Here is a 49773-nt window from a genome sequence, read left to right as displayed (position 1 = left end):
ATGGGGTACGGGTTCCGTATCCAGGAGGACGAAGGGCCATATTGGCTCTACGCCGTGAACACGGCTGGAGGCGAGGAGAACTGGGAGGAGTGCGACCAGGTGGAGTGGGCCGGGAGTTACGAGGCCACTCTGGAGGAGGCGCGTCGGTACCACTTCAGGCGGTACATGCTCGCCGAATACAGTATTTACAGGGAGGAGCTTGCGATCATCCCTGAGAAAAAGGCCGGGGCGTTCCTGATGGACTACGACGAGCTGCTGGGGCTTATCACGGCGTGGGAGGTTCGGGAGTACTGCCTGGAACTGGACGAGGAATTTGAGACGCGGCTCTGGTTCTACGAGAACCGGGGAAAGAGGAAGGCGGCCTAGGGAGGCAACCCTGGACCGCCGCGCACCACAGGAAGAGACACATCAACCCGAGGGCGGTTCCATTGTACCGCCTTCGGGGACAAAATCCAAGGAGGCTATGACGATGGGGCAGAAGGAGCTTGCGGAGAAGGTCAGGGAGCTGAAGGGGCTCAAGCAGATGGCTGAGGAGCTGGCGGCGGAGATAACGTCCATCGAGGACGAGATCAAGGCGGAGATGACGGCACGGGGCGTCTCGGAGATGCTGGTGGACGTGTTCAAGGTCCGCTGGACCAAGGTCCTGAGCAGGCGCTTCGACTCGACGGCGTTCAAGGCGACCCACGCCGATCTCTATGGGCAATACCTGAAGGAGGTCGAGACCCGGCGGTTCAGCGTGGCGTAGGGGAGAGCGGGGGCCTCCTTGGCCCCCTTTCGAGCCCGAACGCGTAACGGAATGATACGGGTTGGAAGAACCGTCGCCCTCCCTGTGGTTACGGGAGAGGCTGCAAGGGATACAGGAGGAATGATCGAGAATGGACATCACGCGGGAGTACATGGAGCAGTTCTCAAAACGCATGGGCAGCGTCACCCTGCCATCGGGGAAGAAGCTTCCCGCAATGACGAGGGAGTCGGGGCTTCGCGTTCACAGCAGGATTTTTCTCCGGGCCGACAACGTGCCGGAGTTCTACGTCTCCCTCAGCGATCCCGTCCCCGAGGAGACGGCGCTTCTGGTCATGCCGGACGGCCGGGCCGTGTTCGTCCCCGCGTCCCGCATCGAAGAGGCGGGGCTGGACAAGGAGCTCCCTCCTGCGGGGGTTCCCTTCTTCTCCACCTTCTATCCCATCTCCGGCATGCCGGGGGAGCGCCTGGCCCTGACGCGGCCGATCTCTAAGGGTAGGCTCCTGATGGCGGGCTCTACGGGGCGGGCCGTCGTGGTCGAATTGCCGGAGGACGTGTCGGGCGTCACCACAGGAAGGGCGCCCGAGGGCAGTACTCTCTTCCTCGCGGCCTATATCCTCGCCGACCCCCGGACAAGGGAGGTCGTCGTCTCGTCCCCGCCTCGTCCGATCGGCACCGACGCCCTAAGCCGAACTTAGCCCGTCAGGGTTCGCTTGACGGATTCGTCAAGCGAGGGTTTTGAGGGTACTCATTCCGTGAGTATCCTCGTCACCCTCAGAAATTCTGAGGGTATTCCCAAAACAAGTGTGTACGGTACACATCTCCGCCGAATTACCCACCCTCGGAAATTCTCTCGGAGATCCTGGGGCGTCCCCCTCAGGGGGCTCAATCCGTTTGATACCCGTGACGTACGTTTTGCGTACCTCACGTTTCGTTAGGGACCGAACGGGATGCCAGGGCAAGCGTCGTCAAAATGACGACAGTTGGCCTTCTTGGCCAAGAGGGCGACCGAAGTCAAAACAACTGCGGTTGAACCGCCCCCCCTCCCTGTGGCCACGCAACCACAGGGGACGAAGGCCCTTCTCTCCCTGCGGACGTTGGTATAATCCTCATGGAGGAGGTGAGGTCGTGGCAAAGATGGGACGGCCGAGGAAGATCAAGAGCGTCAGGCAGTTCGAGGAACGAGCGGAGGCCTATTTCATGGACTGCGAAGCCAAGGGGGAGCCCGTCCTGCTGACCGGCCTCATCCTGGCCCTGGGGTTGTGCTCTCGGGAGGGGCTCGACGAATACGGCAGGAGATCGGAGTTTGCTGACTCGGTAAAAGGGCCAAGCTCCGGGTCGGAATGGAGTACGAGAAGGCCCTGCATTCCCGCAACCCGTCCGGGCCGATCTTCGCCCTGAAGAACTTCGGCTGGACGGACAAGCAGGACGTGGAGCTGTCCGGGGGCGTCGCCGTCAACACCATCGCCGATCTGATGATGGAGGCCCTGGAGGACGAGGAATAGGCTCCTGGGCACCGCAAGGCGGCAGGACGAAGAAGCACGATATCGAAGGGTGTCCGAAGGTTGGACGCCCTTTTTGTTGGCCGGGGCTCCTCCCTGTGGTTACGTAGCCACAGGAAGAACCCAGGGGGCCGAGCCTCCCTGCCAACAGGTCGAAAACAGGGGCCTCCCTCTCTGCTAACAGGTCAAAAACAGGGAAGTCCCTTCGCTGGTAACAGCGTAAAAACAGCGAGTTCGATGTTGAAAAATGTTGAAGACCGAGGCCAAGACCTCAAACCTTCCTCACCCTGTGGCGGCGTGGGGCCACCTCGTTGACAAGGCTGCTCTCGGCGTGGGCCTTTCTCAGATCGTCCAGCGTCAGGGCAAGGTACTTCTGCGTCGTCGAAAGATCGGCGTGTCCCATCATGTCCCGCAGCGCGAAGACGTTCATGCCCCTCCGGAGCATCCCCAGTGCCGCCGCGTGCCGCAGGTGGTATGGCGTGATCGTCTTCCCCATCTGGGCCGCATACCGCCTGAGCCTGTGCCCCCAGGAGTTCTCCCGGAAAGGCGTCCCATCCTCCGAGCAGAACACCGGGGCGTCCCCCCATTCCGGATGACGCGCGGCCAGGAGGGCCTGAACCGCCAGCACCGTTTGCGCCGTGATGGGGACGGTCCGGGCCTGCCTCGTCTTGGCCGCAGGGGCGGGGATCGTCACCAGAAGGCCCGCCAGGTCGAAGTCCCCGGGCCGAAGCTGGAGGCTCTCTCCAGGCCGCGCCCCGCAGTCCAGGGAGAACAGCATCAGTGCGTAGTCCCGCATCCCCGTAAAGGTCCGCCTGTCCGGGAGCCTCAGGAGATCGGCCAGAGTGTCCGTCTCAATATGCACGACGCGCCCTACGGAACGGCGCTTCTTGAGCCCGGCCAAGGGGTGCCCACAGGAGAGCAGCCCTTCCTCCAGGCACCAATCGAAGAACTTTTTGATGTACTTGTAGCGCATGTTGTAAGTGTTGGGGTTGATGCCGTCGCTCAGGTAGGAGAGCGCAGCCGCCCGGTAGTCCTCCGTCCCCTTGGGGATTCGTTCGGAGAACGCCGCAAGATGGGCGCGGTAGTCCCGGAGCGTCCGAGGGGCCAAGCCCTCGGCCCGGCGGAAAGACAAAAACATCCCTACGGCTCCCGATATTTTTTGCATGGAGCTTCCCCCGGAAAGGCAATGAGAAAAGGAGCGGGATGAGCGACGGCCTATACAATTTCGGGCAATTCAAAATCTCCGTAAAGTCAGTTATTGTAAGGCTTGTAGCTCAGTGGATAGAGCGACGGCCTCCTAAGCCGTAGGTCGGCAGTTCGAATCTGCCCAAGCTCGCCATAGAGGAATTGCAGGGGTTTACAGGGAAAAAGTAGCAGAAAAATAGAGAAAATAGGCCGTCGCTCATGGGGAGCTTTGCAGCGCAAGGATTCCTGTCGTCTCGCTTTCAAAATGTCCGTTTTTCCATTCGGGAGAAACGGCTTTTCGTCTTTTACCATGTATAATTATAACAGTCCATCTGGAAGGGGTTATAATGGAATGAAGAGGAGGAACGATAATGCCAAGATGGACGGAAGCGGACCGCACTCCGTTAGCCTTCCTAAGGCAAATGCTTATCTCTCGCGCAACGAGACAGCAGTGAGATTACATGTTGGGGTTACGACGTTGGCGTGGTATGAAAACGGGGTAAACGATGTTCCAACGGGGGGCGCTGAAAAGATGGCAATCTTGTATCAAGTTCCCCTTGACGTAATGAGGGAGGCCGTTACGCAAACCCAGAACACTGTCGCGGCTGCGGTGTCTGCGGCCAAGAGAGAGGAGGGGTAAGGGATGGCGACCTATACGGCTTGCTACACGAAAATAGAGGCGGGCTACATGGGGCAGCTTCTCGAATGGCCGGAGGTCATCACTGAGGGGAGCACCCTTGAGGAGTGCCGGGCCATGCTGATAGACGCCGCCCAGGAGATGGCAAGGGCGTATCTGGAAACGGGGCAGGTCCCACCTCAAACGCCGGTCCTCTTTGAACCCCTTCCTGTGGCCATGGAGGGGGCATCGCATGTCGATTAACCGACGCGACCTCGTGAGGCACTTGGAGCAATACGGATTTTTCCTGCAGGTGGAGGCACGCCTGGGAGCGGAGAGCCGTGCAGCGCGGCAGACGCCAGAGAATCTTATTGCTGCAGCTATCGAGCAGTACCTTGAAGACCTGGAAGACTACCGGGGCGCCGTGAGGATTTCCGAGGAAGTTAGGAGCGGCAGGATGGAAACCTATAGCCTGGAAGATGTGAGAGTACGCCTTGGCCTGGGGAGTTAGGCTTTCGAGGGAAGCAGAGAAGACTTTAGGGCGCCTGGACAAATCCGCCCGAACGCGGATAGTGGATTTTCTGAGTACGCTGTCCTTCGCTTCCTCTCCACGAGAAAGGGGCGCAGCCCTGACTGGCCCGCTCTCAGGGTATTGGCGTTACCGCGTGGGAAACTACCGGCTCATCTGCGACCTTCGGGACTGCGAGCTCGTCGTCTCGTCTTGAAGATCGGACACAAAAGAGAGGTCTACAGGTAGGCCGGGGAAGATTCTGCATTGCTGGATGCGTTTAAAACGTACCCAGCCGAATTACGCACAGGGGCAAGGCCCCAAGCTGGAAGTCTGGGGAGCGTTCCGGGAAACACGGAGGTGAGATAGAGGGATGACCATTAAAGGCGTTTTGCTGAAGCATGGGAATACCGGCGTCATCTGCCGCCAAGGGGACGACGGAGAGCCGCAGGGAGAGGGGAGTCGACGCCGCGAGGCCCGAAGGACCTTGATGTCCCAGATCATCAAGGAGCACAAGGGAGCGTTCGATGAGCTCGCAAGGTATTGAATGGCTCAATGAGGAGGCCATACTTGACGCGGTGCTCCTTCTGCAGGAGCAGTATGCCGGAGACTCCATCGGGATTATCAACCTCAACCCCATCGGCTATATCGCCAACTTGGCCGCAGTTTCGCATTACTACGGCAGCGATCTCCTGTCCCTGGCCGCAGTGATAGGGCGCTCGATCATCCAGGGGCACCCCCTCCAGGATGGCAACAAGCGTCTGGGGATTCTCCTGATGACGCTGTTCCTCTCAGAGAATGGCGTGCGGCTCCAAGCAAGCGAAAGAGAGATTACCGAAACGGCGCTGTCCTTGGCGCAGGGGACGCTTGATTTCAACGGTCTGCGTTCTTGGCTGGGGGCGCATACTTGTGGATAAGAGCGTCAGGCCATGCCCTGGACAAGGCTCAGGAGATAACGGAGGCGTCCTCGGAACGGGAAAGGGACTGCCTTAAACGCAGGCCCCTTGAGCCCTCTCCCTGTGATCATGGGGGGGAGAACCGGTCGGCTGCAGGAGATGAAACGGGAACATGGCGGAACAGTATTTGTCGGCGCATGAGTTGGATGACAAAATTATGCGCTACTGCGGACGGCGCGTGCAGGTGAAACTCAAAGAGTCCTCATCCCTGTTCCCGTTGGGAGATGTCTTGACCTGCGTAGCATGGTACTACGACGAACATGCTATTGACATTGATGACGAGGAAGAAAAAGAGTTTATGGGGTATGGAATGCGGGTTTATGACGTCGAGATCAATGGAGTCCCCATAGCTGGGGTCGGGAGTATTCCCTTCGCGCATATTGCCGGATTCATTCCCCTGGAGGGTGAGAATACCCCGGAGGAAATAGACCGATTGTTTAAAAAAGCAAGCGGCATTAAGGCTTAAAATGAGCCCCTGCAGGATGGCCCCGCTCCTTGGCCCGAGGGTCAGCACTTGATCCCCTCAGAGGGGTCAATTCGTTTGATACCCTTGGTTCCTCACGGTTCGTTAGGGGGCGGCCAAGGGGCTCAAGTGTCGTCATTTTGACGACGGTTGGAGGACGGCCCCTGCTCCCCCTGACCAATGGGGTAACCGAAGTCAAGGCGACTGCGGTTGAGGTAGGTCCGGGGCTGCCTTGTCTTGGCCGCGGGGGCCGGGATCGTCACCAGGAGCCCCGACAGGTTGAAGTCCCTCGCTCGAAGCTGGAGGCTCTCCCCAGGCCGCGCCCCGCAGTCCAGGGAGAACAGCATGAGGGCGTAGTCCCTGAGCCCCGTGAAGGTCCGCCTGTTCGGGAGCCTCAGGAGCTCGGCCAGGAGGTGAGCACAGGAGAGCAGACCCTCCGAGAGACACCAATTGAAGAACTTCTTGAGGTACGCGAAGCGGAGGTTGTAAGTGTTGGGGTTGTGGTCATCGCTTTTAAGCATGTTAATAAACAGAGCCATCGGTTGAGCCGGTGGCTCTGTTTGTTGACACCTCGCGATTAAAAGAGTTGGCGTGCTTTAAACGGCGGGTGGCGGACAAAATCGGCGCCGCGAGGGACGGGCAAAAGGGCAAAGGAGCGTTGAGGCAAAGGCAGGGCGTGAAAGACGATCTGGAGGTTCCTTCCCCCCTTCGCCGGATATTTCATTCCTGCTGTATGCCGGGCTTGTCCTTTGCCCTGCGCTCCGCGCGTCCGATGCCCTCCTCGCCCTCCGGGGGCCGGTGGACGACGTCGGCGATTGCGATGAGCTGGCGTCGGCGCGGGCAGCTCTCGATGTGGTCGTTGATCACCCCGCAGGACTGGAGGTGCGAGTAGACCGTCACCGCCCCAAGGAACTTGAAGCCGCGCGCCTTCAGGTCCTGGCTGACGGCTGCGGACAGGGCGTTGCTGGCGGGGATGTTCCCTGCCTGGTGTCCGTCGTAGAGGATCGTCCTGCCCTCGGTGAAGGCCCACAGGTACTCGCTGAAGCTGCCGAACTCCTCCCGCACCTTCTGGAAGCAGCGGGCGTTGGCGATGATGGCCTGGATCTTGCGCGGGGCCCGAATCATGCCGGGAGTTTCCATGGCGCGGGCCACGTCCTCATCGGTGAAGGCCGCCAGGCGGTTCCAGTCGAAGCCCGCCAGGCATTGGCGAAAGATATCGCGCTTCTGCAGCACCGTGTTCCAGCTCAGCCCGCACTGCATGACCTCCATCATCAGGTGCTCAAAGTGCTTCCCGTCCTCGTGGACGGGGACGCCCCACTCCGTGTCGTGGTAGCGGCGCATCTCCGGGTTCATCAGGGCCCAGGGACAGCACCCCGTTTCCATTGTATCGTCCGTCGCACTCACTTTCGTTCCGCCTCCTCGTTCTATCCGTTCTGTCATCATAAGGTGACTCCGCTCAGGCGTCGCTTCTGAGCATCGAGCTCAAGTCCCTCTGAGCCTGTTCGTAGCTCTGGAATTGGATGGCCTGCATCCCGAAGTCCCGCGCCCCCTGGACGTTGGGCTCCAGGTCGTCGATGAAGACGCAGCGGCCCGGCGTCAGGGCGTATCGCTCGCAGATGGCGGCGTAGATGGCCCGGTCTGGCTTCAGGAGCTTCACGTCGCAGGAGAAGACGCCGCCATCCAGGACGGGCAGAAAGTCCAACACGCCAGGGTTGGCGTCCATGATGAGGTGCGAGTAGTTGGAGAGGAAGAGGGCGCGCCGGCCCGTCGCCTTGACCGATTGAATCCAGGGGATGGCGTAGTCCAGCCGGCTCACGCAGCCCCCTATGTGCTCCATGAGCGTTCGGATCTCGCCCTCACGACGGGGTGCGCCGGTGATGAAGCCCTCGATGATCGACTCCGTGCTCAGCACGCCCCGGTCCAGCTCGTCCCACAGTCCCGTCCCCCAGAGCGCCTCGTTGATCTCCTCGATGGCCCCCTCGTCCCCGACCCAGCGGTGGACGTAGCCGGTCCAGTCGAAGTTCGCCAGCACTCCTCCGATGTCGAAGATCACCGTGTCGATCGCAGCCGTACTCATCGTTTCACGTCCTCGTCAGTATGAGTTTAAACGCAGTATAACACGACGCCCCGGCGGACGTCAGGCTCGAAATAACGAGCTGGATACGCTACAATAACATTTACAAGCTGAATTTAGAAAGGAGCTGGTTCAAGTGACTGTCTTCATGAAGGGGGCCGAGGTGGCGGCCGGGATGAAGGAGGCGCTTCTGGCGGAGCACGCGGAGTTGAAGGGGATGGGCGTGGACCCGAAGCTGGCCATCGTGAGGGTGGGGGCCAGGGGGGACGACCTGGCCTACGAGCGCGGCGCCTTGAAGCGCTTTGCCGGGCTGGGCATCACGGCGCAGGTGTACGAGCTGCCGGAGGACATCAAACAGGCGGATTTCGACGCGGAGTTCGGGAAGATCAACGCGGACCCGAACGTCCACGGCATCCTCCTGTTCCGCCCGCTGCCGGGCGGCCTGAGCGACGAGGCGGCGCGTCGGACCATCGACCCGCGCAAGGACGTGGATGGAATGAGCCCCATCAGCTCGGCCATGGTCTTTGCGGGCGCGAAGGACGGCTTTGCCCCCTGCACGCCGGGCGCGGTGATGGAGATGCTGGCGCACTACGAGGTGGACCTCAAGGGAAAGAACGTGACCCTCGTGGGGCGCAGCATGGTGGTGGGGCGCCCACTGGCGATGCTGATGCTGGCGGCGAACGCTACGGTGACGATCTGCCACACGAAGACCGTGGACATGCCGGCCGTCTGCCGCCGCGCGGACATCGTGGTCGCCGCGGCGGGGAAGGCGGGCATGATCGGCGCGGACTGCGTGACGGACAGGAGCATCGTCGTGGACGTGGGCATCAACGTGGGGCCGGACGGCAAGCTCTGCGGCGACGTGGACTTTGAGGCCGTGTCGTCCGTCGTCAGCATGGTGAGCCCCGTGCCGGGTGGCGTGGGGGCCGTGACGACGTCCGTCCTGGCCAGGAACACGCTGCGGGCCGCGCGGCTTTTGATGAAACGCTGAGGCCCATGTCCCTGTCCGTCCGCCAGGTGCTCCAGCGGGTGAGCGAAGGGGCGATGAGCGTCGAGGACGCGCTGCTGCACGTGAAGGAGAAACCCTTTGAGGACCTGGGCTTCGCCAAGGTGGACCTGCACCGCAGGGTCCGTCAGGGCGCGGCGGAGGTCATCTACGGCGCGGGCAAGACGCCGGAACAGATAGCGGGCATCCTGGAGGCGATGCGGCGGAACGGGCAGGGCCCCGTCCTCATCACGCGCCTGTCGCCGGAGGCCGCGGAGGCCGTCGGCCGGTCCTGCGCGCTGGACTACCACGAGGAGGCCCGCGTCGGCATTGTGGGGGACCTGCCGCAGCCCGACGGGATCGGGCGCGTCGTCGTGGCCACGGGCGGGACCAGCGACATCCCCGTGGCGGAGGAGGCCGCGCTGACGGCCGAGGCGCTGGGTAGCGAGGTGCAGCGCCTCTACGACGTCGGCGTGGCGGGCCTGCACCGAACCCTCTCCCACCTGGAGGACATCATGAGCGCCAGCGTCCTCATTGCGGTGGCGGGCATGGAGGGGGCCCTGGCCAGCGTGCTGGGCGGCCTGGCGGAGTGCCCGGTTATCGCCGTGCCCACCAGCGTGGGCTACGGGGCGTCCTTCGGCGGTCTGGCGGCGCTCCTTGCGATGCTGAACTCCTGCAGCAGCGGCGTGACGGTGGTCAACATCGACAACGGCTTTGGAGCGGGGTACTGCGCCAACCGGATCAATCACATGGGCGTTAAGAAATGAAATAGCGGGGCCTGGCCCCGCTATCTTTCATCCTGTCTTCTCCTGTCCCGCTCGCCCTCCGGCCCGCAGCCCGTTCCCCAGTTGGGGGTGAGGCGTTTGCGGCGGTCCACGCCGCCGGGGGCGCCTTTGTCGCTGACGCGGCGCTCCTTCTCCATGGAGGGGTCGTAGATGACGCAGCAGGCGCGCCCGCTGTGCTTGGCCTGGTAGAGGGCCAGGTCGCTCCGGTGGATGAGGTGGTCGATGGCCGAGCCGGTTTCGTTCTCCGTCGTCTTGGTGATCCCGCCGCTGACGGTGAGGTTCTTCGTCCTGTCGGAGCTGTGGAAGTAGGCGGCCATGTCCTGAATGAATTGGTCCACCCGCCCCTTGAGGTCCTCCAGCGACAGATCCCCAAGGAACACCATCATGAACTCGTCCCCGCCCAGGCGGGCGATGAAGGCGTCCGGAAAGTTGTGCTGCATCATCTCGGCGGTGGCGGCGAGCGCCGCGTCGCCCGTCTGGTGTCCCCAGGTGTCGTTGACCTCCTTGAAGTGGTCGAGGTCCAGGTAGACGCAGGCGACGTGTTCCTCGTCCTGGTGGGCTTGCATGTAGTTCTGGAAGTACCAGCGCGAAGCCAGCCCGGTGAGGGCATCCTGCCGGGCGATCTCCAGTATCTGCTGCTGAAACTTCAGCTCCTTCGTCATGTCCCGCGCGACGCTGACGATACCGATGATCGTGCCGTCCTCGTCGAAAAGGGGAGTCTTATAGGTCTTCAACCGGCGCAGGTCCTCCTGCCCCCTGACCTCCTCGTCGAAGACGCAGGTTCTCCCCTGGCGGATGACCTCTTTGTCCGTTTCGGGCCAGGCGTACTCGTCCTTCGCACACTCCCCCTCCGGCATCCTCCAGACGTAGTAGTGTCCGTGCCCCTGGACCTCCTCCTTCGTCTTGCCGACGAGCTGGCAGAAGGCGTCGTTGACCTTGACGTAGGCGCCCTTCAGGTCCTTGTACCAAATGAGGTCCGGCAGGGGATCGATGGTTTGGTTCAGCTGGTTTTGAGCCGTCCAGAGGGCCTTCTCCGCCTGGATCTCCCGCAGGATGTGTTGAAAACGAAAGCGCAGCATCGCGGGGGAGAGCGGCTTGATCCACACGTCGTCCCATAGCGCCAGTTCCTTTTCGGATAGGTTCTTCGGGCGGGAGGTGCAGAGGATACGCTTTGCGCCCTCCTCGATGGACGCGCGCAAATCCTCCTCCGAGAGGCTCGCGCTCTCGTCGAGGATGACGATCTGGCGATCCTTCCGAGGTAGGCCTCCCAGCGGCTTCAAGGGCTGGAAGCGGTGGATGAAGCGCGGAAGCGGTGACATCCCCTTCAGGACGCTCAGGGAAACGTCGTCAAGCCCGCAGCAGTTGATGATGAGCTCGCAAGAGTACAAATCCTGCTCCGCCTCCTTAAAATTTGTCCGAAAGTTTTTTCACGATTCACGACTGCCGATCGACTTGCACGATGATATTTTGTTATTATGACAGATATCTCGAAAAAAGCAAAAGATTGCCGGCGGGAGCCCTCCGGCCGCAGCGCGGCGTTGACATTGGAAAGCGATCATTGAGGATCGTTGCGATTGAGGGAACGGCTGCTTGTGCTAAAGCGGAGATGACGAGGAATTGGCTGGTTTTGCTTGACAAACCGATGTGGCGGAATTATAATTTTTAATAGATGAATTATATTGTAACTTTCTGAAATTCTGGAGGGAGGCTTTTTATGTCTATTCGTGGAAAACTGCGCTTGATCGCAGGGGCGATTTTCCTGGTGATCCTCTTGATGACCGGCGTGACTTACGTTCGATCGGGAGCGATGCTCGACAGCTTTCTGAAGAGTTCCGGCACCGAAATTGCAGTTGGCGCTGCGCACATCGTCCAGGATCAGCTGGACCGCTACATCGCGACCGTAAACGTCGCTGCGGCCGCCATGCGCCAAGCCTACATCGACGCGGGTAACCCCGATGCCGGGGCAAAGAACGTCGAGGCGATCTGCGAAAAGATGCTGAAGAACGCCGAGGACAAGAACATCCTGAACCTGTACCTGGCGCTCGAGTCCACCGGGTTACTGGCCATCGCAAGCTCCGAGGGCAAGTGGGTTGCCCCGGCGGGATATGACGCCCGGACGCGAGGCTGGTATCAGCAGGCTGTGGCCGACCGCGGGACCACCAGATTCAGCACTCCCTATATTGAGGCTGCTTCAGGGAAGCTGGTCATTGCAGCCACTAAGGCCGTTTATGATGACTCCGGCAAACTGGTGGGCGTGGCGTCTATTGAGGTGGATTTGGACAAGCTGAGCGCTTTTGTGGTTAGCCAGAAGGTCTTCGGTCAGGGATCGGGCGCCCTCGTGCAGAAGGACGGCACGTTCATTGCCCACAGCAACAAGGACTACGTTTTGAAGGCCAACCTCCTCAATGGGCAGGAGTTCGATGCGTCCGTCCATCAGTTTGCGGTCAAAGCTCTGAGCGGCGAGACAGGTTTTGCTGACTACCTCAACAACGGAGAAAGGCGGCGCGTCTTTTTCGCGCCTGCAGGTCATGATCTCTTCTTCATCGTGTTCTTCCCGATATCGGTGATTCAGGCGATGGTGCGTGGTCTGACAGTCTTTCTTGTCCTCATCGCTGTGGTGGCGCTCCTGGTCATCGGCTTTCTCATCTTCGCCATCATGCGCAGCCTCTCCCGCTCCCTCAAGGGCATGAGCGCTGTGACAGCCGACCTGAGCAGGGGAACCCTGACCGTTCGCTTCGACGAGACGGGGCGCGACGAGTTGTCGGGCATGTCAAGGGAGCTCAACGCGATGATCGCTTCCGTGTCCGAAACGCTTCGCAACATTCGAACTGAGGCTGACGAAACTTCAAGACAGGCCGATACCCTTGCGGCCCTCTCCGAGGAAACCCTCGCGTCGATGGAGGAGGTTTCGGCTTCCATTGAGCGCGTCAACGGCGTCGTCAGTTCCGCTTCCTCAGCGACGGAGGAAACCCGCGCGTCCGTCGGGGAGATTGCCGACAGTGCCCAGTCCAGCGCACAGAGCGCCACCGAGAGCGCCGAGCAGGCGTCCCGCGTTGCGGACGTTTCGAAGAACGCCGTGGATGAGGTCGGGGCCGTCGTTACGGGAATGAGGGAGGCGAAGGACAAGTCCAGCCAGAGCATCGCTCAGATTCAAGAGCTTGGCGAGTCGGTGAACGCGATATCCTCCTTCGTGACTACGATCACCTCCATCGCCGATCAGACAAACCTTCTCGCCTTGAATGCCGCCATCGAGGCCGCGAGGGCCGGCGACGCGGGGCGGGGATTCGCCGTCGTCGCCGAGGAGGTGCGCAAGCTGGCCGAGGAATCGGCTCACGCGGCTCAGGAGATCGAGAAGTTGATAGCGGGCCTTCAAAAGCACTCTGAAAGCTCTGTCGAGGCGACAAAGGAAACGGAAAAGATACTGATCGAAACATCGGAAGCGGCGGAGGTGACGCAGCAGAAGCTGAACGGCGCCATGGATGCCATTGCCCGTCTGAACGATGCCATTCAGAACATCGCCGCGATATCGGAGGAGCAGGCTGCTTCCTCCGAGGAGATGACGGCATCCATACAGCACGTCGCAGAGGCCAACCACAACGTGGTGGAGGCCGCCGATTCGATTCAAACCGCGACCCGCGAAACGACCAAAGCCGCGGAGTCCATCGCCGGCGCTGCACAGGGCCTGGCCACCACGGCGGAGAAGCTGCAGGGCTTCATCGGCTCGTTCCTCCTCGACAAACAGGGCGATATCGTCCCGAAAAAGAATCGCTGACGTCCACATTCTGAAGCGAAGCCCCCGACGGCATAGTAAAGCCCGTCGGGGGCTTTTTCTACTGCTGAAGCGCCGGCCTTCACCTGAGGAGTGCCGCGTCGGTGGCTCTCCTCGTTTCAGGATCGGATCGCTCAAAAGCTGCTCCCGAAGGTTTGGGGCTGTTGCATTTAGCCGGTCGATCTGTTAGTTTAGATGGAGAAGGGAGGGGTTTTTGGATGCAGAGCAACTTTTTGAGCCCCGCGGAGGTCGCGGAGCTGGCCGTGGGCGTGGGGCAGCGGAAGGCGGAGATGTCCGTGACGAACCAGCTGATCTTGAGCGTGATGGCGGGGGCCTTCATCGCGTTTGGGGCGGCCGGGTCCTGCGTCGCCGTCCACACGGTGGAGTCCGCCGGAGTGGCAAAGGCCCTGGCGGGCGCGCTCTTCGCCGCAGGGCTCATCATGGTGGTGGTGGCGGGGGGTGAGCTCTTCACGGGGAACTCCCTCATGCTCATGGCCCTGGCTGAGGGGCGGATCTCCCCGTGGCAGCTCCTGCGCAGCTGGCTCGTCGTCTACGCCGGAAACTTCGCGGGCGCGCTTCTCACGGCGGGGCTGGTGTGCCTGTCCGGGCAGTGGGGGATGTCGGGGGGGCTCTTGGGGGCTTCGGTCATCAAGACGGCCGTCGGCAAGACGGCCCTGTCCTTCCGGAACGCCTTCTTTCTGGGCGTCCTCTGCAACTGGCTGGTCTGCCTTGCGGTCTGGATGAGCTTCGCCGCGCGGGACATCGCAGGCAAGGTGCTGGTGATCTTCTTCCCCATCTGGCTCTTTGTGACGTCGGGCTTTGAACACAGCGTGGCCAACATGTACTACATCCCCGCAGGCATCCTGGCCGCGGCGGAACCGGCCCTGGCGGGGCGGGCGGCTTCCGTTGGCCTGTCGCCGGAGGCCCTGGCAAACCTGAACTGGGGCGCCATGCTCCAGGCGAACCTCCTGCCCGTTACCCTGGGCAACGTCGTGGGCGGCGGCGTCCTCGTGGCTCTGGCCTACTGGTTCGTCTATCGGCGGGACAAGCGGTAGGGTCGAAGGCGACGCAAAAGGGGCCGGAACGCTCCGGCCCCCAAAAATTGAAAATCCCCGCATGTACCGTGTCCTGAAAGTCTTGACCCGCTCCCATAACGAATGGGACTGTCCCGCCTCAGTTCAGTCAGCGTAAGCCGTCATCCCCGACGGGAACGTTCGTCCCTGATGGAATCGAGTGTTGGCTCAAGACGTTATCACGATCACGCATACCGCAGGGGTATTGCGCTCCATCACGCTGTTTATTATATCAGAAAACCCACGAAAATCTCCCCGGAGGTTGTTTTTTTGAGGGGACATCGTGAAGCGCCGGTTCAGCTACGGGCTTGCGCGCCCGATTCCTGCCTTCTGCGGAATGGGGCCGCCTGCCCGCACGCTATAATAACGGTCGGCCCCGCGTCCTGACCCAAACGGCGGCGGGGCTTTTTGGACGAAACGAATGAACGCGAATCGAGGAGGCTGTGACGATGACCTTAAAGCTCTTCAGACGTGCCAGGCTCTACACGCCTACGTTAGGAGCCGCGCCGGCGGCTGGAGCGGAGCAGGGACGGATCCGTTCCGTTGAGGACGGCGCCTTCCTGGCGGAGGACGGACGCTTTGCGGCGGTGGGGAGCGCTTCGGAGGTGGAGGGAAGCCTCGCGGGGCGGACGCCGGACCAGGAGTTCGACCTGGGAGGGGCGGCGGTGGTGCCGGGGCTGGTGGACCCGCACACCCACGCCTGTTTTGCCGCGCGGCGGGAGGCCGAGTTCTCCATGCGCCTGGCGGGGAGGCCCTACCTGGACATCCTGAAGGCGGGCGGCGGAATCCTTTCCTCCGTGCGCGCCGTGCGCGGGGCCTCGGAGGAGGAGCTCTTTTCCTTCTCACGCGACCTGCTTCAGCGGACGCTCCAATACGGGACCACGACGATCGAGATCAAGAGCGGGTACGGCCTGGACCTGGACTCGGAGCTGCGCATGCTGCGCGTCATCGGGCGCCTGGGGCGCGAAACGGTGCAGACGGTGGTGCCGACGTTCATGGGGGCCCACGCCGTGCCGGAGCCCTTCAAGTCGGCCCCGGACGGCTACGTGAGGCTTCTGACGGAAGAGATGCTGCCGGCCGTGGCGGAGCAGGGGATCGCCCGCTTCTGCGACGTGTTCTGCGAGGAGGGGGTCTTCTCCATCGAGCAGAGCCGCAGGATCCTGCTGAGGGCGCGGGAGCTGGGCCTCGGACTCAAGATCCACGCGGACGAGGTGAATGACCTGGGCGGGGCGTCCCTGGCCGGAGAGCTCCGGACCGCCTCCGCGGAGCACCTGCTGGCGGCCTCCGACGAGGGCATCCGGGCCATGGCGCGCGGAGGCGTCGTGGCGGACCTGTTGCCCGCCACGGCCTACAGCCTGCGGAAACCCTTTGCCCGCGCACGGAAGATGATCGAGGAGGGGGTCCCCGTGGCCCTGGCGACGGACCTGAACCCCGGCTCCTGCTACTGTGAATCCATGGCCTTCGTCATCAGCCTGGCCGTCATGGAGATGGGCCTGACCCCGGAGGAGGCGCTGACGGGCGCGACCCTCAACGCTGCCTGGTCCCTGGGGATGCAGCAGGAGGTGGGCTGCATCGAGCGCGGCAGGATGGCGGACTTCCTCGTGCTGGACGGGGAAACGCCCGCGACGTTTGCCTACCTGTCCGGAGCCCGGCCCATCCGCTCCGTCTGGAAGCTCGGGGAGCGCGCGGCGTGACCCCGTCCGATGCGGCATAGGCGGCCTGCCAGGATCATGTGCTTTCAGCTCAACCGGTTGAACCTCACGGGGCTGCGTGCCCTGTCGCGGGCGCTCTGCCTCGCTGCAGTCCTTTTGCTGGCGATCCCCTGCGGGGCGGAGGCCGTAACGCGCGGCGCCTTTCTGGCAGCGCTGCTGGACGCCCGGGGGCTCTCCTCGAACGTCCCCGCAGGGAAGGACGCCGTCGCCTTCGTTCAGGGGACGGGGATCGTGACGGATGGAATAGGGGGACCGAACGCTCATGTGACGCGCCGTGAAGCTCTGCGCTGGAGCATCCAGTCCCTGGGGCTGGCCTTTGAGGCGGGAGCGCTGTCCGACGTGTCGGCGGGGTTCTCGGACGAGAAGGCGCTCACGCCCTTCGAGCGGGGTTGCCTCGCCGTGGCGGTGAACATGACGCCCGCCCTCCTGTCGAGGGATCGGAGCTTCCGCGGTGCCCAGCGCCTGACGGAGAAGGAGATGCGCTTCCTTCTGGACCGGGTGAGCCAGGCCAGTGAGGGGTTGAGCCTGGAGGTGACGCTCACGCCCGTGGAGGGCCTGACGCTCCTGCTGCACCGAGATGGGGTTCCTACGGGCGTGCCGCGTTGGCGCGTCTATGCCGACGGGTTCCAGGACAAGGCAGCGGCGGAGTCGGCTCAGGCGTTCTTCAAGTCGAAGGGCTTTGAGATGTCGATGCTCCAGCCGCAGTACGAGTGGTTCCTGCGCTCCCCCGTGCTGGAGGATTATCGGGTCGCGCGGCGCCTGGTGTTCCTGATCCGACAGCGGAAGCTTGCCGTGCGCCTCCTTCCCTCCGTTTCGAACTCCAACACGGAGCTCCTGCCGCGCTACTGGGCCATGCTGACCATCGACCCCGGCTTCTGGCGCATGATCCCTGCAGCCTCGTCCGAGGGGCCCGCTGCGCTGACGCCCCTCAGCCGGATCGTGAAGGACAACACCCTGAGCGCCGCCATCAACGCGGGGTTCTTCGCCGTGACGGGGCGCAGGCAGGGGTACCCCATCGGCCTCTTGAGGTGGGAGGGCGCAGAGGTCCACAAGCTCTACAACGGACGCGGCTGCCTGGGCTGGAACGACGAAAACGAGGCCGCCTTCGGCCTGCCCTCCCTGGTGAACGGGGAGCTGGTAGGCTCGGGGGGGGAGAGCTGGAGCGACATGCCCTTCGCCATCCAGGCCGGCCCCCTTCTCCTGAGCGACGGCGTCGTGCAGGGAAACGACGAGGGCTTCTCCAACTCGCTGCTCTCCGTGCGCCATCCGCGCTCCGTGGTGGGGCTGACGGCGGACGGGGCGTGGTTCTTCCTGGCGGTGGACGGTCGCAACGGGCTGCACGCCGCGGGCGCCACGATGAGCGAGCTGACGGACATCCTGCGCTCCTACGAGGTCCCCTACGCCCTTAACCTGGACGGCGGCGGGTCCACGGAGCTCATCGTGAGGGGCCGGCTCTTCACCTCCCCGTCGGAGGGGAAGGAGCGCCCCATCAGCTACGCCCTTGGGGTGGTGCCCGCCCTCCGGTGAATTGGCCTCGCGACGCGGAGCACAGGACGAAATCGTGGTAAAAACAAGCGTCGAACGAGGCGTTATGTGCTAGAATAGCAAGAACCGAACGGGACGGTGCTGCGGTTGCAAGCCCCGTTACTTTGAAGGAAAGCGGAGTGTTTTTTAATGAAGAAGTTGCTGTTGTGCGCGCTGCTGATGGGCCTGTTGGCTGCTGCCGTTTCCCCGGCGCTGGCTTGGGAGAAGCAGAAGGACCTTGGTCAGGACCACGTGAAGATGAAGTGGTACCTCCTGGACTACGGCGTGAAGGATAACGTTCCCTTCGCCATCGCCCGGAAGTACTACACGAATACCTCGATCAAGAGCCAGACGGTGGACCTCCTGATGTCCAAGTACAACATCTCCCCTGAGGTGGCCGGCAGCCTGTATTTCACGGAGTACGGCTACGAGTACACGCCGGACGGCAAGCAGTTTGCTGTGACCTACCTGCGCCACTACGACATGCTGGGCAACGAGATATACGCCACCGTCTACGACGGATCGAGCGATGCCTTGAAGAAGGTCTTTGCCAACGTGGACCCGAAGTCCACGCCGGGCAAGGGCGCTGCCTACGCTCTGGGCAAGAAGCCCGCGGCGGAGAAGCAGGCCCCTGCCAAGAAGGCCCCGGCCAAGCGCTCTTCCAAGAAGGTCAAGGTGAAGAAGTAGGAACGCCGAAACTTCGCCTCAATCGAAGTCCAGATTCATCTACAAAAAGGGCCGCGGTACCCCCGCGGCCCTTTTTGTGTGCTGTGATTCAGAGGGCGTTTGCCGTGAGGTCCCGGTCCCAGCCGTTTTTTCTGACGTAAAGGATCAATAGGATGGAGCAGAGCAGCCAGCCCGCGGGGTAACTGAGGGCAATGGGGACGATCGAATCCGTCAGGCGCGAGGCGATGAGGAGGTAGACCTGACGAAACAGGACGAAGGAGCCCAGCATGAAGTACATGGGGATTCGGGCGTTGCCGACGCCGCGCAGCGCTCCGCCGTAGATGATGTAGATGACGTTCAGGAGGTCGAAGACACTGTTGAGGCGCAGGAAGAGTACCCCGTAGCGGAGGACCTGATCGTCCCGATTGAACAGGGCGACCATCCATGGGGCCGAGGCGTAGATGATGGCGACGATGAGGGTGGTGATGCCTGAAGAGATGCCCAGGCTGGCGCGCACTCCGGAGCGGATGCGATCCGCTCGCAGCGCTCCCGCGTTCTGCCCCGTGAAGGTCGTGACGGCCATGCCCATGCTCTGAATCGGCAGGAAGACGAAGGCGTCGATCCTGACGTAGATGCCCCACCCTGAAGCGCTGGCGGCGCCATAGGCGTTGATGTAGCCCTGAACGAAGACGTTGGAGAAGGAGGTGAGGGCCAGTTGAACGCCCGATGGCAGCCCCAGGTCGAGTATCCTGCGCAGGATGTGCCGGTCCACGCGCATCTCGCCCCAGGTGATGCTGTGGCATTCCCTGCTGCGGAACAGAAGAGCGAAGACGACGAGGCCTGAGAGGAGCTGCGACAGGATCGTGGCCCAGGCGACGCCTGCGACGCCCGCCTTGAAGGAGATGACGAACAGGAGGTCCAACGCGATGTTCAGGACGGAGGAGAGGATCAGGAGGAACAGGGGGCGCAGGGAATCCCCCACCGCGCGCAGGATGGCGGAGCCCATGTTGTAGAGCATCAGCCCGATCAGGCCCAGCATGTAAATTTGAAGGTACGTCGTGGCCTCCGGCATGATGGAGGCCGGGGTGTTCATGAAGCGCAGGAGTGCGGGCGTCGCCGCATACCCTGCGGCGGACAGGGCCAGCGACAGGACGACCGTGGAAACGACGGAGGTGTGGACGGCCCGGCGGAGGCTGGCCACGTCCCCGGCCCCGAAGTACTGCGCGATGACGACGCTGGCCCCCATCGTCATCCCGATGAAGAGGCTGATGAAGGTAAAGACAATGGGAACGGTGGACGTGACGGCGCCTAGCGCGTCCGCGCCGACGAAGTTGCCGACGACGACGCTGTCCACCGTGTTGTAGAGCTGCTGAAAGATGTTCCCCACGAAGAGCGGCACGGCAAAGTCCACAAGCTGCCTCCAGATCACGCCCTCCGTCATGTCCGTGACGGTCCTGCTCGGCATCTTCTTCCCTCAAAGAATGGATTGGGGACGCCTGACCGCCCCCGCGGTTCCATTATAGCCCGCGAACGGGAAAGGGCAAGGGACGCCCACGGACGACGAACCGCCGTCCGGCCACCGAACAGCGGTTTTTTGCGCAGGCCCTTCAGAGAAGGAAACGGCGTGGCGTCAGTTTGCTTCCTCTGGAGCGTCGAGCCATGCGGTGATCCTTCGGGCGTCTCCGCGACGGACCCTCAGCCCTTCGTGGACGTGTCCGTGGCAGGCAGCGGCGATATCTCGCACGCCCTTTTCCGGCCCCGTCATGCTGCTGGTGCAGAAGGGGTAGACCTCCTTCCCGCTGAGGTCACAGGCCTCCAGGAAGGAGATCACGGCCATGGGACACGTCCCGAACCAGACGGGCCACCCCAACAGGATTCGGTCGTAGGGAGCGGGGTCGGGAGGCGTGACGGCGAGGCGCGGCCGTTCGCCGGACTTGAACTCGCGCCGTGCCTCGAAGAGGGTCTTGAAGTAGCTCGGTGGATACGTCTTGTCCACCTTGATCTCAAAGAGGTTCGCGCCCTCCAGCAGGGATGCGATCTCCTCCGCGGCCCCCTTCGTCCTTCCGCTCTTGGAAAAGTAGACGATCAACGTTTTCATGAATCAGACCTCCCATAGAGTATTGATAGAAATTGCTCTGCGATGGATTGGCGCGTCCTGTCGCACCGACCACAGCATACGCCTGCCCGTCGAATTGCCCTTCCGCCGTTTCACTCGTTTTGGAGCGCGGGCTGCGCACGGGCCGTTCCGGGCTTTGACTTTAGTCCATTACGTTGTAAAATAAAAGCAAGGCAAAGGTCAGGGGGACGCTCATGACGAGAGGCCCTGCGGTCCGGCGTTCCCCGTTCACGAACAGGAATTTCCAGTCACGACAAGACGAGGTGAGGCGTAATGGTTCAGGTTGAAAACAGCGTCACGGTCTCAGGCCTCCTGCACTTTATCAGCAGGAAGAAGGATCAGAAGTACATTCCCTTTTCCATCCGTCATGAGAACCCATGGCCGGATGGGACGACCCGCAAGGACTTTTTAACGGTGCGCGCCTTTCCCGCCGAGCTTCAGGAGAAGCTGAAGGCCCTGGCGGAGGGGACTCCCGTCTGGGTGGAGGGGGTCCTCCGCTCCTCGCGGGGGAGCGGAGAGCTCTACCTTGCCGCACTGAAGCTGGACGTTATAGAGGCACAGAGCTGACGGAGGCCGCCCCGGCGTCGGGGCAGGCCTCCATGTTCTCAGGGCGGTACGCCTGCAAGCACTATTTAAGATTACGAAGCGACAATTTAAGGAGGTTTTTCCCTTGAGTTGGGAGAATAAGGTGAGGCTCGCGGGGCAGGTACACTTCATCAAGGCGCAGGCGGAGGGCGAAACGGGCACGGGAAAGTACGTGCGCTTTGCCGTGAAGCAGGACAACCACGAGTTGGACGGCTCGCCGCGGAAGGACTTTCTGGTGGTGCGCGTCTACGATCAGGCGCTGAGGGACGTCCTGTCGGGCAAGAAGGACGGGGACCCCGTGGCGGTGGAGGGCACGCTTCGCTCCTCGCGGGGGAGCGGCGTCAACTACGTCCGGTGCAGCGCGATTGAGTGAGAGAGGCGGGCGGAACGCCGCCGAAGGGCGTTCCGCCCGGCCTTGACCGCACCCTGTGCTACAGCAGCTTCTTGAGGGCCTCGACGGCGGCCTCGTAGTCGGGTTCGTCCGTCACCTCCGGCACCACCTGCACGTAGCGCACCACGTCGTCCTTGTCCACGATGAACACGGAGCGCGTCAGCAGGCGCAGCTCCTTGATCAGCACGCCGTAGGCCGTCCCGAAGGACGCCGTGCGGTGGTCCGAGAGGGCGATGGCGTTCTCGATCCCCTCGACGGCGCAGAAGCGCTTGATGGCGAAGGGCAGGTCCATGGTGAGATTCAGGACGACGACGTCGCCCGGCTCCTGGGCCGCGTCCTCGTTGAACCAGCGGAGCTGAAGGCTGCAGACCGGCGTGTCCAGGGACGGCGCGACGGAGAGGACCTTCACCTTCCCCGCGTAGTCCTTCAGGCTTTTTTCGGCAAGGCCGCTGTCCAGGACCACGAAGTCCGGCGCCTTATCGCCGACCTTGGGCGTCGAGCCCAAGAGCGTCAGGGGCTTGCCCTTCATGGTGATGATGCCCGTTCTTTCCTGCATTGCAATGACCTCCCCTTAATTCGGAATTTGTTTATTCCCCACAGCACCCGCCGCTGCATCCGCTGCACCCGCCACTGCAGATGCCGGTCTGCCATGCGTTGACCACGGGTACGAAGACGTCCAGGATCGCGGGGATCTGGTCCGCTCCCGCCTCCGTGCCCGACAGTTCGAGTTCTGCCATCACCGCCTCCGGGGTTTCCGCCCCGTCCAGGATGAGTTGAACGACGTCCTTCAGCAGGACGTTCTTCTCCGGGCAGACGGGGGTGTCCGCCGGCGCCTTGATCCACTCCATGATAAAACCCTCCTCACGGTCTTTGTCGGCTGCGGCCTCGCGACCTCCTGCCTGCAAAGCATTGTACTGCAAACGGGGCCTCATGCAAAGGGCGCGGGCTCAGGGCTTTTACCTAATTTTGATCGTTCAAGTTATAATTAGGGAAGCGCTGATTAATCTTAAAAAGTTGTTGAAAGCCATCAAGGATCACCAAAGTTAAGGGTATCCTTCAGCGCTTCCCTAAAATTTTAAAATGGGGCTACGCCCCAATCCCCACGCGCTTCGCGCGGCCTGATAAGGTTTCATACACTGAGAGGAGATCATACGGTTGACAGTTCTCAACGACTTAATCAGTGTTTTCTTAGAGGCGCTGGTTGGCCTGTTGGAGGGCGGGCCAAACGCAACGGGTAAGTTGAGGGCTTTGGCATAAACGGCCGGTGCCTGTATAATTGTGAGGAGGACCCGGCGCAGGGACAGGGCGTTGGGTAGGGACCTTTGGGGCTGGGAGGCGAGGAGGATGACGTTTGTCTGGCTGGGGGCGGGGATCGTCTTTTTCGGCTTTGGGCTGTGGCAGTGGGCCCGTGGAGGCTCCGGCCTGTGGCAGATTCTGAACCTTCGGCGGAGGGAGAAGACCCTGACCGCGGAGGAGAGGCGCGAGGCCGAGGGCGCGGTGCGCCGGCTGGAGCGCGCAACGGACCGTGCCCTGCTGTTGAGCTTCAGGATTCTGGGCTACCTGGCGATCGTGCTGTGGCTGGTGTTGGGAGCCAGCCTGCTCATGGACTTCCTGGGGGTGGACTGGACCAGCCGCTTTCGGGCGCGGCAGTATTGGAGCGCCGACACGGAAACGGTTCCCGACCGCAACACAGTCCTGCGCTCCATAGGGTCGAAGCTGAGGAAGTAGCGGCATCTAAGGTCAAGGCCGGTCGGGCACGGGTGCCCGACCGGCCTCTTTCATGACGGCTTGCCGTCGTGTGGGTCCCGCCGGGCGATTTTCGTCAGGAAGAGCCAGCCCTGCCACAGGCCAAAGAGGAGCGCCGCCGGGACGGCGGCGACGGAGAGCCAGCCGGGGTACCCCTCCGCGTCCAGCCACCGTGACAGCCACACGCCTAAAAAGGCGTACCCGGCCACCACCAGGCCCGTCGAGAGGACGCGGCCGAAGAGCGCCACGTCCCGAAGCCCCTTCCCCTTCATCGTCATCGTGCCGCCTCCTCCGGATAGAGCATCCTGAGACACGTTTCCAGCGCCTCCAGCAGTTGAGCGTCGTCCACGCCCTGCAGGCCATCCAGGACGATGCGCCCCGCGCCGCTGCGTCGCCCGACGCGGATCTTGATGCCCCGACGCCGAAAGTCGCGGAGCGGCCGGGGCAGCCGCAGGGCCTGGAAGCGACCGCGGGGGGGCGTCGGCGTTTCCGGCGCCGGCGGCTCGTCCTCCTCCGGAAGGCGGACGGCCTCCTCCAACTGGCGCACGGTCATGGCCCCGTCGGCAGCGCGCAGGCCCAAGGCCACGCACCTCGCGTCGGACTCCGCGCCCAAAAGCGCCCGGGCGTGCCCCTCGGTGATGCGCCCAGCCGCCAGGAGCCCCCGCACCTCGTCCGGCAGCTTGAGGAGCCGCAGGCGGTTCGCCACAAGGGCTCGGCTCCACCCCAGGCGGTCGGCGCATTCCTCCTGGGTCAGGCTGCTGCGCTCGATCATGGCCGCGAGGGCGGAGGCAACCTCGATGGGCGAGAGGTCCTTCCGCTGGACGTTCTCGATGAGGGAGAGCTCACGCGCTTCGGTTTCGGAGGTGGTCAGGATTCGGGCGGGGACCTCCTGCAGGCCCGCCATGCCCGCCGCACGCCAACGCCGTTCCCCGGCGACGATGCGGAGGCCTCCGTCCTCCTCCCTTCGCAGGAGGAGGGGCTGGAGGATGCCGTGAAGCTCGATGGACGCGGCCAGGTGCTTCAACCCCTCCTCGTCCATCTCCTTCCTGGGCTGTTCCGGGTCCGGCCGGAGGTCCTCCAGGCGCACCCGGTAGATCTTCTCCAGGGCGGCGTCCCCCGCCCCGCTCCCCAGGAGGGCGGAGAATCCCTTGCCTAGGGCTTTTCGCTCAGCCATCGCTGGATGACCTCCTTCGACAGGGCCTCGTAGGCGCGGGCCCCCGTGCTGTTGACGTCGTAGTAGGCGATGGGGGAGCCGTAGCTCGGCGCCTCGGACAGGCGGACGTTGCGCGGGATCACCGCGTCGAACACGACGTCGCCGAACTGGCGGCGCACCTCCGCCATCACCTCGTTGCCAAGGCGGGTGCGCGAGTCGTAGAGGGTCAGGAGGATGCCCGATATCTCAAGCGACGGGTTCAGCGTTTCGCGGACCAGGTTCACCGTGCGGACCAGCTGGGTGACGCCCTCCAGCGCGTAGTACTCGCACTGAATGGGCACCAGGAGGCGGTCGCAGGCCGCCAGGGCGTTGAGGGTGAGGATGCCCAGGGAGGGAGGGCAGTCGATCAGGACGAGGTCGTAGCCGCAGACCTTCTCCAGTTGGCGCTTGAGCTTGGATTCCCGGCTGATGGCGCTGGCCAGCTCGATCTCCGCACCGGCCAGGTCCAGCGACGAGGGCAGCAGGCTGACGTTCTTCCAGGCCGTCGTCAGGATGGCGTCCTGAATGGGGACGTCGCCGATGAGGACGTTGTAGACGCTCCTTCCCAGGGCCGAGGCGTTGACCCCAAGCCCGCTCGTCCCGTTGGCCTGGGGGTCCATGTCCACGAACAGGACGGAGTAGTCGTGTCGGCCCAGCTCGGCCGCCAGGTTGATGCAGGTGGTCGTCTTCCCCACGCCGCCCTTTTGATTGGATACAACGATCGTTGGAGCCTGATCGGACGTTGGCACTACAGCCACCAGCCTTTCATTGAAGCCGCGCCTGCGGGGCGCGGGTACGCGCGGGGACAGGGCCAGGCCTTCTCCCACAGGACGAGGCGGCGGGAGGACTCCGGGCCTCCGTACCCGTAGATGAGGGGCGCCCTGAGTCCCAGCCCCTGCCAGCGACCGTGCACCTCCGCCAGCTCCGCGTCGAGCTTCGGCCCCTTGAAGGTGAGGAGAACCCCGCCCACCTCCACGAAGGGGGACAGGAGCTCTGCCGTGACGCCCGCGCTGGCTACGGCTCTGGCTCCGGCCAGGGCAAAGGACTCGCGCCGGGTGCGGGCGGCCTCCTCGCTTCGAGTGCAGAGGACCGTCACGTTGGAGAGCGCGAGGGCCTCCGCGATCTCCTGCACGGCACGGCACTTCTTGCCGACGCTGTCCAGCAGGAGGATCCGGAGGTCCGGCCGGCAGATGGCCCAGACCAATCCGGGAAGCCCGCCACCGCTGCCGAGGTCGAGGACCTGTCCCGCGGGCGGTAGAAAGGGCACGGACTCGAGGCAGTCCGCGACGTGCAGGCTGTAGAGCTCCTCCGCGCCGCGCGTGCCCGTCAGGCGCGCCGTCGTGCAGGACGCCAGAAGGTCCGCGTACCGGCGCAGGACCGCCCGATGCGCCTCCTCGATTTCGGCGGGGCCGGGACCCTGCGCGGGCGCAGCGCCTCCGAAGGAGGCCCTCTTTTTGTCCTTTTCTTCCCTCTCGCCCAAACCGTCCGCCCCCTGAAGTTCGACCTCTGCCCGTGCCACCTATTCTATCATTAGTTCCGCCGTTGCCGCCCGTGGAGAGCGAAGGAGGCTGCGCGGACGCAGCCTCCTCCTTCAGTTCCCCACCGTTCCCTGCCGTTTTCTACCCGGCCCGCTCCTCCTCCATCAGCCTCAGGACGTCCGGAAAGAGTTCAAGACTGCGGCGCAGCACGCCGTGCATCTGCGCGATGGCCATGCCGTAGTTGACGATGGGCGTCCCCGCGGCCTCCGCCTCCCCGATGCGGCGCTGCATCTCCCGCTCGTTCAGCATGCAGCCGCCGCAGTGGAGGACGAGGGAAACGCCCGACAGGTCCCTGGGGAAGTCCCCGCCGGAGGCGAAGTCGAAGCGGGGCCTCGCGCCGGCGTACCGCTCGATCCACCCCGGCATCAGGACGGACCCGATGTCGCCGCACTGGCGGTGGTGCGTGCAGCCCTCGGCGATCAGCACCCGGTCCCCGCTCCTGAGGCGCGAGAGCCGACCCGCCCCACGGGCCAGGGCCGCCAGGTTCCCCTTGTACCGGGCGAAGAGGATGGAGAAGGAGGTGAGGGGCACGCAGGAGGGCACGTCCTGCGCGGCGCGGGCGAAGACCTTGGAGTCCGTGACGGCCAGGCGCGGCGGACGGGCCATCCCGGCCAGCGCCTCCGCGACCTCCGTCTCCTGACAGGCCGCGACGATGGCGCGGGCGTCCAGGACCTCCCGGATCGTCTGCTGCTGCGGCAGGATCAGGCGCCCCTTCGGGGCGGAGCCGTCCTGGGGCATGATGAGGAGCACCGTGTCGCCGGGGGAGAGGAGGTCCGCGATGAGGCGCTTTTTGTGCTCCGCCACCCGTGCGAGGGCGGCGATCCGCTCCTTCAGCTCCTCGACGTTCTCGCCGGTGACGGCGCTGACGCAGAGCTCGTCCCGGCCCGGCGCAGGGCGCTCCTCCGGCCTCAGCAGGTCCGCCTTGGTGCGGGCGACGAGGAAGGGGATGCCCCTTTCCCTCAGGAGGGCCAGGAGCCTGTGGTCGTGCTCCGTGAGCGGGCGCCGGGCGTCGGCCGCCAGGACCGCGGCGTCCGTCTCCGCCAGGATGCGGAGCGTCCTCTCCACGCGCAGGGCCCCCAGCGCCCCCTCGTCGTCCAGCCCCGGCGTGTCGATGATGAGCACGGGGCCAAGGGGCAGGAGCTCCATCGCCTTCCTCACCGGGTCGGTGGTGGTGCCCCCCACGTCCGAAACGATGGAGAGGTCCTGCCCGGTCACGGCGTTGACGAGGCTGGACTTGCCCGCGTTCCGAACGCCGAAGAAGGCCACGTGGACCCGCTCGCCCGACGGGGTGTCGTTCAGCCCCATGGCGTCCCCTAGAAGCGGAAGTCCCGCCGGTTGGAGTTCCGGATGGCCTCGATGTTCTCGCGTGCCGTCGCTCGCACCCTTTCGCGGGGGATGCGGCCCAGCTCGCGCTCCACCATCTCGTAGCCGATGCGCTTCGTCTCCGGGGTGGCGTAGTCCTCCAGGTACTCCGTCAGGGTCATCAGGGCGTTGGGGTGGCAGCAGTTCAGGATCTGGCCGCTCTTGCACAGGCTCATGAACCGGTCCCCCGTGCGGCCCGCGCGGTAGCAAGCCGTGCAGAAGGAGGGGATGTGCCCGCTGTCCATCAGCCAGCGGACGACCTCGTCCAGCGTGCGCTGATCGGAGACGTCGAACTGCTCCGTGTCGTGGGGTCGCTCCTCCTCCGTGTAGCCGCCGACGGAGGTGCGGGACGCGCCGCTGACCTGGGAGATGCCCACCTGCAGCAGCCGTGCCCGCACCGCCTCGGACTCGCGGGTGGAAACGATCATGCCCGTGTAGGGCACGGCTAGGCGGATGCAGGCGGCGATCTTCGTGAAGGTGTCGTCGGAGATGGAGTTGTCGAAGACGTCGGGGTCGATGCCGTCGGCCCGCTTGACGCGCGGCACACTGATGGTGTGGGGCCCCACGCCGTGGACCGCCTCCAGGTGCTCCGCGTGCATCAAAAGCCCCGCGAACTCGTAGCGGTATCTGTCGAGCCCGAACAGGACGCCCAGCCCCACGTCGTCGATGCCGCCGTCCATCGCCCGGTCCATCGCCTCGGTGTGGTAGTCGTAGTCGTGCTTGGGGCCCGTGGGGTGCAGCTCGAGGTAGCCCTTCTTGTGGTAGGTCTCCTGGAAGAGGATGTAGGTGCCGATGCCCGCGTCCTTCAGCTTGCTGAAGTTCTCCACCGTGGTGGCGGCGATGTTGACGTTGACGCGCCGGATGTCGCCGTTTTTGTGGTGGACGCTGTAGATGGTCCGGATGCAGTCCAGGATGTACTCGATGGGGTTGTTGACCGGGTCCTCGCCCGATTCAATAGCCAGCCGCTTGTGCCCCATGTCCTGCAGCGCGACGACCTCGCGCCGGACCTCCTCCTGCGTCAGCTTCTTGCGCGGAATGGTCTTGTTCGCCGTGTGGTAGGGGCAGTAGAGGCAGCCGTTGATGCAGTAGTTGGAGAGGTAGAGCGGCGCGAAGATAACGATGCGGTTCCCGTAGAACGCCAGCTTGATCTCCTCCGCGACCTCGTACATCCTCGCCACCTTGTCAGGCAGCTCACAGGCCAGGAGCACGGAGGCCTCCCGGTGGGTGAGGCCGCTGCACTGACAGCCTCCCGCGGTCCGGCGCGGGCGCGCCTTCTCCAGGAGCTCGTCGATCAGGCGGACGTTCTCCTTGTTGCGGTCCGCGTAGTCCAGCGTTTCCAGGATCTCCTCGTCGTTGATGAACTCCGCCGCGCGGAGGGACTTTGGATCGTAAACAGCCATGGATCATCACTCCTTCTTTCAGGTCAGAACGTTGACGAAATCTTCCCTGTTAGATATTTTTAACTATTATTAAGGTTTAGACGCTTTAGGGCAGCGTCCGCCGCGTTCCCATTCCATCGCAGGTCAATTCAGGTGGGCCTGGCCTCGCGCTTGACGTCGCCGCGGTCCATGGAGAGGCGCCGGCCGATGCCGGCCATCCTGCGTTCGAGGAGTGCACGGCCCTGGGCGGACTCCTCTCCGGTGCAGAGCTTGCCGTCGTAGATCGCGTACTTCTTTCGCACGGAGGCGGGGGAGAGGTTCGGCATCACGACGTTGGCGCCGGCCCGAATCCCCATCTCCCGCCCCATGGGGTGGACGGTCCCCAGCGCCGTCGTGGCGGGCAGCAGGACGGGCGGGTGGATGAGCCGGATGATGGAGAGGAGGTAGCAGGTCAGCTCCGCGCTTCCCGCCGGGCGGCCTCGGAACTCCGTGTCCGCCTGCGGGATGAAGGGGCCGATGCCGCACATCTCCGGCTTGAACGCTTCGATGAACTTCAGGTCCTTCGCCAGCTCCGCGGCGGTCTGGAAGGGGGAGCCCACCATGAAGCCGCAGCCTGCCTGATAGCCGATCTCCTTCAGGTCCTGAAGGCAGCGCATCCGGTTTGTAAAGGACATCTCCGCCGGGTGCAGCCTTGCGTAGTGGGTCGGGTCCGCCGTCTCGTGGCGCAGGAGGTAGCGGTCCGCGCCGGCGTCGAAGAGGCGCTGAAAGCTCGCCCTCCCGCGCTCGCCCAGGGAGAGCGTCACCGCGCAGCCGGGGCAGCGCGCCTTGATCTCCCGGATGAGGGTGCAGAGCATGGCGTCGGTGAAGTGGTCGTCCTCGCCGCCCTGCAGGACGAAGGTGCGGAAGCCCAGCTCGTAGCCCTCGCGGGTGCAGTCCAGGATCTCTTGAGGCGTCAGGCGGTAGCGTCTGCAGCGCCCGTTGTCGCGCCGGAGCCCGCAGTAGAGGCAGTTGTTCCGGCAGAAGCTGCTGATCTCGATCAGGCCGCGGGCGTAGACGTCCTGCCCGTAGATGCGGTCCCGCTCCTCGGCGGCCAGCGTCCGTAGCAGGGCCGCGCCCTCCTCCGTGCGGCAGGCGATGAGGCGTTCGTACTCATCCAGGCTCAGGCTCCTGCGCTCCGCCAGGGCCCGGATCAGCGGAAGGGCGTCCCCGCTCGCGTCACTCACGGAAGACGACGTTGGAAAAGGCCGTCTTGACGCTGACGCCGTTCAGGCTGCCGACCCGCCCCGACAGGGCGGAGATGGTGTCCTGCGGCGCGTCCAGCGCGATCGAGATGATGTGGACCTTCCGCCGGCGGTAGGGCAGCCCCATGCGCCCGATGATGTGTTCCCCATACTCGTGCAGGATTCCGTTCAACTCCTCGACGGAGTCCACGTTCTCGACGACGATGCTCATGACGGCAACTCTTGTCTCCATAGACGATCCCCCCTGAAAAATTGTGACGATGATTAAGGTTGTTGGAACGGCCGCGAAATCCGCGAAATAAAGAAACCGCGCTCTCATTGACGAAGGGCGCGGCAGAGCATACGGGATAAGCCCTTCTTCTCAGGCGCCTCTCGCGGGCCTTTGAACTCAGGAATAACTTTATTCTGTCATAAGATGTCTGAAAAAGCAACCGAAAAAGGCGCGCCGCGTGCTATAGTGCTATAGTTGATGCGCAGACCGCCGGGCTGCGGGGACGGCCCGGACGCGGCAGGACGGAGGTGGGGGCGATGAACTTTTTTGAGGCGTTGGACGCGGCGGTGCGGAGGGCGCCGGACTGCGGCGTGACCCGCCTGGTTTTGGGGTGGCACGCCAGCTTCGCCCTGGCGGAGGACGGGCGGTGGGGGGTCGGCTTCGTCCCGGACTCCATGAAGGAGGCCCACAGGGCGCGGGCCGTACACACGGAGGAGCTGATCCGTGCGCCTCTGGCGCGTCTGGCGGGACTCTACGTCTCGCCCTTCCCTCAGGAGTTCGCCGCGGCGTCGGCGGCCTGCGCAGTGCTCCTGCCCTTTGGGGCCGGCGGCTCCCCGCTGGACCTCGCCATGACCTGCGCCCGGGGCGATCGCGTGGCCGTGCTGGGGTATGAGCGCGACCTCCTGCCCTTCATGCGCGACTGGGGCTGGCGCGTCGCGGTGTTCGACGACCGGGGCGTCGGCCCGGACTGCTTCCCGCAAAGCGACTTCTCCCGAGGCGTGCGGGAGGCGGAGTGGGCGTGGCTGTCCCCGGAGGCGATCCGCGACCGGTGGCTGCTCTCCACGCGGGAGGAGCTGACGAGGAAGAAGGGCTGCTTCCTCCAAGGCCCCGGCCTCCCCGCCCTGCCGGGAGCCTTTGCGCCCCTCGGCGTCACGCACCTCGTCGTGCCGAGGGGGGATTCCTCTCCCGATGCAGCCATGGCGGCGGAGGCCCACGTCGCAGCGGGCGGCAGCCCGTGGCTCAGCGGCGCGCTGACCTGGAGGGTTTACCCGGCGCAGGGTGGGGACTGGCGCGCAGCGAACGCCCCGGAGGAATCGTGCAGTGGGGCGTTTGGGCACTCCTTGAAGTAGATAAAGGGTATAATAGCAGAGAGTGCGGACGATCTTGTACGGAGGGGGCGGTTTTTCGTGTTGCAGCGTTCTTATTGGCTGAGTGGACGGGAGGATGTCGCCGCGGCGGTCGAGAGGGCGAAGTCCGAAGCCTCGAAGTTGCCGCGTCTGGATTCCGTGCTGGCGGTTGTTTTCCTGAAACACACGGCGGTCCCGCTCTGGGGAGATATCCTGGGGAGCGTTCGAGGTGCGTTCTCCGGCGCGGAGGTCTGCGGGGCCACGGTGGACATGAGCGTCACCGACGGGACCCAATGGCTCTCTCCGGAGTGGGGTGAGGACTCCGACATCCTTGGCTCCCTCACCTTCATGTTCTTTGAACGCTCCTCTGCACGGGCCATGGTGCTGCCTGACGACCCGGTCGCAGCGGGCACGATGCTGCGACAGGTGCTGGATGAGGACGCGGACGCCAGAGCCGTCGGCCTCCTGATCAGCGACATGCGCGTGGACTTCAACCCCCTCTTTCGGGAGATTTCCCACGTCCGCCCCGAGATCGTCTTCTTCGGCGGGACGGCCTGGGCCTGGAGCGAACCTGAGGGACGCCGGCTGTTCTGTGGGGATGCGGTCCTCACGCGCGGCGTCGTCGCCATCGTCTTCAGCGGTCGGGAGCTCCATGCCTGCGAGAACTCGTCCTTCGGCTGGACGCCCATGGGCCCTGAGCTGACGGTCACGCGCATGAAGGACGACTTCACGGTCTGCGAGCTTGACGGAAAGCCCGCCGGCGAGGTCCTGGAGTACTACCTGGGCTGGCGGGAGAGCTGGGACCCGCTGGAGGACGCCATGGCCTTCCCCCTGTGCTTCGAGCGCGGAGGGCAGCTGGTAGGGCGTCACCTGAACGCCTTCCTTGACGACGGGAGCATCCAGTTGGATGCGGACCTTCGGGTGGGGGAAAAGCTTCGCATCTCCTGCGGCGCTCCCTTCGCCATCCTTCGGGAGGCTGCCGCGAACCACAGGCGAATGACGGACTTTCGCCCGGAGGCGTTCATTGCCGTCAGTTGCGCTGGCCGGCACCAGATACTTCGGGAGAACCGGGGGCAGGAGTTCGACGTCCTACGCCAGTTGGCGCCCTCTTCGGGCTTCTACTCGTACGGTGAGGTCCAGCGCAACGGCGGTGAGGTGTCGATTACGAACCTGATGCTGGTGACCGTCGCCTTTCGGGAGGGAGAGCCCAAAGGAGCGGAACCCTCGATCCAGGTGACGCCGCTGCACCTTCAGAAGCAGACCTCCGTCATCGCCCACCTCCTGCACATGGTGCACGTCATGACGCAGGAGTGGGAGGACGCCAGGGGGCGCCTCGTCGTGCTGGCCGAGCGCGACGGGCTCACGAGCCTCCTGAATCGCCGCGCCATGGAGGAATCCCTGCGGCAGATCCTGCGCGAGAGGGTGAAAAACCCCCAGGACGTCGCCGTGTTGATGATCGACCTGGACGATTTCAAGGGCATCAACGACACCTATGGGCACGCGATGGGCGACAAGGTGCTGGTGACGCTGGCGGAGATCCTGCGGAACAGCACGCGGCGCAACGACGCGATCTGCCGCTGGGGCGGGGACGAGTTCTTCGTCATCCTGGCCGGCGCGAGTCGCGTCGTCGCGGAGCGGATCGCCGAGCGCATCCGGTCCGCCGTGTCGGCTCTGAGCCTCCTGCCAGACGGGAGGCGGCTTACTCTGAGCATCGGCTTGGCCTCCGTCGTTTCCGGCGACACGCCCGCCCGGCTCTTCCACCGACTGGACGAGGCGCTCTACGCCTCCAAGCGGATGAAGGGCAAGAACCGCGTGATGTTCCGCTGAGGCTCCTTGTCCTCCGTCCGGCCTGGGGTTAAAATATCAAGTCACGTTTTTTGTCTTTCGTGCAGATTGGAGTGACGGGCATGAACAGGATCATCACCATCGGCCGCGAGTTCGGCAGCGGGGGGCGGGAGCTGGGCCGCCGCCTTGCCGACGCCCTTCAGTTCGCCTATTACGACCGCGAGATCGTCACGGAGCTGGCCAGGCGCACCTCCCTCTCGGAGGAGTACGTGCAGCGAATCGTGGAGCATCGCCCCACTGTGGCGTTTCCGATCCACGTGGGACGCAGCTTCTACCCCATGGTCAACCCGATGTGGGAGCAGGGACAGGCCGTCTATCAGGAGCAGCACCGCCTCATCAAGGAGATGGCTGCCGCGTCGAGCTGCGTCATCGTGGGGCGCTGCGCGGACTACATCCTGCGGGACATGCGGCCCTTTCGGATATTCGTCTACGCGGACATGGCGAGCAAGATGCGGCGGTGCCGCGAGAATGGCGAGGACGCGAAGGCGATGTCGGACAAGGAGCTGACGCAGCACATCAACGACATCAACAAGGGCCGCGCGAAGTACTACGAGTTCTACAGCGGGCAGGAGTGGGGCGGGCGCCTGAACTACGACCTCTGCGTCAACACGACCCAGCTGGACCTCGGCGAGGTCGTCGCTGCGATCGCCAAGCTGTTCTGACGGGGTGGAACGAGGATGAAAATGCGGGGGGACGGCTGTAGCCGTCCCCCCGCTCAGTTTCACCCGCCGTTTAGTCCCCTGACGTGATGGCGACCTTCTTGTGGGCTTTGTCCTCCTGCTTCTCGTCCACTTCGATGGTCAGGACCCCGTCCTTGAAGCTGGCCTTCGCGCTGTCGGGGTCCGCCTCGACGGGGAAGGAGATCACGCGCTCCACCTTGCCCCAGCTGCGCTCGGACCGGAAGTAGCTCTTGCCCTCCGAGCCCTCCGTCCGCTCGCTCTTCTTCTCCGCGGAGAGCGTCAGACGGTCGCCGTAGACGTGAAGCTCCACGTCCTCCGGCTTGATGCCGGGCAGCTCCGCCTCGATGCAGAGCTTCCCGTCCTTGCGGTAGAGGTCCGTCTTCGCGGAAAGCCCGCCGCTCCCCTCGAAGGGGAACATCCCCATCTGCTCCGCAAGACGATCCATGCTGTCGAAGAGCGACGCCGCAGGTCCCCCAAAGCGGCCATAGACTACCGGTGCGTATCCGTTCCTCATTGTAAACGACCTCCTAAATAAAAGAAGTATTTTTTTATCGTTCTTCCGTCGGGGAGAGGGCGTTGACCTCCTCGGCTCCATCCCCCCTCGACGTGTGCTATCATAACATTGACCTTTAATGACCATATCGTCAAAATCGATGAATCCGGCCCTCCGTCGTTTCGCTGACCTTTATTGACTTTTTGCTTTTCGCGCTGCGACGGTGTGTATCGTCCGGATATTTGCTATACTTTTCACGATGCCATGCCGCCGGGATGGAGGTGCCGTGCGACGGCCCCCGGTTCCGCGGGGGCGATCTGCTGATTCTGGGAGGACTATAGACTTTGCGTATTTTTTTGCCTGGCGCTGGAGGCTTCATCGGGAGCCATCTGATTGAGAAGATCCTGGACGAGTCCGATTACGAGGTTTCTGCCTTCGACCTCTGCGGTGAAAGCCTGAAGCGCTTTGAGGGGCGGGATCGCTTTACCTTTCATCAGGGAGACATCTTCAAGGAAAACGATTGGATCGAGGCCCAGGTGGCCGCCTGCGATGTCGTCCTTCCCTTTGCGGGCGTTGCGAAGCCCGCGTACTACCTCAGCAGCCCCCTTTGGACGTTCGAGCTGGACTTTGAACAGAACCTCAAGGTGGTGCGCCTGTGCGCGAAGCACAAGAAGCGCGTGATCTTCCCCTCGACCTCCGAGGTCTATGGGCTGTCCAGCGACTCCGTGCTGCTGGAGGACGAGAGCCCCCTCATCGTCGGCCCCATCGGCAAGATGCGCTGGATCTACAGCTGCGGCAAGCAGATGATGGACCGTGTGATCGCGGCCTACGGCATGGAGCGCGGGCTCCAGTACACGCTGTTCCGCCCCTTCAACTGGGTGGGGCCGAGGCTCGACACGATGGAGGACGCCCGCTGCCGTAAGGCCCGGTCCATCACTCAGATCATCTACGACGTCCTGTATCGGGGGGAGGTCACCCTGGTGGGCGGCGGGGAGCAGCGCCGGAGCTTCACCTGGATCGGGGACGGGACGGATGCGCTCATGGCCCTTTTGAGAAACGAAGGCGGACGGGCGGACGGCCAGATATTCAACATCGGCAACCCGGACAACAACTTCTCCATCCGGGAGCTGGCGGAGCTCATCCTGGACGTGATGCGCCAGGACCCGCGCTTCGCCTCCCGCGCCGAGGAGGTCCGCGTCGTTTCCGTCCCCGCGGAGGAGTACTACTCGAACGGCTACGACGACATGAGGAACCGGGTCCCCTCCATCGAAAAGATGAAGGAACGGATGGGCTGGAGGCCGAAGGTGGCGCTGCGGGAGGCCGTGCGCCTGACGCTCGATGCGTTTGAGGTGCCCGCGGAATGAGGCCGGACGGCAGGGAGGGGCCTCGCTTCCTCCGCCGGCTGGCGGCAGCGCGTCCCCTCATCCCCTGGGTCGTCCTGGCCCTGTTGGCGGCGGCCGTCTACCTCTGGGGGCTGGGGAGGTACGGCCTCATCGACCCGGACGAGGGGCGCTACGCCGAGATCCCCCGTGAGATGATCGAGTCCGGCGACTTCGTGACGCCGCGGCTGAACTACGTCAAGTACTTTGAGAAGCCCGCGCTGCACTACTGGCTGACGGCGGCGTCCTTCGTTACCTTCGGGCAGAACGAGGCGGCGGCCCGGCTCTTCCCCGTCCTGTTCGGGCTGGGAGGGTGTCTGCTGACCTTCGCCGTCGCGAGGCGCATGACGGGTAGCGCTCGCGCGGGGGGTGCCGCCGCCGCCGTGCTGGTCAGCTCCGTGCTGTGGTACGCGCTCTCGCGGCTCAACGTCATCGACATGACGCTGACGTTCTTCTTCACGCTGGCCATGCTGGGCTATTGGCTTTGGTTTCGGGATGGAGAGGGCGCCGGCCGCTGGCCGCTCATGCTCTTCTACGCCGCCATGGCGTTGGCGACGCTCTCCAAGGGGCTGATCGGCGTCGTCCTCCCCGGCGGGATCGCCGTGCTGCACCTGGCCAGCCTGAGGCGGTGGAGGGCGATCCTGCGCCTGTTCTCGCCCTGGGGCATCGCGCTGTACTTCGCGCTCGTCCTGCCGTGGTTCCGGGCCGTCTGCGCCGCCAACCCGGACTTCTTCGACTTCTTCTTCGTCCACGAGCACTTCACCCGCTACCTGACGACGGAGCACGACCGCTACGAGCCCTTCTGGTTCTTCGTCCCCATCCTCCTGGGAGGCCTCGTGCCCTGGACCGGGATGCTCTGGGACGCCTTTCGCGCCGCGCGGGGGCAGGATGGGCTCCTGAGGCGGGAGGACGGCCTGTTCCTGATCCTATGGTTTGCCGTGCCCCTGATCTTCTTCTCCCTGTCGGGGTCCAAACTGATCCCCTACATCCTGCCGTGCCTGCCTCCCCTGGCCGTGCTCATCGGTGCAGTCGTCGAGGGGATGCTGAGGGGTGGAGCTCCCGCCATGCGGGCCGGCCGCCGATTCGCCTGCCTGAACGCCCTGATCCTGCTCCCCGTGATCGTGGCCGGCGTGGTCTACCCTGCGTTTCGTCCGGAGGATGCTTACCTTCGGGCGACGACCACTCCCTTCTGCCTCGTACTGACGGCCTTTTGCCTGGCCTCCTTCGTCCTGCTCCGCGCGCGGACGCGAGGCTTCCTGATGCTCTGCCTCCTGGCGCTGACGGCACTCTTTGTGGCTGCTTCGGGCTTCGACCTGATGGCGGCCCGCAACTCCAGACGCCCCATCGCTGCTATGGTGCGCGAAAGGCTGCGGGCCGATGACGCCCTCGTCACCTACGGGGACCTGAGGCAGGGGCTGTCGTTCTACCTGGACCGCCGCATCGTGATCGCCGGCGGTCGGGGAGAGCTGGACTTTGGCGCAGCTCAGGAGGAGGACCCGCGCTGGTTCCTGAACGCGGAGCAACTCCGCAGGCTGTGGAACGGACCGGACCGCGTCCTGCTGGTCACAAACCGGCGCAGGTTGGAAGAGCTGACGCGGGACCTGGGACGCGAGCCCGTGCGCCTGGGGGAGACGGAAAAGGAGATCCTGTTCACGAACTTCTGACGCATCGCCTCAGGAAGGACGGAGGAACGGGCTGCCGCATCCGTCCCGCAGGGCTCAAGACGAGAGTTCCATGGGCCCCGCGCCATTCATGCCTTTTGCCACCAGGGAGGGCTGCTTGAGATTGAGTGATACGACCGCATCAATGAAAACAAACAAGGACATTTCCATCATCGTCCCCGTCTACAACGAGGAGGATAGCCTGCCCCAGCTCTTCGATCGGCTCTTTCCGGTCCTGGAGGGCATGGGGCGGACCTATGAGGTCGTCTTCGTGAACGACGGCAGCGGCGACGCTTCCCTTCCGCTCCTGCTGCGGGAGTGGAAACGGAGGCCGGAGGAGGTGCGCGTCATCGACTTCAACGGCAACTTCGGCCAGCACATGGCCATCATGGCGGGTTTCAACGTCGCGTTGGGGAAGGACGTCATCACGATGGACGCGGACCTGCAGAACCCCCCGGAGGAGATTCCCCGCATCGTGGCCTGTCTTGAGGAGGGGCACGACGTGGTGGGGACGGTCCGGCGGCACCGTCGGGACACGCTGTTCCGCCGCACGGCCTCGCGCGTCGTGAACTGGCTGACCAACCGGATCACGGGCCTGTCCCTGCACGACTACGGCTGTATGCTGCGGGGCTACCGGCGTGATATCATAGACATCATCAACGAGTCGGCGGAGACGACGACGTTCATCCCCGCCCTCGCGCAGAAGTTTGCGGTCAACCCCGTGGAGATCGAGGTGGCGCACAGCGAGCGGGAGAGCGGGACCTCCAAGTACAGCCTGTTTCGCCTCATCCGCCTGAACTTCGACCTGATGACCAGCTTCTCCCTCGTCCCGCTGCAGGCCGTCACGATGATGGGGCTGGCCGTTTCCGTGTTGAGCCTCTGCTTCGCCGTGTTCATGCTGATCCGGCGCCTGTGGGTCGGCCCGGAGGCCGAGGGCGTCTTCACGCTCCTGGCCCTGAACTTCCTGCTGATGGGGGTGACGATCTCCTGCGTGGGCATCACCGGGGAGTACATCGGCCGCCTCTATCAGGAGGTGCGCCGCCGGCCGCGCTACATCGTGCGCCGGTTCTACGGCCCCGACGGAGCGGACCCGGAGGCGGAGAAGGGGCGGTGAGCAAAGTGAACGAGAAGAGGCCCTGCCGTGCCGTGGTGTTCGCCTACAGCGCCGTCGGCTGCGAGTGCCTGAAGGTCCTGCTGGAACAGGGAGTGGACGTCCGGCTCCTCTACACGCACCGGGACGACCCCGGCGAGGTCCGGTGGTTCGATTCCGTGGGCGATCTGGCCAGGGCCTGCGGCCTCTCCGTGCTGACGCCGGACTCGCTCGCGGGAGAGGAGGAGCGGGTGTGGTCGGCTGCGCCGGACGTGATCTTCTCCTTCTACTACCGGTCCCTGATCCCCATGAGCCTCCTGAGCCTCGCGCCGTTGGGAGCGTTCAACCTGCACGGCTCGCTCCTTCCCCGCTACCGGGGCAGGGCCTGCGTCAACTGGGCCGTGCTGAACGGGGAGCCGGAAACGGGGGTAACGCTGCACTGCATGACCGCGCGGGCGGACCGGGGCAACGTCGTGGATCAGATCGCCGTCCCCATCGGGCCGGATGAAACGGCCATCGAGGTCTTTCGGAAGCTGGTCCCCGCGGCGGGCGCCGCCCTGCGGCGCAGCCTGGGGGCGATCCTGGCCGGGGAAGCCGCGGGGACGCCCCAGGACGAGAGCCGCGCCACGACCTTCGGTCGGCGACGCCCGGCGGACGGGCTGATGGACTGGACGCAGGACGCGCAAGCGCTGCACAACCTCGTCCGCGCCGTGGCCTGGCCCTTCCCTGGGGCGTTCACCTTCCTGGAGGGCCGGAAGCTCATGGTTTGGCGCACGCGCCCGTCGGGGGGGACGTCCGCGGCCTCTCCGGGCACGGTGCTGCGCTCGCGGCCGCCCCTGGTCGCGGCGGGGCGAGGAGCCCTGGAGATCCTGCAGGCCCAGTGGGCCGATGAATGGGGCGAGAAAAAAAAGGACGGGCTTGAGGGGGACGACGCCTGCCCGCACCTTGAGAGAGGCATCCTTTTGGGGGGAACGCTGAAGTGACGGTAGAGAACTGCACCCTGGCGATAAAGATAGACATCGACACGCTGAAGGGATATCGGGAGGGGCTTCCCAGGCTCCTCGACATACTGAAGGCGCACGGCGCCCGCGCGTCCATCTTCTTCTCCATGGGCCCCGACGAGTCGGGGAAGGCGCTGCGGCGCATCTTCCGAAAGGGGTTCCTCGCCAAGATGCTGCGCACCCGCGCGCCCTCCACCTACGGGCTCAGGACCCTGTTCTACGGAACGCTGCTGCCGGCGCCAATGATCGTGCCCTCCGACCCCTCCCTGCTGTGCCGCGCCCTGGACGAGGGGCACGAGTGCGGCATCCACGCCTGGAACCACGTCCTGTGGCAGGACCGCCTGCCCCGCATGACCCAGGACGTCATTCGCCACGAGCTTGGGATGGCGATGGAGCTCTTCCAGATGGTTTCGGGCGTGCGCCCCTCCTGCTGTGCTGCGCCCGGCTGGCAGGTCACGCCGGACAGCCTGGCGGTCCAGGACGAGCTGGGCTTCGCCTACTGCAGCGACACCCGCGGCAGCGCTCCGTTCCTGCCCCGCATAGGGGGGCAGACGTTCCGGACGCCCCAGGTGCCCTCGACCCTCCCCACGCTGGACGAGCTGCTGGGGCGCGAGGGGGTGTCCGCCGAGAACGCCGCGGACCATTACCTGGACCTCCTGGAGCCGGGGCTGAACGTCCTGACGATCCACACGGAGATGGAGGGCGGCGTGATGAGCGAGGCCTTCAATGCCTTCATGGACGCCTGCAGCGAAGGGGCCCTGACCTTCATGACGCTGGGCGAGGCCCTGGCGGCCTCCCTGCCCCTCCCCGCGGCGGACGTCGAGATGCTCCCCATTCCTGGCCGCGCCGGGACCGTGGCGACACAGGCCAACTGAACGTTCCCCGCCCGCGGCCGTCCCGCCGCGGGCGGGGAACGCGCTCGCCTCCTTCATGGACTTTTCGCGCACCGCGTGATACCATAATCACGTTCATTATTCGCAAATCACAAAACTTCTCGAATTGTGTGTTTTAACAAAAACATGTTTTAATTGCACGTCGCTTTAGCGGTTTATCCTAAAAAACACCCTGGGGGGTATCCGAGATGCGGAGGTATATCTTTCAACGAATCTGGGCCAGCTTTCTGACGCTCTTCGTCGTCGTGACCCTGACCTTCTTCATGATGCGCGCCATTCCGGGCGGGCCGTTCACGGACGAGAAGGCGATCCCGCCCTTCATCATGGAGAAGATCATGGACCGCTACCGCCTGAACGACCCGCTGTACGTGCAGTACGGGCACTACCTGTGGGACGTCCTGCACTTCGACCTGGGGCCCTCCTACCGGTACGAGGGCATGACGGTGAACCAGCTCATCGCCTCCGGCTTCCCCGCCTCGCTGATGGTGGGGAGCATCGCCATCCTGCTGGCCCTCGTCGTCGGCATCCCCGCCGGCATCGTTTCGGCCCTGCGGCGCGGGCGGTGGCAGGACCGCACGGCGATGGTGCTGGCCACGCTGGGCATCACCATACCCAACTTCGTCATCGCGACGATCCTCGTCTACTTCTTCGCCTACCGCTGGGGCTGGGTGACGGTGGGCTTCTGGGAGGGGCTGCCCACGGCCCTGCTGCCCGCCATCACGCTGGCGGGGTACCCGACGGCCTTCATCTCGCGCCTGACGCGCAGCAGCATGTTGGAGATCCTCCAGCAGGACTACATCCGAACGGCCTACTCCAAGGGCCTTCGGGAGCGGGCCGTGGTCTACATCCACGCGCTGCGCAACGCCATCATCCCCGTGGTCACCTACCTTGGGCCGCTCATCGCCGGCATCCTGACGGGCAGCTTCGTCGTGGAGCAGGTCTTCGGCGTGCCGGGGCTGGGCACCTTCTTCGTCACGAGCATCTCCAACCGCGACTACACCACCATCATGGGCGTCACGATCTTCTACAGCGCGCTTCTGGTTTCGCTGAACCTCGTGGTGGACATCTGCCTCGGGTTCATCGACCCGCGGATCAAGCTGAATTGACGGAGGGGACGGATATGAGCGACATGGAACGAGCGATTCCCGATATCAGCGACCCCCGGCTGTTCGAGCCGGTGTCGCCGGAGGAGAGGACGCGCGCGGAGTTCGTCCGCCCCTCCCTGAGCTACTGGCAGGACGCCTGGCGGCGCCTCTGCCGGGACAGGGTGGCGATCCTGGGACTGGTGGTCATCCTCATCATCCTGGCAATGGCCGTCGTCGGCCCGTGGCTTTCACCCTACACCTACGACGGACAGGACTTCATGGTGTCGAACGAGCCCCCCAGCCTGAAGCACTGGTTCGGGACGGACATGTTCGGGCGGGACATCTTCGTCCGGGTGCTCTTCGGCGCGCGGATATCGCTGGCCGTCGGCTTCGTGGCGAGCTTCATCAACCTGTTCATCGGCGTCATCTACGGCGGCATCGCCGGCTTTGTGGGCGGACGGACGGACAACGTCATGATGCGCATCGTGGACGTCATCTACAGCGTCCCAACGATGATCTACGTCATCCTCCTCATGGTGGTGGTGGGGCCGGGGCTGAAGAGCATCTTCATCACCCTCGGCATCTCCTACTGGGCCTCCATGGCGCGGATCGTGCGGGCCGAGGTGATGCGGATCAAGAACGAGGAGTTCGTCCTCGCCGCGCGGGTGCTGGGCGCCTCCAGCGCCCGGATGCTCCTGCGTCACCTCATCCCCAACGCCATGGGCCCCATCCTGGTGACGCTGACCTTCTCCATCCCCCGCGCCATCTTCACCGAGGCGTTCCTGAGCTTCGTTGGGCTGGGGGTCAGCGCGCCCATGGCGAGCTGGGGCGTGCTGAGCAACGACGCGATCGGCTCCCTCGCCATCTATCCGTGGCAGCTCTTTTTCCCGGCCGCAGCGATCTCCGTCACCATCCTGGCCTTCAACTTCCTTGGCGACGGCCTCCGCGACGCGCTGGACCCGCGCCTGAGAAAGTAGGGGAGGGAGAACGATGAACGATCGGATGAACGCCACGAACCCTTCGGACTTCCTGCTGCGCGTGTCGGACCTTCGCACGTCCTTCTTCACGCCGGCGGGAGAGGTCAAGGCCGTGGGCGGGGTATCCTTCAACGTGAAGCGCGGCGAGGTGCTGGGCATCGTCGGCGAGAGCGGGAGCGGCAAGAGCGTCACCATGCTCTCCGTGCTGGGGCTCCTCGGAACGTCGGGCCGCGTCGTGGGGGGCAGCATCGACTTCGACGGCCAGGAGCTCACGAGGATGCGGCTGCGGGACCTGGAGGAGCTTCGCGGGAAGCGGATATCCATGATCTTTCAGGACCCCATGACGAGCCTCAACCCGGTGCTGACCGTCCGCTGGCAGATGGAGGAGTCCCTGAGGCGCCACAGGGTCCCCTGCGACCGGCACGACCGGGCGGTGGACATGCTGAAGCGGGTGGGCATCGTTCCGGCGGAGCGGCGCCTGACCCAGTACCCCTTCCAGTTCAGCGGCGGGCAGCGCCAGCGCATCATGATCGCCATGGCCATGATCTGCAACCCGGACCTCCTGATCGCGGACGAGCCCACGACGGCCCTGGACGTGACGGTGCAGGCCCAGATCCTGGAGCTGATGAAGGAGCTTCAGGGGCAGTTCGGGACCTCCATCATCCTGATCACCCACGACCTGGGCGTCATCGCCGGCATGGCGGACCGCGTGCTGGTGATGTACGGCGGGAGGATCATGGAGCGGGGGACGCGGCGGGAGATCTTCTACGAGCCGGCCCACCCCTACACCCGCGGCCTGCTGCGCTCCGTCCCCAACCCCGAAGAGCTGGTGAGGCAGCGGCTCATCCCCATCGAGGGGCAGCCGCCGGACCTGCTGAACCCGCCCGCGGGCTGTCCCTATGCGCCGCGCTGCCCTGAGGCCATGCGCGTCTGCCTGGAGTACCCGCCCGAGCGGACGGAGCTGACGGGCTCGCACAACGCGGCCTGCTGGCTCTTGAACCGTCCGGCGGGGTCGGCCGCCGACAGGAAGGAGGGAGCGCGATGACGATGGAGGGAAAGGGCGCCCCGATGTTGGAGGTCGTCGGCCTCAAGAAGTACTTCGAGGTCGCCGCCGGCACGGTGCGCTCGGTGGACGGCGTCACCTTCGACATCCTGCCCGGCGAGACGCTGGGGCTGGTGGGGGAGTCCGGGTGTGGCAAGACGACGACAGGGCGGACGATCGTGCGCCTCTACGACCCGACGGGGGGGACGGTGCGCTTCATGGGGCAGGACATCACCCGCCTGTCCCAGGGGGCGATGCTGCCGTGGCGCAAGCGGATGCAGATGATCTTTCAGGACCCCTACGCCTCGCTGAACCCCCGCATGACGGTGGGGGACATCGTGATGGAGCCGATGTCCATCCACGGCATCCCGAAGGACGAATGGGGCGACCGGATGCGGCGCCTGATGAAGCTGGTGGGGCTGAACAGCGAGCACGCCAACCGCTACCCGCACGAGTTCAGCGGCGGGCAGCGACAGAGGATCGGCATCGCCCGCGCCCTGGCCGTGGAGCCGGAATTCATCGTCTGCGACGAGCCCATTTCGGCGCTGGACGTCTCCATTCAGGCGCAGATCGTCAACACGCTGGAGGACCTGCAGACTGAACTGGGGCTGACGTACCTCTTCATCGCCCACGACCTCTCCATGGTGAAGCACATCAGCAGCCGCATCGCCGTGATGTACCTGGGCGACATCGTGGAGTTGGCGGAGAGCAACGAGCTCTACACCAACCCGCTTCACCCCTACACTCGGTCCCTCCTGTCGGCCATCCCCATCCCGGACCCGGACCGGTCGGACGCCCGGCGGCGCATCATGCTGGAGGGCGAGATCCCCAGCCCCCTGAACCCGCCCACCGGGTGCAAGTTCCACACCCGATGCCCCAACGCGAAGCCGGAGTGCGCCGAGGCCGACACGGCGCTGCGGGAGCTCCGTCCGGGGCACCTGTGCGGCTGTCCGATGGCGTAGGCCGTCCGACGTCGGGCGAGGGGGAGGACGCATCGATGAAGGATCAAGAGAAGAGGATCTTCGACTGGCTCTCGGACCATAAAGAGGACATCGTCGCCGACCTGCTGGCGCTGGTCCGTGCGGAGTCCCCCACGGGGGACAAGGCCGCCGTGGACGCCTGCGGGAGGGTGCTGGCCTCGCTCTACCGGGACCGCCTTGGCGCCGTGTCCCGAACGGTCCCGCAGGCGGAGGTGGGGGACCACCTGGTGACGGAGGTCGGGGAGGGGGAGCGCACCCTCCTGATCGTCGGGCACATCGACACGGTGCACCCCGTGGGCTCCGTGCCCGTCCGTCGGGAGGGGGACGTGCTCTACGGCCCCGGCGTCATCGACATGAAGGGCGGCGACATCGCCGCCGTCTGGGCCCTGAAGGCGCTGAAGGACCTGGGCCTCCCCCTCGACAAGAGGGTCCGCATCGTCAACAACTCCGACGAGGAGACGGGCTCCAAGAGTTCGCGGGACCTGCTGCTCGACTGCGCGCGGGGGGCCTGCGCCTGCATCGTTCCGGAGCCGGCCACCTGCCCCGACGGGAAGGTCAAGCCCAGCCGCAAGGGCGGCGGGGAGATCGTCGTCCGGTGCCGCGGCAGGGCGGCCCACGCCGGCAACAATCCCCAGGAGGGCGTCGACGCCAACGTGGAGCTGGCACACCAGATCATCTACCTCAAGGGCCTGTCGGACTACGGGGGGAAGGGCAGCACCTACAGCCCCGGCGTCATATCGGGCGGCAAGGCCGTCAACGTCGTCAGCGACTACGCGGAGGCGACCGTGGACTGGCGCATGTGCGTCCCGGAGGATATCCCCCGCACGCGGAAGCTCCTCGCGGAGCGGAAGGCCGTCCTGCCCGGCGCACAGGTGGAGTTCGAGGTCAAGGTGGGGCACCCACCGCTGGCTGAGAACGCGCAGAACCTCGCCCTGCTGGACCTCTTGAAGCGGTGCGGGGCGGACTTGGACATGAGGATTGAGGCGGCGCCTATGGTGGGCGGCTGCTCGGACGGCAACGACATCTCGGACGCCGGGGTCCCCACCATCGACGGCATGGGCATGGTGGGAAACTTCATCCACAACCCGCAGGAGCAGCTCTTCCTGGAGCACCTGGTGCCCCGCGTCGCCCTCCTGGCCGTGCTGATCTTGAGGGTGTGAACCGCGGAGCGCTCTGTCCGAAGCGGACAGGGCGATCGCGAGCGGAGTCGATAGATGCGTCTATGCGTATCGGGTCGCGCGAGAGCGCGAGGTTTGGGCAAGGCCCGTTTTTTCAATATTCTTAGGGAGGTCGTGTGTTGATGAAGGGAAAGAAGTGGTTTCTTGCGCTGGCGACCGTGCTGTGCCTGATGGGGACGGCATGGGCCGGGGAGAAGGAGATCGTCCACAACCTGGGGGTCGAGCCCCGGACGATCGACCCCGTGTTGAACAACGCGGTGGACGGATCGAACGTGATCTACAACCTTTTTGAGGGCCTGGTGCACATCGGCTTCGACGACGCGCCGGAGGCGGGGTGCGCTGAGAGCTGGGAGGTTTCCGAGGACGGGATGTCCTGGACGTTCCACCTGCGGAAGGGCCTGAAGTGGTCCGACGGCAAGCCCATGACGGCGGAGGACTTCCGCTACGGCTTCCTGCGTGCGATTACTCCGGAGAACGCATCGCCCTACGCCCACCTGGGCTTCTTCATCAAGAACGGAGAGGCGTTCTTCAACGGAAAGGCCAAGGCCGAGGAGGTGGGGCTGGTCGCGGTGGACGACGTCACGTTCCGCATCGACCTGGAGTACCAGACGCCCCTGATGCTGGACTACCTGTCCTACCACATCTTCTATCCGGCGCGGGCCGATGTGATCGAGGCGGACCCCCGCGGCTGGACGTCCAAGCCTGAGACGGCCCTGGGCAACGGCCCCTTCATGCTGGCCGACTGGCAGCACAACAGCGAGATGACTCTGGTGAAGAACCCCCACTACTGGGACGCGGACAACGTGAAGATCGACAAGGTCCGCCTGGTCATGATCACGGACTCCAACACGGCCTTGGCGGCCTTCAAGGCGAAGAAGATCGATCTGCTTGACCGGATTCCGCCGCAGATGACGCCGCAGCTCATCAAGAGCGGTGAGGCGAAGGTGGCCCCGACGCTGGGCACCTCCTTCTCCGTCTTCAACGTCACGCGGGCCCCGTTCGACAACCCGCTGGTCCGCCGCGCCTTCACGCTGGCGGTGGACCGCACGGTCATGGCGGAGAAGGTGGCCATGGGCGGACAGAAGCCCGCCGTGGCCTTCATCCCCTATGGCATCCCCGGCGCGGAGCCGGAAAAGGACTTCCGGGCGGAGGGCGGAACCTTCTTGCCCGATCGGGCCGACGTGGAGCAGGCGAAGAAGCTCCTGGCCGAGGCGGGCTATCCGGACGGGAAGGGCTTCCCCAAGGTCGTCTACAAGTACAACCTGAACCCCATCAACAAGGCCATCGCTGAGGCGCTCCAGGCCATGTGGAAGCAGAACCTGGGCGTCGAGGTGGAACTCTCCAACGAGGAATGGAAGGTCTTCATCGACACCCGCGCGAAGCATGACTTCGACATCGCCCGCCACGCCTACCTGGTGGACTTCTTCGACGCGGGCAGCCTCCTGGAGCTGTGGCAGACGGGCGTTCCCGAGAACGTCGCCGGCTACGCCAACGAGGAGTATGACGCCCTGATCAAGGACTCCCTGAAGCAGATGGACCGCGCCAAACGCATTGAGGACATGCACAAGGCCGAGCAGATCCTGATGCAGGACCTGCCGGTGCTGCCGCTCTACTTCTACTCGACGCCCTACATGCAGAGCGACCGGGTGAAGGGAATCTATCGCTCTCCGCGCAACTGGGTGTTCTTCCGCGGCGCTGAGGTCGTGGAGCCGTAGCTCCACCAGGGATATCCTCGACTGAAAAGTAAACGGTTGATGACAAGATAAGCGAAAAGGGCGTTTCTCCTTGAAATTATGAGGGAAACGCCCTTTTGTTTCGTGAGTAGAGTTTATGGAGGAGCGGGGAGAAAAGCTCGCAGTTTTGAGCCCTCATTGAGGAGCTTTTTACTTAGGAGATGATCGACATCAGGAAGTTACGCTTGTACTTGGAAACGACGGTGTTCAATTATTACTTTGATATCAACAGAGAAGGAGATTATGACACGATAAAGTTATTTGAAGCTATTGGAACGGGACTGCATGAGGGCTATACTTCAGAGTATTTATGATGGCGGAGTGGACCTTAGTCAAGCGAGAGGGCAGAGGAAGCCCTGATCGGCAGCCTCACGGCCTACCAGGAGAAGGTGCAGCCGCTCCTGCGCGCCTCCATCGCTCCGAAAACCCGCAGGCCCCACGCTTCACGCTTGAAACGCTTCTTCACAAAGGGCGCTTATTTATCGTCGTAGTGAGATCCACATTGCATGATTTCCAGACTGCCATTCTCTATTCTGAATACAATTCTGTTTTTATCATCAATGTGAACACTCCAATACCCCTCAAGATTGCCTCTAAGCGGTTCGGGCTTCCCTGTGCAATTATATCCGTTACGGTCAATATCAACCAAGAGCCGATTGATTTTCTTCAAGGTTTTCTTATCTTGTGTTTGCCAATACAAATATTCGTTCCAAGCGTTATCATCCCAAAGCTTTTTCATCAACCTACCTCGATTAAGTCGTGCTCCTTCAAGGTACTTTTTCCTGAACGGACATTAGCAATACGTCTTTCCAGCTCCGCTATATTTTCTTCAGAATAGAATGGATCTGCCGATATCTCAAACGGTATTCTTCTCTCATTAGCAACCTTGGTAAGAAAAATATTGATAGCAGAGGACATTGTTAAACCCATAGCCGTGCAAGCACTCTCTGCCTTAGATTTAATCGTATCATCTATTCTAAAACTGACCTGTGCCATAAGTTACTACCCCCTTTTGTTTTATTGTATACTATTTGCCTTTATTTGTACAGCAATTTAATTGCAATCGTAACAGTGCAAAGGCAGAACTCGAACATGTTATTACGTCCTCGGAGATAGCGCTTGAATTTCGTTTAAGGCAGGGGCAAAGTCAGCTTAACCTGCACCACGACGGGCTTGATCCCCGATAAGGCCGTCGCAACCTGTGAATTTGGGACCAGTATACTTTCTCGCTCTGTTGCTGTAAGATGGGTGCAATCCATACCTTTCCCATTAGAAATTTTAGAGGAAGGGGCAGACTCTGGGTGCAGTCTCCTTCGCTGTTTGTGCTCTACAAACTCATTTAGCGCGAATAACCGCCATCTATGGGCCTTTTTCTTCTCTCTCCCCCTACTGTTGCGTTTAGAGTGTACATCCAAGAAGCATATCAATCGTGCCAAAACTAGGATTTTAACTGCCGCAGTCAACCATGAAGAAGGGTATAATAGTGTTGTAATTTGTACAGCTAAGGAGGTGCTGGATGATGAGCAAGAAGATGTTTGAGACGTTTGAGGATGAGCTGGATGCGATACGCTTACGCCTCTATGAGGAAGTCAAAGATATGACGCCTGAGGAAGAGATTGCTTATCTAAAGGCACAAGTTGAGCCTTTATATCAGGAATTTGGTATACGTACAAGTGATCTGAAACCGGTGAAGCCAATGAAAAGAAAGGCGGCCGCTCTTGGATAATCAAGAGGAGCTTAATGTGGAGTAAACGATGGGTATCCGCGTTTTCACTCACAAACCCTTTGGCGATCTTGAAAGCATAGGAGCGACGGCGTAAGTTGCCTCTATTTCTGAATTGTTGAGGCGTGAGTATCAGGACCGGTGCTTTAGCGAGGGGCTGAGGCCGACGCCTCGCAAGAGGGGGCCAGGGTCGCCTGGCCCCCGTCTGTCATCTAAATTGTTTTTTGAAGGAGGTCGTGTGTTGATGAAGGGAAAGAAGTGGTTTCTTGCGCTGGTGGCCGTGCTGTGCCTGATGGGGACGGCGTGGGCCGGGGAGAGGGAGATCGTCTACAACCTTGGAGCTGAGCCCCGAACGATCGATCCCGTGTTGAACAGCGCAGTGGATGGCTCCACGGTGCTCTATAACATCAGCGAAGGTCTGGTGCGCATCGGCCTTGACGACGCGCCGGAGCCGGGGTGCGCCGAGAGCTGGGAGGTCTCAGAGGACGGCCTGTCCTGGACGTTCCACCTGCGGGAGGGCCTGAAGTGGTCCGACGGCAAGCCGCTGACGGCGGAGGACTTCCGCT

Annotated in this window: 56 protein-coding genes; 36 read left to right on the top strand and 20 right to left on the bottom strand. The window is 63.7% G+C overall.

Going from position 1 to position 49773, the window contains the following annotated elements:
- From ACO41U_RS03160 to ACO41U_RS03145, 4 genes are all read left to right on the top strand, one after another.
- The coding region (locus ACO41U_RS03160; protein ID WP_485941529.1) for a hypothetical protein at positions 1–366 on the top strand (366 nt) is incomplete at its 5' end.
- Positions 367–469: 103 nt separating this feature from the next.
- Positions 470–745, top strand: a complete 276-nt coding sequence (locus ACO41U_RS03155; RefSeq protein WP_485941527.1) for a hypothetical protein — start codon at positions 470–472, stop codon at positions 743–745.
- A gap of 130 nt (positions 746–875) precedes the next feature.
- On the top strand, positions 876–1439 hold the full coding sequence (locus tag ACO41U_RS03150) for a hypothetical protein (protein ID WP_485941525.1): 564 nt from the start codon (positions 876–878) through the stop codon (positions 1437–1439).
- Positions 1440–2084: 645 nt separating this feature from the next.
- Positions 2085–2246, top strand: a complete 162-nt coding sequence (locus tag ACO41U_RS03145; RefSeq protein ID WP_485941523.1) for a hypothetical protein — start codon at positions 2085–2087, stop codon at positions 2244–2246.
- Positions 2247–2514: 268 nt separating this feature from the next.
- Here the strand turns inward: ACO41U_RS03145 and ACO41U_RS03140 are convergent, their stop codons facing one another.
- The gene (locus tag ACO41U_RS03140) at positions 2515–3381 is read right to left on the bottom strand and encodes a tyrosine-type recombinase/integrase (RefSeq protein WP_485941521.1); all 867 of its coding nucleotides are present in this window, start codon (positions 3379–3381) and stop codon (positions 2515–2517) included.
- Positions 3382–3780: 399 nt separating this feature from the next.
- Here ACO41U_RS03140 and ACO41U_RS03135 point away from each other — a divergent pair, with 399 nt between their 5' ends.
- The 6 genes from ACO41U_RS03135 to ACO41U_RS03110 all read left to right on the top strand — a co-directional run bounded on the left by ACO41U_RS03135 (position 3781) and on the right by ACO41U_RS03110 (position 5974).
- The gene (locus ACO41U_RS03135) at positions 3781–4068 is read left to right on the top strand and encodes a helix-turn-helix domain-containing protein (protein WP_298779911.1); all 288 of its coding nucleotides are present in this window, start codon (positions 3781–3783) and stop codon (positions 4066–4068) included.
- A 3-nt stretch (positions 4069–4071) separates the two neighbouring features.
- Positions 4072–4308 (top strand): type II toxin-antitoxin system HicB family antitoxin, encoded by a 237-nt coding sequence (locus ACO41U_RS03130; protein ID WP_298779914.1) that lies wholly within the window; start codon positions 4072–4074, stop codon positions 4306–4308.
- On the top strand, positions 4298–4555 hold the full coding sequence (gene relB, locus ACO41U_RS03125) for a type II toxin-antitoxin system RelB family antitoxin (RefSeq protein WP_298779916.1): 258 nt from the start codon (positions 4298–4300) through the stop codon (positions 4553–4555). Before ACO41U_RS03130 ends, relB begins: the two co-directional genes overlap by 11 nt.
- The gene (locus ACO41U_RS03120; RefSeq protein ID WP_298779919.1) at positions 4539–4769 is read left to right on the top strand and encodes a type II toxin-antitoxin system RelE family toxin; all 231 of its coding nucleotides are present in this window, start codon (positions 4539–4541) and stop codon (positions 4767–4769) included. The genes relB and ACO41U_RS03120 overlap by 17 nt, the downstream gene beginning before the upstream one ends.
- 310 nt (positions 4770–5079) lie before the next feature.
- Positions 5080–5469, top strand: a complete 390-nt coding sequence (locus ACO41U_RS03115; RefSeq protein ID WP_298779924.1) for a type II toxin-antitoxin system death-on-curing family toxin — start codon at positions 5080–5082, stop codon at positions 5467–5469.
- Positions 5470–5620: 151 nt separating this feature from the next.
- Positions 5621–5974 carry a hypothetical protein gene (locus ACO41U_RS03110; RefSeq protein WP_298779927.1) on the top strand — a complete coding sequence of 118 codons (354 nt, stop codon included), beginning with the start codon at positions 5621–5623 and terminating at the stop codon, positions 5972–5974.
- A gap of 122 nt (positions 5975–6096) precedes the next feature.
- Here the strand turns inward: ACO41U_RS03110 and ACO41U_RS03105 are convergent, their stop codons facing one another.
- The 3 genes from ACO41U_RS03105 to ACO41U_RS03095 all read right to left on the bottom strand — a co-directional run bounded on the left by ACO41U_RS03105 (position 6097) and on the right by ACO41U_RS03095 (position 8048).
- Positions 6097–6492, bottom strand: coding sequence for a hypothetical protein (locus ACO41U_RS03105; protein ID WP_485941516.1), 396 nt, complete (start codon positions 6490–6492; stop codon positions 6097–6099).
- Between the two features lie 199 nt (positions 6493–6691).
- Positions 6692–7375 carry a DNA-3-methyladenine glycosylase I gene (locus tag ACO41U_RS03100; protein ID WP_485941514.1) on the bottom strand — a complete coding sequence of 228 codons (684 nt, stop codon included), beginning with the start codon at positions 7373–7375 and terminating at the stop codon, positions 6692–6694.
- Positions 7376–7427: 52 nt separating this feature from the next.
- The gene (locus tag ACO41U_RS03095; protein WP_485941512.1) at positions 7428–8048 is read right to left on the bottom strand and encodes an HAD family hydrolase; all 621 of its coding nucleotides are present in this window, start codon (positions 8046–8048) and stop codon (positions 7428–7430) included.
- A gap of 133 nt (positions 8049–8181) precedes the next feature.
- Here ACO41U_RS03095 and ACO41U_RS03090 point away from each other — a divergent pair, with 133 nt between their 5' ends.
- Together ACO41U_RS03090 and larB are read left to right on the top strand one after the other, a co-directional pair.
- Positions 8182–9036: a bifunctional 5,10-methylenetetrahydrofolate dehydrogenase/5,10-methenyltetrahydrofolate cyclohydrolase gene (locus ACO41U_RS03090; RefSeq protein WP_485941510.1), complete on the top strand. Its 855-nt coding sequence runs from the start codon at positions 8182–8184 to the stop codon at positions 9034–9036.
- Between the two features lie 5 nt (positions 9037–9041).
- A complete protein-coding gene (larB, locus tag ACO41U_RS03085) occupies positions 9042–9797 on the top strand; it encodes a nickel pincer cofactor biosynthesis protein LarB (RefSeq protein ID WP_485941508.1) in 756 nt (251 codons plus the stop codon).
- A 20-nt stretch (positions 9798–9817) separates the two neighbouring features.
- Here the strand turns inward: larB and ACO41U_RS03080 are convergent, their stop codons facing one another.
- Positions 9818–11203 (bottom strand): sensor domain-containing diguanylate cyclase, encoded by a 1386-nt coding sequence (locus ACO41U_RS03080; protein WP_298779939.1) that lies wholly within the window; start codon positions 11201–11203, stop codon positions 9818–9820.
- Between the two features lie 326 nt (positions 11204–11529).
- On the opposite strand from ACO41U_RS03080, the gene ACO41U_RS03075 reads away from it, so the two are divergent.
- From ACO41U_RS03075 to ACO41U_RS03055, 5 genes are all read left to right on the top strand, one after another.
- Positions 11530–13587, top strand: a complete 2058-nt coding sequence (locus ACO41U_RS03075; protein ID WP_485941505.1) for a methyl-accepting chemotaxis protein — start codon at positions 11530–11532, stop codon at positions 13585–13587.
- 215 nt (positions 13588–13802) lie between these two features.
- Positions 13803–14639, top strand: coding sequence for a formate/nitrite transporter family protein (locus ACO41U_RS03070; protein WP_485941503.1), 837 nt, complete (start codon positions 13803–13805; stop codon positions 14637–14639).
- 467 nt (positions 14640–15106) lie between these two features.
- On the top strand, positions 15107–16351 hold the full coding sequence (gene hutI, locus ACO41U_RS03065; RefSeq protein ID WP_485941501.1) for an imidazolonepropionase: 1245 nt from the start codon (positions 15107–15109) through the stop codon (positions 16349–16351).
- A gap of 36 nt (positions 16352–16387) precedes the next feature.
- Positions 16388–17896, top strand: coding sequence for a phosphodiester glycosidase family protein (locus ACO41U_RS03060; protein ID WP_485941499.1), 1509 nt, complete (start codon positions 16388–16390; stop codon positions 17894–17896).
- 147 nt (positions 17897–18043) lie between these two features.
- Positions 18044–18580, top strand: coding sequence for a hypothetical protein (locus ACO41U_RS03055; protein WP_485941497.1), 537 nt, complete (start codon positions 18044–18046; stop codon positions 18578–18580).
- An 88-nt stretch (positions 18581–18668) separates the two neighbouring features.
- Here ACO41U_RS03055 and ACO41U_RS03050 read toward each other — a convergent pair whose 3' ends face one another.
- Positions 18669–20024, bottom strand: a complete 1356-nt coding sequence (locus ACO41U_RS03050; protein WP_485941495.1) for an MATE family efflux transporter — start codon at positions 20022–20024, stop codon at positions 18669–18671.
- A gap of 165 nt (positions 20025–20189) precedes the next feature.
- Positions 20190–20657: a flavodoxin gene (locus tag ACO41U_RS03045; RefSeq protein WP_485941493.1), complete on the bottom strand. Its 468-nt coding sequence runs from the start codon at positions 20655–20657 to the stop codon at positions 20190–20192.
- Between the two features lie 291 nt (positions 20658–20948).
- Between ACO41U_RS03045 and ACO41U_RS03040 the strand changes: the two genes are divergently transcribed.
- Positions 20949–21242, top strand: a complete 294-nt coding sequence (locus ACO41U_RS03040; protein WP_298780994.1) for an OB-fold nucleic acid binding domain-containing protein — start codon at positions 20949–20951, stop codon at positions 21240–21242.
- Between the two features lie 103 nt (positions 21243–21345).
- Positions 21346–21633 (top strand): DNA-binding protein, encoded by a 288-nt coding sequence (locus ACO41U_RS03035; RefSeq protein WP_298780996.1) that lies wholly within the window; start codon positions 21346–21348, stop codon positions 21631–21633.
- A gap of 58 nt (positions 21634–21691) precedes the next feature.
- Here the strand turns inward: ACO41U_RS03035 and tpx are convergent, their stop codons facing one another.
- Both tpx and ACO41U_RS03025 read right to left on the bottom strand, forming a co-directional pair.
- Positions 21692–22207 (bottom strand): thiol peroxidase, encoded by a 516-nt coding sequence (gene tpx, locus ACO41U_RS03030; RefSeq protein WP_298780997.1) that lies wholly within the window; start codon positions 22205–22207, stop codon positions 21692–21694.
- Positions 22208–22238: 31 nt separating this feature from the next.
- A complete protein-coding gene (locus ACO41U_RS03025) occupies positions 22239–22499 on the bottom strand; it encodes a hypothetical protein (RefSeq protein WP_298781001.1) in 261 nt (86 codons plus the stop codon).
- 496 nt (positions 22500–22995) lie between these two features.
- On the opposite strand from ACO41U_RS03025, the gene ACO41U_RS03020 reads away from it, so the two are divergent.
- Positions 22996–23379, top strand: coding sequence for a hypothetical protein (locus ACO41U_RS03020; protein ID WP_485941490.1), 384 nt, complete (start codon positions 22996–22998; stop codon positions 23377–23379).
- A gap of 50 nt (positions 23380–23429) precedes the next feature.
- On the opposite strand, the gene ACO41U_RS03015 is transcribed toward ACO41U_RS03020, so the two are convergent.
- The 8 genes from ACO41U_RS03015 to ACO41U_RS02980 all read right to left on the bottom strand — a co-directional run bounded on the left by ACO41U_RS03015 (position 23430) and on the right by ACO41U_RS02980 (position 30341).
- Positions 23430–23675, bottom strand: coding sequence for a hypothetical protein (locus ACO41U_RS03015; protein ID WP_298781007.1), 246 nt, complete (start codon positions 23673–23675; stop codon positions 23430–23432).
- Positions 23672–24571: a ParB/RepB/Spo0J family partition protein gene (locus tag ACO41U_RS03010; RefSeq protein WP_485941487.1), complete on the bottom strand. Its 900-nt coding sequence runs from the start codon at positions 24569–24571 to the stop codon at positions 23672–23674. Before ACO41U_RS03010 ends, ACO41U_RS03015 begins: the two co-directional genes overlap by 4 nt.
- Complete coding sequence (locus ACO41U_RS03005; protein ID WP_485941485.1) at positions 24550–25338, bottom strand: ParA family protein; 789 nt, start codon at positions 25336–25338, stop codon at positions 24550–24552. The genes ACO41U_RS03010 and ACO41U_RS03005 overlap by 22 nt, the downstream gene beginning before the upstream one ends.
- Positions 25338–26069 carry a 16S rRNA (guanine(527)-N(7))-methyltransferase RsmG gene (gene rsmG, locus ACO41U_RS03000; RefSeq protein WP_485941483.1) on the bottom strand — a complete coding sequence of 244 codons (732 nt, stop codon included), beginning with the start codon at positions 26067–26069 and terminating at the stop codon, positions 25338–25340. Before rsmG ends, ACO41U_RS03005 begins: the two co-directional genes overlap by 1 nt.
- Before the next feature lie 139 nt (positions 26070–26208).
- The gene (gene hydF, locus ACO41U_RS02995) at positions 26209–27432 is read right to left on the bottom strand and encodes a [FeFe] hydrogenase H-cluster maturation GTPase HydF (protein ID WP_485941481.1); all 1224 of its coding nucleotides are present in this window, start codon (positions 27430–27432) and stop codon (positions 26209–26211) included.
- 8 nt (positions 27433–27440) lie between these two features.
- Positions 27441–28889 (bottom strand): [FeFe] hydrogenase H-cluster radical SAM maturase HydG, encoded by a 1449-nt coding sequence (gene hydG / locus ACO41U_RS02990; protein ID WP_485941479.1) that lies wholly within the window; start codon positions 28887–28889, stop codon positions 27441–27443.
- Positions 28890–29017: 128 nt separating this feature from the next.
- Entirely contained in the window at positions 29018–30091 is a 1074-nt protein-coding gene (hydE, locus tag ACO41U_RS02985) for a [FeFe] hydrogenase H-cluster radical SAM maturase HydE (protein WP_485941477.1), read from the bottom strand.
- A complete protein-coding gene (locus ACO41U_RS02980; protein WP_298781023.1) occupies positions 30084–30341 on the bottom strand; it encodes a TM1266 family iron-only hydrogenase system putative regulator in 258 nt (85 codons plus the stop codon). Before ACO41U_RS02980 ends, hydE begins: the two co-directional genes overlap by 8 nt.
- A gap of 296 nt (positions 30342–30637) precedes the next feature.
- On the opposite strand from ACO41U_RS02980, the gene ACO41U_RS02975 reads away from it, so the two are divergent.
- The 3 genes from ACO41U_RS02975 (at position 30638) to ACO41U_RS02965 (ending at position 33954) form a co-directional block, all read left to right on the top strand.
- Positions 30638–31450, top strand: coding sequence for a hypothetical protein (locus ACO41U_RS02975; RefSeq protein ID WP_485941475.1), 813 nt, complete (start codon positions 30638–30640; stop codon positions 31448–31450).
- Positions 31451–31507: 57 nt separating this feature from the next.
- Positions 31508–33274 carry a sensor domain-containing diguanylate cyclase gene (locus tag ACO41U_RS02970; protein ID WP_485941473.1) on the top strand — a complete coding sequence of 589 codons (1767 nt, stop codon included), beginning with the start codon at positions 31508–31510 and terminating at the stop codon, positions 33272–33274.
- Positions 33275–33354: 80 nt separating this feature from the next.
- Complete coding sequence (locus ACO41U_RS02965) at positions 33355–33954, top strand: cytidylate kinase-like family protein (protein WP_298777473.1); 600 nt, start codon at positions 33355–33357, stop codon at positions 33952–33954.
- Between the two features lie 70 nt (positions 33955–34024).
- On the opposite strand, the gene ACO41U_RS02960 is transcribed toward ACO41U_RS02965, so the two are convergent.
- Complete coding sequence (locus ACO41U_RS02960; protein WP_298777471.1) at positions 34025–34486, bottom strand: Hsp20/alpha crystallin family protein; 462 nt, start codon at positions 34484–34486, stop codon at positions 34025–34027.
- Between the two features lie 323 nt (positions 34487–34809).
- Here ACO41U_RS02960 and ACO41U_RS02955 point away from each other — a divergent pair, with 323 nt between their 5' ends.
- The 11 genes from ACO41U_RS02955 to ACO41U_RS02905 all read left to right on the top strand — a co-directional run bounded on the left by ACO41U_RS02955 (position 34810) and on the right by ACO41U_RS02905 (position 47466).
- Complete coding sequence (locus ACO41U_RS02955; RefSeq protein WP_298777469.1) at positions 34810–35829, top strand: bifunctional UDP-4-keto-pentose/UDP-xylose synthase; 1020 nt, start codon at positions 34810–34812, stop codon at positions 35827–35829.
- Positions 35826–37508, top strand: coding sequence for a phospholipid carrier-dependent glycosyltransferase (locus tag ACO41U_RS02950; protein ID WP_485941469.1), 1683 nt, complete (start codon positions 35826–35828; stop codon positions 37506–37508). The genes ACO41U_RS02955 and ACO41U_RS02950 overlap by 4 nt, the downstream gene beginning before the upstream one ends.
- Positions 37509–37650: 142 nt before the next feature.
- Positions 37651–38619 carry a glycosyltransferase gene (locus ACO41U_RS02945; RefSeq protein ID WP_485941467.1) on the top strand — a complete coding sequence of 323 codons (969 nt, stop codon included), beginning with the start codon at positions 37651–37653 and terminating at the stop codon, positions 38617–38619.
- Positions 38616–39578 carry a formyltransferase gene (locus ACO41U_RS02940; protein WP_485941465.1) on the top strand — a complete coding sequence of 321 codons (963 nt, stop codon included), beginning with the start codon at positions 38616–38618 and terminating at the stop codon, positions 39576–39578. Before ACO41U_RS02945 ends, ACO41U_RS02940 begins: the two co-directional genes overlap by 4 nt.
- Positions 39575–40471: a polysaccharide deacetylase family protein gene (locus ACO41U_RS02935; protein ID WP_485941463.1), complete on the top strand. Its 897-nt coding sequence runs from the start codon at positions 39575–39577 to the stop codon at positions 40469–40471. The genes ACO41U_RS02940 and ACO41U_RS02935 overlap by 4 nt, the downstream gene beginning before the upstream one ends.
- A 206-nt stretch (positions 40472–40677) precedes the next feature.
- Positions 40678–41595, top strand: a complete 918-nt coding sequence (locus tag ACO41U_RS02930) for an ABC transporter permease (protein WP_485941461.1) — start codon at positions 40678–40680, stop codon at positions 41593–41595.
- A gap of 14 nt (positions 41596–41609) precedes the next feature.
- On the top strand, positions 41610–42551 hold the full coding sequence (locus ACO41U_RS02925) for an ABC transporter permease (RefSeq protein WP_485941459.1): 942 nt from the start codon (positions 41610–41612) through the stop codon (positions 42549–42551).
- A gap of 13 nt (positions 42552–42564) precedes the next feature.
- Entirely contained in the window at positions 42565–43596 is a 1032-nt protein-coding gene (locus tag ACO41U_RS02920; protein WP_485941457.1) for an ABC transporter ATP-binding protein, read from the top strand.
- A 2-nt stretch (positions 43597–43598) separates the two neighbouring features.
- Complete coding sequence (locus ACO41U_RS02915) at positions 43599–44555, top strand: ABC transporter ATP-binding protein (protein WP_485941531.1); 957 nt, start codon at positions 43599–43601, stop codon at positions 44553–44555.
- 35 nt (positions 44556–44590) lie between these two features.
- The gene (locus tag ACO41U_RS02910) at positions 44591–45733 is read left to right on the top strand and encodes a M20 family metallopeptidase (protein WP_485941455.1); all 1143 of its coding nucleotides are present in this window, start codon (positions 44591–44593) and stop codon (positions 45731–45733) included.
- A gap of 140 nt (positions 45734–45873) precedes the next feature.
- A complete protein-coding gene (locus ACO41U_RS02905) occupies positions 45874–47466 on the top strand; it encodes a peptide ABC transporter substrate-binding protein (protein ID WP_485941453.1) in 1593 nt (530 codons plus the stop codon).
- 493 nt (positions 47467–47959) lie between these two features.
- On the opposite strand, the gene ACO41U_RS02900 is transcribed toward ACO41U_RS02905, so the two are convergent.
- A complete protein-coding gene (locus ACO41U_RS02900; RefSeq protein ID WP_485941451.1) occupies positions 47960–48223 on the bottom strand; it encodes a Txe/YoeB family addiction module toxin in 264 nt (87 codons plus the stop codon).
- The gene (locus ACO41U_RS02895) at positions 48223–48480 is read right to left on the bottom strand and encodes a type II toxin-antitoxin system RelB/DinJ family antitoxin (protein ID WP_485941449.1); all 258 of its coding nucleotides are present in this window, start codon (positions 48478–48480) and stop codon (positions 48223–48225) included. Before ACO41U_RS02895 ends, ACO41U_RS02900 begins: the two co-directional genes overlap by 1 nt.
- Before the next feature lie 520 nt (positions 48481–49000).
- Between ACO41U_RS02895 and ACO41U_RS02890 the strand changes: the two genes are divergently transcribed.
- Complete coding sequence (locus ACO41U_RS02890; RefSeq protein WP_485941447.1) at positions 49001–49210, top strand: hypothetical protein; 210 nt, start codon at positions 49001–49003, stop codon at positions 49208–49210.
- Positions 49211–49451: 241 nt separating this feature from the next.
- The coding region (locus tag ACO41U_RS02885; RefSeq protein WP_485941445.1) for an ABC transporter substrate-binding protein at positions 49452–49773 on the top strand (322 nt) is incomplete at its 3' end.

Source organism: Fretibacterium sp. (genome assembly GCF_057312375.1).
Note: the sequence above shows the minus strand (reverse complement) of the source record. Positions and strands in the feature narration are given on the sequence as shown.

Coding starts and splice junctions, on each gene's coding strand:
- ACO41U_RS03155 (WP_485941527.1), top strand. CDS start 470: ATGGGGCAGAAGGAGCTTGCGGAGAAGGTCAGGGAGCTGAAGGGGCTC.
- ACO41U_RS03150 (WP_485941525.1), top strand. CDS start 876: ATGGACATCACGCGGGAGTACATGGAGCAGTTCTCAAAACGCATGGGC.
- ACO41U_RS03145 (WP_485941523.1), top strand. CDS start 2,085: ATGGAGTACGAGAAGGCCCTGCATTCCCGCAACCCGTCCGGGCCGATC.
- ACO41U_RS03140 (WP_485941521.1), bottom strand. CDS start 3,381: ATGTTTTTGTCTTTCCGCCGGGCCGAGGGCTTGGCCCCTCGGACGCTC.
- ACO41U_RS03135 (WP_298779911.1), top strand. CDS start 3,781: ATGAAGAGGAGGAACGATAATGCCAAGATGGACGGAAGCGGACCGCAC.
- ACO41U_RS03130 (WP_298779914.1), top strand. CDS start 4,072: ATGGCGACCTATACGGCTTGCTACACGAAAATAGAGGCGGGCTACATG.
- relB (WP_298779916.1), top strand. CDS start 4,298: ATGTCGATTAACCGACGCGACCTCGTGAGGCACTTGGAGCAATACGGA.
- ACO41U_RS03115 (WP_298779924.1), top strand. CDS start 5,080: ATGAGCTCGCAAGGTATTGAATGGCTCAATGAGGAGGCCATACTTGAC.
- ACO41U_RS03110 (WP_298779927.1), top strand. CDS start 5,621: ATGGCGGAACAGTATTTGTCGGCGCATGAGTTGGATGACAAAATTATG.
- ACO41U_RS03105 (WP_485941516.1), bottom strand. CDS start 6,492: ATGCTTAAAAGCGATGACCACAACCCCAACACTTACAACCTCCGCTTC.
- ACO41U_RS03095 (WP_485941512.1), bottom strand. CDS start 8,048: ATGAGTACGGCTGCGATCGACACGGTGATCTTCGACATCGGAGGAGTG.
- larB (WP_485941508.1), top strand. CDS start 9,042: ATGTCCCTGTCCGTCCGCCAGGTGCTCCAGCGGGTGAGCGAAGGGGCG.
- ACO41U_RS03075 (WP_485941505.1), top strand. CDS start 11,530: ATGTCTATTCGTGGAAAACTGCGCTTGATCGCAGGGGCGATTTTCCTG.
- ACO41U_RS03070 (WP_485941503.1), top strand. CDS start 13,803: ATGCAGAGCAACTTTTTGAGCCCCGCGGAGGTCGCGGAGCTGGCCGTG.
- hutI (WP_485941501.1), top strand. CDS start 15,107: ATGACCTTAAAGCTCTTCAGACGTGCCAGGCTCTACACGCCTACGTTA.
- ACO41U_RS03060 (WP_485941499.1), top strand. CDS start 16,388: ATGTGCTTTCAGCTCAACCGGTTGAACCTCACGGGGCTGCGTGCCCTG.
- ACO41U_RS03055 (WP_485941497.1), top strand. CDS start 18,044: ATGAAGAAGTTGCTGTTGTGCGCGCTGCTGATGGGCCTGTTGGCTGCT.
- ACO41U_RS03050 (WP_485941495.1), bottom strand. CDS start 20,024: ATGCCGAGCAGGACCGTCACGGACATGACGGAGGGCGTGATCTGGAGG.
- ACO41U_RS03045 (WP_485941493.1), bottom strand. CDS start 20,657: ATGAAAACGTTGATCGTCTACTTTTCCAAGAGCGGAAGGACGAAGGGG.
- ACO41U_RS03040 (WP_298780994.1), top strand. CDS start 20,949: ATGGTTCAGGTTGAAAACAGCGTCACGGTCTCAGGCCTCCTGCACTTT.
- tpx (WP_298780997.1), bottom strand. CDS start 22,207: ATGCAGGAAAGAACGGGCATCATCACCATGAAGGGCAAGCCCCTGACG.
- ACO41U_RS03025 (WP_298781001.1), bottom strand. CDS start 22,499: ATGGAGTGGATCAAGGCGCCGGCGGACACCCCCGTCTGCCCGGAGAAG.
- ACO41U_RS03020 (WP_485941490.1), top strand. CDS start 22,996: ATGACGTTTGTCTGGCTGGGGGCGGGGATCGTCTTTTTCGGCTTTGGG.
- ACO41U_RS03015 (WP_298781007.1), bottom strand. CDS start 23,675: ATGACGATGAAGGGGAAGGGGCTTCGGGACGTGGCGCTCTTCGGCCGC.
- ACO41U_RS03010 (WP_485941487.1), bottom strand. CDS start 24,571: ATGGCTGAGCGAAAAGCCCTAGGCAAGGGATTCTCCGCCCTCCTGGGG.
- hydF (WP_485941481.1), bottom strand. CDS start 27,432: ATGGGGCTGAACGACACCCCGTCGGGCGAGCGGGTCCACGTGGCCTTC.
- hydG (WP_485941479.1), bottom strand. CDS start 28,889: ATGGCTGTTTACGATCCAAAGTCCCTCCGCGCGGCGGAGTTCATCAAC.
- ACO41U_RS02980 (WP_298781023.1), bottom strand. CDS start 30,341: ATGGAGACAAGAGTTGCCGTCATGAGCATCGTCGTCGAGAACGTGGAC.
- ACO41U_RS02975 (WP_485941475.1), top strand. CDS start 30,638: ATGAACTTTTTTGAGGCGTTGGACGCGGCGGTGCGGAGGGCGCCGGAC.
- ACO41U_RS02965 (WP_298777473.1), top strand. CDS start 33,355: ATGAACAGGATCATCACCATCGGCCGCGAGTTCGGCAGCGGGGGGCGG.
- ACO41U_RS02960 (WP_298777471.1), bottom strand. CDS start 34,486: ATGAGGAACGGATACGCACCGGTAGTCTATGGCCGCTTTGGGGGACCT.
- ACO41U_RS02950 (WP_485941469.1), top strand. CDS start 35,826: ATGAGGCCGGACGGCAGGGAGGGGCCTCGCTTCCTCCGCCGGCTGGCG.
- ACO41U_RS02945 (WP_485941467.1), top strand. CDS start 37,651: ATGAAAACAAACAAGGACATTTCCATCATCGTCCCCGTCTACAACGAG.
- ACO41U_RS02930 (WP_485941461.1), top strand. CDS start 40,678: ATGCGGAGGTATATCTTTCAACGAATCTGGGCCAGCTTTCTGACGCTC.
- ACO41U_RS02925 (WP_485941459.1), top strand. CDS start 41,610: ATGAGCGACATGGAACGAGCGATTCCCGATATCAGCGACCCCCGGCTG.
- ACO41U_RS02920 (WP_485941457.1), top strand. CDS start 42,565: ATGAACGATCGGATGAACGCCACGAACCCTTCGGACTTCCTGCTGCGC.
- ACO41U_RS02915 (WP_485941531.1), top strand. CDS start 43,599: ATGGAGGGAAAGGGCGCCCCGATGTTGGAGGTCGTCGGCCTCAAGAAG.
- ACO41U_RS02910 (WP_485941455.1), top strand. CDS start 44,591: ATGAAGGATCAAGAGAAGAGGATCTTCGACTGGCTCTCGGACCATAAA.
- ACO41U_RS02905 (WP_485941453.1), top strand. CDS start 45,874: ATGAAGGGAAAGAAGTGGTTTCTTGCGCTGGCGACCGTGCTGTGCCTG.
- ACO41U_RS02900 (WP_485941451.1), bottom strand. CDS start 48,223: ATGAAAAAGCTTTGGGATGATAACGCTTGGAACGAATATTTGTATTGG.
- ACO41U_RS02895 (WP_485941449.1), bottom strand. CDS start 48,480: ATGGCACAGGTCAGTTTTAGAATAGATGATACGATTAAATCTAAGGCA.
- ACO41U_RS02890 (WP_485941447.1), top strand. CDS start 49,001: ATGATGAGCAAGAAGATGTTTGAGACGTTTGAGGATGAGCTGGATGCG.